51 protein-coding genes and 1 pseudogene (2 of these 52 cut by a window edge) are annotated in these 56,591 nt (G+C 66.7%); 19 read left to right on the top strand and 33 right to left on the bottom strand.

Going from position 1 to position 56,591, the window contains the following annotated elements; translation table 11 throughout:
- On the bottom strand, window positions 1-442 hold the 5' portion of the coding sequence (locus tag ACAH01_RS04320) for a hydantoinase B/oxoprolinase family protein (protein WP_372480363.1). It extends 1,148 nt beyond the left edge of the window; only the first 442 of its 1,590 coding nucleotides appear in the window; the start codon lies at window positions 440-442; the stop codon falls past the left edge of the window.
- Window positions 439-2,424, bottom strand: coding sequence for a hydantoinase/oxoprolinase family protein (locus ACAH01_RS04315; RefSeq protein ID WP_372480362.1), 1,986 nt, complete (start codon window positions 2,422-2,424; stop codon window positions 439-441). The genes ACAH01_RS04320 and ACAH01_RS04315 overlap by 4 nt, the downstream gene beginning before the upstream one ends.
- Window positions 2,425-2,536: 112 nt before the next feature.
- Between ACAH01_RS04315 and ACAH01_RS04310 the strand changes: the two genes are divergently transcribed.
- On the top strand, window positions 2,537-3,517 hold the full coding sequence (locus ACAH01_RS04310) for a BGTF surface domain-containing protein (RefSeq protein ID WP_372480361.1): 981 nt from the start codon (window positions 2,537-2,539) through the stop codon (window positions 3,515-3,517).
- Between the two features lie 76 nt (window positions 3,518-3,593).
- Here ACAH01_RS04310 and ACAH01_RS04305 read toward each other — a convergent pair whose 3' ends face one another.
- Together ACAH01_RS04305 and ACAH01_RS04300 are read right to left on the bottom strand one after the other, a co-directional pair.
- Window positions 3,594-4,220, bottom strand: a complete 627-nt coding sequence (locus ACAH01_RS04305) for an ArsR/SmtB family transcription factor (protein WP_372480360.1) — start codon at window positions 4,218-4,220, stop codon at window positions 3,594-3,596.
- An 84-nt stretch (window positions 4,221-4,304) separates the two neighbouring features.
- The gene (locus tag ACAH01_RS04300) at window positions 4,305-5,606 is read right to left on the bottom strand and encodes a S8 family serine peptidase (protein ID WP_372480359.1); all 1,302 of its coding nucleotides are present in this window, start codon (window positions 5,604-5,606) and stop codon (window positions 4,305-4,307) included.
- Between the two features lie 221 nt (window positions 5,607-5,827).
- Here ACAH01_RS04300 and ACAH01_RS04295 point away from each other — a divergent pair, with 221 nt between their 5' ends.
- Together ACAH01_RS04295 and ACAH01_RS04290 are read left to right on the top strand one after the other, a co-directional pair.
- Complete coding sequence (locus ACAH01_RS04295) at window positions 5,828-7,279, top strand: BGTF surface domain-containing protein (protein WP_372480358.1); 1,452 nt, start codon at window positions 5,828-5,830, stop codon at window positions 7,277-7,279.
- Window positions 7,280-7,403: 124 nt separating this feature from the next.
- Complete coding sequence (locus ACAH01_RS04290; protein ID WP_372480357.1) at window positions 7,404-7,982, top strand: BGTF surface domain-containing protein; 579 nt, start codon at window positions 7,404-7,406, stop codon at window positions 7,980-7,982.
- 24 nt (window positions 7,983-8,006) lie between these two features.
- On the opposite strand, the gene ACAH01_RS04285 is transcribed toward ACAH01_RS04290, so the two are convergent.
- The 11 genes from ACAH01_RS04285 to ACAH01_RS04235 form a co-directional block, all read right to left on the bottom strand.
- A complete protein-coding gene (locus ACAH01_RS04285) occupies window positions 8,007-9,365 on the bottom strand; it encodes an isochorismate synthase MenF (RefSeq protein WP_372480356.1) in 1,359 nt (452 codons plus the stop codon).
- Window positions 9,366-9,528: 163 nt separating this feature from the next.
- A complete protein-coding gene (locus tag ACAH01_RS04280; protein WP_372480355.1) occupies window positions 9,529-9,678 on the bottom strand; it encodes a hypothetical protein in 150 nt (49 codons plus the stop codon).
- Window positions 9,679-9,826: 148 nt separating this feature from the next.
- Entirely contained in the window at window positions 9,827-10,894 is a 1,068-nt protein-coding gene (locus ACAH01_RS04275; protein WP_372480354.1) for a TrmB family transcriptional regulator, read from the bottom strand.
- Between the two features lie 107 nt (window positions 10,895-11,001).
- Entirely contained in the window at window positions 11,002-11,454 is a 453-nt protein-coding gene (locus ACAH01_RS04270; RefSeq protein WP_372480353.1) for a universal stress protein, read from the bottom strand.
- Window positions 11,455-11,579: 125 nt separating this feature from the next.
- Window positions 11,580-12,824 (bottom strand): RNA-guided endonuclease InsQ/TnpB family protein, encoded by a 1,245-nt coding sequence (locus ACAH01_RS04265; RefSeq protein WP_372480352.1) that lies wholly within the window; start codon window positions 12,822-12,824, stop codon window positions 11,580-11,582.
- Window positions 12,825-12,988: 164 nt separating this feature from the next.
- Complete coding sequence (locus ACAH01_RS04260) at window positions 12,989-13,189, bottom strand: hypothetical protein (protein ID WP_012807589.1); 201 nt, start codon at window positions 13,187-13,189, stop codon at window positions 12,989-12,991.
- An 82-nt stretch (window positions 13,190-13,271) separates the two neighbouring features.
- Complete coding sequence (locus ACAH01_RS04255; RefSeq protein ID WP_372480351.1) at window positions 13,272-14,414, bottom strand: ABC transporter ATP-binding protein; 1,143 nt, start codon at window positions 14,412-14,414, stop codon at window positions 13,272-13,274.
- The gene (locus tag ACAH01_RS04250) at window positions 14,411-15,466 is read right to left on the bottom strand and encodes an ABC transporter ATP-binding protein (protein ID WP_372480350.1); all 1,056 of its coding nucleotides are present in this window, start codon (window positions 15,464-15,466) and stop codon (window positions 14,411-14,413) included. Before ACAH01_RS04250 ends, ACAH01_RS04255 begins: the two co-directional genes overlap by 4 nt.
- Window positions 15,467-16,615, bottom strand: a complete 1,149-nt coding sequence (locus ACAH01_RS04245; protein ID WP_372480349.1) for an ABC transporter permease — start codon at window positions 16,613-16,615, stop codon at window positions 15,467-15,469.
- Window positions 16,602-17,612 (bottom strand): ABC transporter permease, encoded by a 1,011-nt coding sequence (locus tag ACAH01_RS04240; RefSeq protein ID WP_170095223.1) that lies wholly within the window; start codon window positions 17,610-17,612, stop codon window positions 16,602-16,604. Before ACAH01_RS04240 ends, ACAH01_RS04245 begins: the two co-directional genes overlap by 14 nt.
- Window positions 17,613-17,619: 7 nt before the next feature.
- A complete protein-coding gene (locus tag ACAH01_RS04235) occupies window positions 17,620-19,506 on the bottom strand; it encodes an ABC transporter substrate-binding protein (RefSeq protein WP_372480348.1) in 1,887 nt (628 codons plus the stop codon).
- 381 nt (window positions 19,507-19,887) lie between these two features.
- Here ACAH01_RS04235 and ACAH01_RS04230 point away from each other — a divergent pair, with 381 nt between their 5' ends.
- The 3 genes from ACAH01_RS04230 (at window position 19,888) to ACAH01_RS04220 (ending at window position 24,528) form a co-directional block, all read left to right on the top strand.
- Window positions 19,888-21,660 (top strand): alpha-glucosidase, encoded by a 1,773-nt coding sequence (locus ACAH01_RS04230; protein ID WP_372480347.1) that lies wholly within the window; start codon window positions 19,888-19,890, stop codon window positions 21,658-21,660.
- Window positions 21,657-23,390 carry an alpha-glucosidase gene (locus ACAH01_RS04225; protein WP_372480346.1) on the top strand — a complete coding sequence of 578 codons (1,734 nt, stop codon included), beginning with the start codon at window positions 21,657-21,659 and terminating at the stop codon, window positions 23,388-23,390. The genes ACAH01_RS04230 and ACAH01_RS04225 overlap by 4 nt, the downstream gene beginning before the upstream one ends.
- Window positions 23,391-23,766: 376 nt before the next feature.
- Window positions 23,767-24,528 (top strand): winged helix-turn-helix transcriptional regulator, encoded by a 762-nt coding sequence (locus ACAH01_RS04220; RefSeq protein ID WP_372480345.1) that lies wholly within the window; start codon window positions 23,767-23,769, stop codon window positions 24,526-24,528.
- 89 nt (window positions 24,529-24,617) lie between these two features.
- Here ACAH01_RS04220 and ACAH01_RS04215 read toward each other — a convergent pair.
- The 5 genes and pseudogenes from ACAH01_RS04215 to ACAH01_RS04195 form a co-directional block, all read right to left on the bottom strand.
- Window positions 24,618-24,959 (bottom strand): annotated as a pseudogene (locus ACAH01_RS04215) (glycosyltransferase family 2 protein); the annotation flags it as partial.
- A gap of 99 nt (window positions 24,960-25,058) precedes the next feature.
- Window positions 25,059-25,988, bottom strand: coding sequence for an NAD-dependent epimerase/dehydratase family protein (locus ACAH01_RS04210; RefSeq protein ID WP_372480344.1), 930 nt, complete (start codon window positions 25,986-25,988; stop codon window positions 25,059-25,061).
- A gap of 13 nt (window positions 25,989-26,001) precedes the next feature.
- Entirely contained in the window at window positions 26,002-26,184 is a 183-nt protein-coding gene (locus ACAH01_RS04205; RefSeq protein WP_372480343.1) for a hypothetical protein, read from the bottom strand.
- A gap of 2 nt (window positions 26,185-26,186) precedes the next feature.
- Window positions 26,187-27,260: a glucose-1-phosphate thymidylyltransferase gene (locus ACAH01_RS04200; RefSeq protein ID WP_170092425.1), complete on the bottom strand. Its 1,074-nt coding sequence runs from the start codon at window positions 27,258-27,260 to the stop codon at window positions 26,187-26,189.
- A 3-nt stretch (window positions 27,261-27,263) separates the two neighbouring features.
- Window positions 27,264-27,734: a cupin domain-containing protein gene (locus ACAH01_RS04195; protein WP_372480342.1), complete on the bottom strand. Its 471-nt coding sequence runs from the start codon at window positions 27,732-27,734 to the stop codon at window positions 27,264-27,266.
- Between the two features lie 112 nt (window positions 27,735-27,846).
- On the opposite strand from ACAH01_RS04195, the gene lhgO reads away from it, so the two are divergent.
- Window positions 27,847-29,052, top strand: coding sequence for an L-2-hydroxyglutarate oxidase (gene lhgO, locus ACAH01_RS04190; RefSeq protein WP_372480341.1), 1,206 nt, complete (start codon window positions 27,847-27,849; stop codon window positions 29,050-29,052).
- A gap of 30 nt (window positions 29,053-29,082) precedes the next feature.
- Entirely contained in the window at window positions 29,083-29,955 is an 873-nt protein-coding gene (gene rfbD / locus ACAH01_RS04185; RefSeq protein ID WP_372480340.1) for a dTDP-4-dehydrorhamnose reductase, read from the top strand.
- A 31-nt stretch (window positions 29,956-29,986) separates the two neighbouring features.
- On the opposite strand, the gene ACAH01_RS04180 is transcribed toward rfbD, so the two are convergent.
- The 3 genes from ACAH01_RS04180 to ACAH01_RS04170 form a co-directional block, all read right to left on the bottom strand.
- The gene (locus ACAH01_RS04180; protein WP_372480339.1) at window positions 29,987-30,901 is read right to left on the bottom strand and encodes a hypothetical protein; all 915 of its coding nucleotides are present in this window, start codon (window positions 30,899-30,901) and stop codon (window positions 29,987-29,989) included.
- 181 nt (window positions 30,902-31,082) lie between these two features.
- Window positions 31,083-33,119 carry a hypothetical protein gene (locus ACAH01_RS04175; RefSeq protein WP_372480338.1) on the bottom strand — a complete coding sequence of 679 codons (2,037 nt, stop codon included), beginning with the start codon at window positions 33,117-33,119 and terminating at the stop codon, window positions 31,083-31,085.
- 117 nt (window positions 33,120-33,236) lie between these two features.
- Window positions 33,237-33,374, bottom strand: coding sequence for a hypothetical protein (locus tag ACAH01_RS04170; protein ID WP_170092431.1), 138 nt, complete (start codon window positions 33,372-33,374; stop codon window positions 33,237-33,239).
- 171 nt (window positions 33,375-33,545) lie between these two features.
- On the opposite strand from ACAH01_RS04170, the gene ACAH01_RS04165 reads away from it, so the two are divergent.
- From ACAH01_RS04165 to ACAH01_RS04155, 3 genes are read left to right on the top strand one after another with little or no spacing between them, the layout of a single operon-like run.
- Window positions 33,546-34,967 carry a DUF58 domain-containing protein gene (locus ACAH01_RS04165; protein ID WP_372480337.1) on the top strand — a complete coding sequence of 474 codons (1,422 nt, stop codon included), beginning with the start codon at window positions 33,546-33,548 and terminating at the stop codon, window positions 34,965-34,967.
- The gene (locus ACAH01_RS04160; RefSeq protein ID WP_372480336.1) at window positions 34,964-35,461 is read left to right on the top strand and encodes a hypothetical protein; all 498 of its coding nucleotides are present in this window, start codon (window positions 34,964-34,966) and stop codon (window positions 35,459-35,461) included. Before ACAH01_RS04165 ends, ACAH01_RS04160 begins: the two co-directional genes overlap by 4 nt.
- Complete coding sequence (locus ACAH01_RS04155; RefSeq protein WP_372480335.1) at window positions 35,451-36,332, top strand: hypothetical protein; 882 nt, start codon at window positions 35,451-35,453, stop codon at window positions 36,330-36,332. Before ACAH01_RS04160 ends, ACAH01_RS04155 begins: the two co-directional genes overlap by 11 nt.
- 8 nt (window positions 36,333-36,340) lie before the next feature.
- Here ACAH01_RS04155 and ACAH01_RS04150 read toward each other — a convergent pair whose 3' ends face one another.
- The 3 genes from ACAH01_RS04150 to ACAH01_RS04140 are packed head-to-tail and all read right to left on the bottom strand — an operon-like array spanning window position 36,341 to window position 38,739.
- Window positions 36,341-37,363, bottom strand: coding sequence for an AAA family ATPase (locus ACAH01_RS04150; protein WP_372480334.1), 1,023 nt, complete (start codon window positions 37,361-37,363; stop codon window positions 36,341-36,343).
- Window positions 37,356-38,462, bottom strand: coding sequence for a DUF4350 domain-containing protein (locus ACAH01_RS04145; protein ID WP_372480333.1), 1,107 nt, complete (start codon window positions 38,460-38,462; stop codon window positions 37,356-37,358). The genes ACAH01_RS04150 and ACAH01_RS04145 overlap by 8 nt, the downstream gene beginning before the upstream one ends.
- A gap of 1 nt (window position 38,463) precedes the next feature.
- Window positions 38,464-38,739: a hypothetical protein gene (locus ACAH01_RS04140; protein WP_170092437.1), complete on the bottom strand. Its 276-nt coding sequence runs from the start codon at window positions 38,737-38,739 to the stop codon at window positions 38,464-38,466.
- Between the two features lie 93 nt (window positions 38,740-38,832).
- Between ACAH01_RS04140 and ACAH01_RS04135 the strand changes: the two genes are divergently transcribed.
- The 4 genes from ACAH01_RS04135 to ACAH01_RS04120 all read left to right on the top strand — a co-directional run bounded on the left by ACAH01_RS04135 (window position 38,833) and on the right by ACAH01_RS04120 (window position 43,211).
- Window positions 38,833-39,438 (top strand): metal-dependent hydrolase, encoded by a 606-nt coding sequence (locus tag ACAH01_RS04135; RefSeq protein ID WP_372480332.1) that lies wholly within the window; start codon window positions 38,833-38,835, stop codon window positions 39,436-39,438.
- A 553-nt stretch (window positions 39,439-39,991) separates the two neighbouring features.
- On the top strand, window positions 39,992-41,212 hold the full coding sequence (locus tag ACAH01_RS04130) for an aminotransferase class V-fold PLP-dependent enzyme (RefSeq protein WP_372480331.1): 1,221 nt from the start codon (window positions 39,992-39,994) through the stop codon (window positions 41,210-41,212).
- A 62-nt stretch (window positions 41,213-41,274) separates the two neighbouring features.
- Window positions 41,275-42,423, top strand: a complete 1,149-nt coding sequence (dgoD, locus tag ACAH01_RS04125; RefSeq protein WP_153554267.1) for a galactonate dehydratase — start codon at window positions 41,275-41,277, stop codon at window positions 42,421-42,423.
- 38 nt (window positions 42,424-42,461) lie between these two features.
- Window positions 42,462-43,211: an IclR family transcriptional regulator gene (locus ACAH01_RS04120; RefSeq protein ID WP_372480330.1), complete on the top strand. Its 750-nt coding sequence runs from the start codon at window positions 42,462-42,464 to the stop codon at window positions 43,209-43,211.
- An 864-nt stretch (window positions 43,212-44,075) separates the two neighbouring features.
- On the opposite strand, the gene ACAH01_RS04115 is transcribed toward ACAH01_RS04120, so the two are convergent.
- Window positions 44,076-45,140, bottom strand: coding sequence for an aldose 1-epimerase (locus ACAH01_RS04115; RefSeq protein ID WP_170092441.1), 1,065 nt, complete (start codon window positions 45,138-45,140; stop codon window positions 44,076-44,078).
- 667 nt (window positions 45,141-45,807) lie between these two features.
- On the opposite strand from ACAH01_RS04115, the gene ACAH01_RS04110 reads away from it, so the two are divergent.
- Window positions 45,808-48,564, top strand: a complete 2,757-nt coding sequence (locus tag ACAH01_RS04110; protein WP_372480329.1) for a methyl-accepting chemotaxis protein — start codon at window positions 45,808-45,810, stop codon at window positions 48,562-48,564.
- Between the two features lie 70 nt (window positions 48,565-48,634).
- Here ACAH01_RS04110 and ACAH01_RS04105 read toward each other — a convergent pair whose 3' ends face one another.
- From ACAH01_RS04105 to ACAH01_RS04095, 3 genes are read right to left on the bottom strand one after another with little or no spacing between them, the layout of a single operon-like run.
- Entirely contained in the window at window positions 48,635-49,357 is a 723-nt protein-coding gene (locus tag ACAH01_RS04105; protein ID WP_372480328.1) for a class I SAM-dependent methyltransferase, read from the bottom strand.
- Window positions 49,358-50,242 carry an aldo/keto reductase gene (locus ACAH01_RS04100; protein ID WP_372480327.1) on the bottom strand — a complete coding sequence of 295 codons (885 nt, stop codon included), beginning with the start codon at window positions 50,240-50,242 and terminating at the stop codon, window positions 49,358-49,360.
- Window positions 50,243-50,283: 41 nt separating this feature from the next.
- Entirely contained in the window at window positions 50,284-51,228 is a 945-nt protein-coding gene (locus ACAH01_RS04095; protein WP_372480326.1) for an ABC transporter permease, read from the bottom strand.
- 195 nt (window positions 51,229-51,423) lie between these two features.
- On the opposite strand from ACAH01_RS04095, the gene ACAH01_RS04090 reads away from it, so the two are divergent.
- The 3 genes from ACAH01_RS04090 to ACAH01_RS04080 are packed head-to-tail and all read left to right on the top strand — an operon-like array spanning window position 51,424 to window position 54,914.
- Entirely contained in the window at window positions 51,424-52,608 is a 1,185-nt protein-coding gene (locus tag ACAH01_RS04090) for an ABC transporter permease (RefSeq protein WP_153554274.1), read from the top strand.
- A gap of 1 nt (window position 52,609) precedes the next feature.
- Window positions 52,610-53,656, top strand: a complete 1,047-nt coding sequence (locus ACAH01_RS04085; protein WP_372480325.1) for an ABC transporter ATP-binding protein — start codon at window positions 52,610-52,612, stop codon at window positions 53,654-53,656.
- Window positions 53,649-54,914 carry an oligopeptide/dipeptide ABC transporter ATP-binding protein gene (locus tag ACAH01_RS04080; RefSeq protein ID WP_372480324.1) on the top strand — a complete coding sequence of 422 codons (1,266 nt, stop codon included), beginning with the start codon at window positions 53,649-53,651 and terminating at the stop codon, window positions 54,912-54,914. The genes ACAH01_RS04085 and ACAH01_RS04080 overlap by 8 nt, the downstream gene beginning before the upstream one ends.
- Window positions 54,915-54,923: 9 nt before the next feature.
- On the opposite strand, the gene ACAH01_RS04075 is transcribed toward ACAH01_RS04080, so the two are convergent.
- The 3 genes in view from ACAH01_RS04075 to ACAH01_RS04065 are tightly spaced (at most 49 nt apart) and all read right to left on the bottom strand, a layout consistent with a single transcriptional unit that may run on beyond the window.
- Complete coding sequence (locus tag ACAH01_RS04075; protein ID WP_372480323.1) at window positions 54,924-55,730, bottom strand: hypothetical protein; 807 nt, start codon at window positions 55,728-55,730, stop codon at window positions 54,924-54,926.
- 49 nt (window positions 55,731-55,779) lie between these two features.
- Window positions 55,780-56,289, bottom strand: coding sequence for a hypothetical protein (locus ACAH01_RS04070; protein ID WP_372480322.1), 510 nt, complete (start codon window positions 56,287-56,289; stop codon window positions 55,780-55,782).
- Window positions 56,286-56,591, bottom strand: the final stretch of a protein-coding gene (locus ACAH01_RS04065) for a DUF58 domain-containing protein (protein WP_372480321.1). The gene runs 1,620 nt beyond the window's last position; only the last 306 of its 1,926 coding nucleotides appear in the window; the start codon falls outside the window, past its right edge — the gene reads right to left on this strand; the stop codon is at window positions 56,286-56,288. The genes ACAH01_RS04070 and ACAH01_RS04065 overlap by 4 nt, the downstream gene beginning before the upstream one ends.

Here is a 56,591-nt window from a genome sequence, read left to right as displayed (position 1 = left end):
CGGGAGCCATCCCGCCCACGTCGGCGTGGTGTGCCCGCGAGACGGCGTACGCGACGATCTCGTCGTCTCCGGTGGGCCGGTCGCCGGACCGGGACCGACCGCCGCCTGCTGCCGCCCCGATCGGCGAGACGAAGGTCACGTCCGGGAGGTGGGTGCCACCGGCGAAGGGATCGTTGAGCGCGAACACGTCGCCGGGCCGTGGATTCCGGTCCCGGATCGCGTCGACGGCACGGGGCATCGCCCCGAGGTGGACCGGGATGTGTTCGGCCTGTGCGACCAGCCGCCCGTCGGCGTCGAACAGCGCGGTCGAGCAGTCCCGACGTTCGGTGATGTTGGGCGAGTAGGCACCCCGGATCAGCACCTCGCCCATCTCCTCGGCGACGCTCTCCAGTTGGTTCCGGAGGATTTCGAGTTCGACCGCGTCGACGGCGTCGTCGGTCACGCCGACCCCTCCAGACGGATCGTCCCCTCGTCGTCGACGACGAGCGTCCACCCCGGCGGGCAGACGACGGTGCTCTCGCCGCCCTCGACGATCGCGGGGCCGTCGATCGCCCGCTCGGGCACCAGTGCCGGCCAGTCGTAGATCGGCGTCTCACGACGCCCGTCGTCGAAGACCGCCTCGCGAGTCCCGACCCGAGGCTCGCCGCTGCCTTCGAAGGATCGCTCCGGAGCCGTCCCCTCGATCGTCGCCGTGACGCGGCAGTTGACCAGCTCGACGGGCTCGTCGTCGAGCCGGTAGTCCCGCGCTCGCTCGTGGGCCGCGTGGAACCGCTCTCGCAGATCGGCAGGGCGGAACGGCTCGCTCACGTCGACGGTGAGTTCGTGGCTCTGGCCGACGTAGCGGAGGTCCGCCTGTCGTCGATACGTCGCCGCGCCGGGGTCGCTCACGTCCGCACGGACGCGGTCACGGAGGTCCTCGTAGAGGTCCTCGATCGTCGCCCGCGTCGCGTCGCCGAGCGTCGTCCGGTGGGTCCTGACCGCGTCGTGGTGCTCGGCCGCCGCCAGCAGCCCGAACGCCGAGAGGACGCCGCTGGCTCGCGGGACCACCACCCGATCGACGCCGAGGCGATCGGCCAGCGGGGCGGCGTGCATCGGCCCGGCACCGCCGAAAGCGGCCAGCGCGAACCGCCGAGGGTCGTGCCCGCGCTCGGTCGTCACGCCGCGGATCGCTCGCGTCATCGTCGCGTTGGCGACCCGGAAGACTCCCCGCGCCGCGTCGACCGGGCCGTCGAGATCCGCCGCCGTCGCGAGGTCGTCCAGCGCGGCCACCGCGGCGTCGGCGTCGAGACCGAGGTCGGCACCGAGCGTCGTGTCGGGGCCGAGATACCCAAGCACGAGCGCGGCGTCGGTCACCGTCGGTTCGGTCCCGCCCCGACCGTAGCAGGCCGGACCGGGGTCGGCACCGGCCGACGCCGGGCCGACGCGGAGCGCACCCCCGGCGTCGACGCTGGCGATCGATCCCCCGCCCGCGCCCACGGTCTCGACGTCGACCATCGGAATCCGGATCGGGTGACCGCCGACGGCCGCCTCCGTCGTCCGCTCGACCGAGCCGTCCCGGACCAGCGACACGTCGCTGGAGGTCCCGCCCATGTCGAACGTGATCACGCCGTCGGCGTCGTCGGGCTCGAAGGCGGCGGCACCGACGACGCCGGCAGCGGGACCGGACATGACGGTCGTCACCGCTCGCTCGCGGACCGTGGCCGGATCGGCGATGCCGCCGTTTGCCTGCATGACCCGTGGTGCCGGGAGTCCGCGGTCGGTCGCCCGGTCGGCCAGCCGGTCGAGGTAGTCGTCGACGACCGGCGTGAGGACGGCGTCGGCGACGGTCGTGGCCGTGCGTTCGTACTCGCGGAACTCGGACAGCACCTCGTGGCTGGCCGAGACGGGCACGTCGAGTTCGGACCGGAGGATCGCCGCCGCACGCCGCTCGTTCTCCGGGTGAGCGTACGCGTGGAGGAAGGCGACCGCGACCGCGTCGGCGTCGATCTCTGTGGCCAGCGCCCGCACCTCGTCGGGATCGACCGACCGCTCGATGCCGTCGGTCGTCGCACGCTCGTCGAGTTCGTACCGTCGCGCCGCGGGGACGAGCGGCGTCGGTCCGCGCGCGTCCAGATCGTAGAGACTGGGACGGTCCTGTCGGCCGATCGCGAGCACGTCGGCGAAGCCCTCGGTCGTGACCAGTGCCGTCCTCGCGCCCGACCGTTCGAGCATGGCGTTGACCGCGACGGTCGTGGCGTGGCGAAAGCGGTCGACAGCGGTCGCTCCGACACCGGCCCGGTCGCAGGCGCGTTCGACGCCGTCGAGCACGCCCTCGCTCTGGTCTGCCGTCGTGGGTACTTTCGCCGTCGTCAGCCGTCCGTCGGCGACGACCACCACGTCCGTGAAGGTGCCGCCGACGTCGACCCCCAGCAGCGTCTCGTCCATACCGGTCGCTGGGTCGCCCGGAGATAAACTGTTGTGACTCAGCCAGCGGCGCAGTTCAAATCAGGTTTAAGCTACCGGGACCGCTTAGGGACACGCGCAACCACGACGACCCATGAGACAGCAAACGGTCCCCGCAATCGTCGCGCTCCTCCTCGTCGTCCCGTGCGTTGCGATCGGGGCACAGACGACACCGACCGCGACGATCGACTACGAGGGCGAGGAACTGACGGTCGAAGCCGCACCGGGCGAGCAGATCAGCGGCGAGACGACGCTCCCACCGGGAACGCGGCTGACCGTCCGGATCGAGTCGGCGAGCAGCGCCTCGCCGTTCCTCAAGCGCCTGGAGGCGACGGTCGCCGACGACGGCACGTTCACGGCGACCGGCGACCTCAGCGACCTCCCCCCAGACACCGCATTCGAGGCGGCCGTGGTGTACAACGCGACCGTGATCAGCAGGCAGAGCGGGCAGATCGTCCCCTGTACGAGCGACTGTACGGCCACGCCGAGAAGCAGCGACACGCCGACGGCGTTTTCCACCGACGAACCGGCCCTGCCACGGCCCGTCGTGCAGGTCCGACAGGGCGAGACAGTCGAGATTCCGATCGCCGTCGGCGACCGCGAGCGCGTGCGGCTGTCGATCGGTAGCGACCGGACCAACTACCGGCTCAACGCGACGGTGACAGACGGCGACGGTGACGGTCGTGCAGTCGTCTCGTTCGACTCGGTCAGTGCGGGCCGAGACGCGCCGACCCTGTCGCCGGTCGACGACGACGACCGAGTGACCACGGACAGCGAAACGACGCTGTCGGACGGACTCGACCCCACCGAGTACGATCTCACGCTGCTCGGTGCCGGCGAAAACGGGACGAGACTCGCGATCGGGACCCTGGTCGTCTTCGATCAGAGCGAGAGCACGGACGCGCCCGAACCGCCCGAGGCGACCACGTCGACGCCACCTCTGAACGAGACGACGCCAGCGACCAGTCGCGGCGTCGATCTGGGTGGGATCGGCGCGCTCACCGTGGGCGGACTGCTGGGAATCGTCGGGATCGCCCTCTTGCTCGGACTCGCCAGAGGCGGGCGCGGGGAGTGATTCTCGTACTACCGGCTGTACGTCTGTGACGACGTTCGCGACCCCGTATCGCGAATAGCTTGAAACAGTGACACTCTCAGTCAGACGGTGAGCGTCGAACGGCCAGGAGCGCGACCGTCGCGACCAGCAGCGCCCCGAAGAAAAAGAGGACCCCGGGTTCGACGACCTCGAAGACGACCCAGGCGATCGAACCGTCCGGCGGTGCGACGGTCGTGTCCGGGCTCGCAGGGCCGACAGCACTCGGCGGTCGGACGCTCCGTCGCATCAGTCGCTCGGCACCCCACTGGACGAACAGCGACGCCGCGGCGAGCACGCCGATCCCGCCGACCACGTCGGTCACCGACTGCCTGACTGCCGGCGTTCGAGCGTCGTCACCGACGAACACCAGTGGGTCGCTGGCCGGACCGTACACCGTCATCTCGTTGCCCTTCTCCGAATAGATCGTGTCGACGGGCTCGACCAGCTCCGCGTCTTCGAGATTCGAGAGGTGGTAGTGGACGTTCTGGACCGACGTGTCGACCCGGTCGGCGATCTCCGAGGGCGTCCGGGGTTCCTCGAACAGTGCCTGAAACGTCGCCCGACCGGTATCAGACGCCAGCGCGTCGAGTACCTCGTCGGCGTCGCCGTCGGTCATTTCGAGGACGCGAGCCCGCTGGCTGGTCGTCGTCGCCCGGTCTTGAATGCGGTCGATGAGTCCCGACATGGCCGTCGTATTCGATGATAGAGACGCGACCTACTAAGCAGTACGCGAAGGTTAAAACGAGATTGAACGCGCGGACCACCGGCGTCACCCGGTGTCGTTGGCCACGGCCCGCACCGTCGGGGCCGGGCGAACCAGTCCGTGCCCGGTCTGCGTGTCGACGCCGTCACGGCCCACATCGCGCGCGTGTCGTTCGAGGGCGTGTTCGACGGCCGTCGGCGATCGGCCCGAATCCACGTCGAGGAGCAGGGCAGCCAGTCCGCCGACGTACGGAGCGCCGGCAGAAGAGCCGACGAAGCCGTCTGGCCGCTGTGCAGCCGACAGGCGATCGGGCGCGACCACGTCGACGCCGGTCCGACCGTCCGTGGTGGGACCTCGAGAGGAGAACGGCTCGGGTCGGTCCCGCCGCAGGTCGTACGCGCCGACCGCGAGTACGTCGTCGGCGGTCGCCGGTGCCGTGATGCTCCCCGCGGGATCGTCGTACTGGAACCGATGGGTCGGCGAGACGAGTTCGAGGTGTGCGCCGGTCGCGTCGGACGGTCCGCGGACGACGACGAAGTAGTCGCCGCCTTCGAGCTGGACGGAGAGGCGCTGGTTGGGGACGCCGTCACGCTCGTAGGGCTGGGAGCGGGCGATCAGCTGGGTCCGGTTCCCGTCGGTCCAGTACAGCGACGCCCGGTACGTCTCCGCGGCGTGAGCGCGGTCCCAGGAGAGCCACAGCGTCAGCTCCGTGGCCCCGTCGCTGCGCAGGTAGTTGCGGGTACCGCCGCTGAAGCGGAGCTTCCCGTCGCTGGGATCGTCGTACTCGCCGTCCCAGTGGCCACGCGCGAGATTGCCGGTCGGCGCGACGAACGTCACGTTCTCGGCCCGAGCGCGTTCGGCGACCCGTGCGACCCGTGCGGAGCCGTCGCCGGGCGTCCCGTAGAACGAGACCGGTGCGACGATCACGTCCACGTCGCGGTCGAGCAGCCACCGGACAGCGCGGTGATACCCCCGCGGAGTGTCGAACGTCGCGAGCGCCAGCTCCGCGTCCGGTGCCACGCGGGCGACCAGCGACGCCGCCGCAGTCCCGTGGTCGTGGCGACCCGCGTTGCGGACCGACTGGTCGCGGCCGAACGAGCGAGTAGTGACGACCTGACCCTCGATCGACTCGTGGCCCGGATCGAACCCGGTGACGTCGACGACGCCGACGCGAACGTCGTCCCCGGTGATCCCGGAGTCGTGGATCGCGTCGAGGTCCTCGCCAGAGACGACCGGCGTCGTCGATCCCGTGCCCGCTGTGGCCGTCTCGACGGTCGGCGCAGTCACGGCGAGCACGGCGATCAGCGCCGTCACCGCGAGCACGCCGATACCGACCCCCGCTAGTACGAACCGCGGTCGTCTGCCCATCACCCGGCACGTCGGCCCACCGGAGTAAAACGCTACTGGACCGAACGGCGTCGGCACTGCGACGGCGAACGCTCGAATCGCCCGCGGGTGGCGTAAAATGTCGTTGAAGCATTCGGCGGGGATACTTACGTGGCGGCGGTAGCCGTGACTGGCATGTCAAAGCGATGCCGCCCACAATCGACAGTCCCGCCCACAAACCGACACGAACAGGTGGTGAGACGATGAGACGCCTCGCGACCCTCCTCGCAGCCCTCCTCGTGGGGAGTGCGATCGCGGCGACGCCCGCCGCGGCAGCCGCCGAAACCACGACCGCACCGACCGGTACGACCGCACCATCCGTTCCCTTCGACTACGAAGGCGACAACCTGACGCTGTCTGCCGGCTACGGACAGCAGGTCACCGGCCAGCTCGATCGGCCGGCCGGAACGGAGGTCTCCGTCGCGCTCCGGTCCGAAGAGAGCGACCAGCCGTTCCTCCGAAGAGACTCGGCGACCGTCCAGGACGACGGCAGCTTCGCCGTGCAGTTCGACCTGTCCGTCGTCGAACCCGACAGCGACGCCGTCGCGATCCTCTACGCCGACGGCGAGCGCATCGCCAACCAGTCGGTCCACATCGAGAGCTGTGGCGACGCCTGCACGAAACAATCCCAGAACGCGAGCGACGGCTCGGCGTCGTCGACCGACGTGAGCGGCGACGGGAACGGCGTCCGGCTCGCCGACACCCTCGTATCGGTACGAAACGGCGAGACGGCCGCGTTCGACGTTCAGTTCGGTGACGCAGACACCGCGACGGTCTCGCTCTCGACCGAGGGTCCCGACGGCGAACCGACCTGGGAGATCGTCGCTACGGTTCGCGACACTGACGACGACGGCACCGCGACCGTCCAGTTCGACACCGCCGCGGCGGGCAGCGACGCGCCGACGCTGACCGCCGACGACGAGCTGACGATCACCCGCGAGAGCAGCCTCTCGGACGACGCACTCGATCCCGCAGAATACGCCCTCGCTGTCGACGACGGCACCGAGATCGACGAACCGGAGAGCATCGGCACGGTCGCCGTCATGACCGACATCCAGAACGACGACACCGACGAGGGAGCGGCGAGCGCGGAGACTGGCGACGCGAACGCGAGCGACGGCGTGCAACTGAACAGTTCGATCGTGTCGGTGCGAAACGGCGAGACGGCCGCGTTCGACGTTCAGTTCGGTGACGCAGACGCCGCGACGGTCTCGCTCTCGACCGAGGGCACCGACGGCGAACCGACCTGGGAGGTCGTCGCTACGGTCCGCGACACCGACGACGACGGCACCGCGACCGTCCAGTTCGACACCGCCGCGGTGGGCAGCGACGCGCCGACGCTGACCGCGGACGACGAGCTAACGATCACCCGCGAGAGCAGTCTCTCGGACGACGCACTCGATCCCGCCAGCTACGACCTGGCCGTCGACGACGGCACCGAGATCGACGATCCGGAGAGCATCGGAACGGTCGCCGTCACGGCTGGCACGCAGGACAGTGGAGCGTCGGAGCGTGACGAGACCGACGCAGGCGACACCGACGACGAGGAACCGGCCACGGAGTCACAGGACAACGTGAAAAACGCGAGTATCGTCGGCGGCGGTATCCTCGCCCTGCTCGCGGTGCTCGGGGTCGGACTGCGCCTTCGCGATTAGGCGACCGTCCCGCCAGTCGTCGTCGACCCGTCTCGGTCTCGACGACGCCAGCACAGGTTTGGCAACCGAACGACAGTTTTTATTACCACAATAGCTACAATTGGTTTTGAGATAGGAATCGACGATGACACGCCAACGCCCTCTCGCACTCGTCCTCGTCGCCGTCCTCGTCGGCGCGGCACTGACCGGCGGCGTCGCGGCACAGACAGACAGCACCGAGACACCGACCGCATCGTTCACCCACGAGGAGACACTGACCCTCGAATCCGGCCCGGACCAACAGATCCGCGGGACGACGTCACTGGAAGCGGGCACGGAAGTGACGGTCAGGATCCGGTCGGCGAACGCCAGCGATCCGTTCATGGCGCGGCCGACGGCGACCGTCGACGAGAACGGCACGTTCACCGTCACGGCGAACCTGAGCGACATGTCGCCGGGAACGACGTTCACGGCGACACTCCGCATCGATGGAGAAGCGTACGCGGAAACGACCGGGCAGGTCGTCGAGTGCACGACAGCGTGCGATTCGACGACCGAGACAGAACAGGCGACAGCGGCGACCGCGTCCAGCACGGCGTCACCGACGGGCGAAACGGTCACGGAGCCGACGCCGACGGCGAGCGACGGCCCCGGCTTTGGCGTCCTCGGCGCGCTCACCGGGCTGGCGCTCACACTCTCCGGTCTCGTTTCGACCCGCAACTGACGGCCGGCCACCGAGCGTGCCAGCCTACGGCAGCTCGATTTCGAGCGCGTCCAGGATCGGTTCGAACCGCGACCGCACCTCGCCGTACTCCGTCGCCGGGTCGCTGCCCGTGACGATGCCCGCGCCGCCGTACAGCGCGAGCCGTTCGTCCCACGTCAGCCCCGCGCGGATCCCGACGACGAAGGTGCCGTCGCCGTCGCCGTCGACCCAGCCGACCGGCGAGGCGTACCAGCCCCGGTCGAACGGCTCGACGTCGCGGATCACGTCGCTGGCCGCGCGTCGGGGCGACCCGCCGACTGCCGGCGTCGGGTGGAGTCGCTCGGCCAGCGAGAGCACGCTCGTCTCGTTCGGGACCGTGGCCGTGATCGGGCGATGGAGGTGCTGGAGGTTCGTGATGCGCTTGATCGACGGTTCGGCGACGGTCACGTCGTCGGCGACCGGACGCAACGCGTCGGCGATCGTGTCTGCGACGATGCGGTTCTCGACCTGGTACTTCTCGTCGCCCAGCATCGCGTCGGCCAGATCGGTGTCTTCGGCGGCGGTCTCGCCCCGATCGGTCGTCCCCGCCAGTGCCTCCGTCTGGACGTGGCCGTCCGCCAGCGCGACCAGCGTCTCGGGGGTCGCTCCGAAGAACGTCCGTCCCGGCGTCGGTGAGAAGCAAAACGTCGTACAGTTCGGGTACGTCTCGCGCAGGCGCGAGAGCACTGGGGCGACCGGAACGGGAGCGTCGAGGTCGACCGTGAGTTCCTGTGCGAGAACGACCTTGTCGAGTCCGTCGCTCTCGATGCGGCCGATCACGTCGTCGACGGTCTGTTCCCACTCCTCGCGGGACAGCGACCAGTGGAACGCCGTCGCCTCCGGCCCGGTGCCGTCGTGGGTGCCAGCGTCGGCCAGGCGGTCGGCCCAGTCGTCGAGTTCGCTCGACAGCTCGGAGCGTTCGTCTTCCGGAACCGTGACCGTCAGCCAGGTCGCGTCTTCCCCGGCGACGATCTGGGCCCGCGGCAGGACGAACGTGCCGTCGTCGAAGGCACGCCAGTGGCTCTGTGTGTCGGCGGGCACGGTGTTGCCGTCGAAGAAGGCGAACCCACCGACCGCGCGAGGGGCGGCGATCTCGGGGGCGTCTGGTCCGTCGACGGCTCCGAAAAGCTCCGTCAGGCGGTCGTCTGCGGTCTCGAATCGATCGGGGCTGTCGACCGTCACGGCGGCTGTCGCGCCGACGGCGAGCAGGTCCGGCTCCTCGGGATGGAGCCAGCAGAATCGCCGCCGATCGGGGACGGCACCGGCGGCAGCGAGCGGGGACACGTCGATTCGTCGGGACGCGGAGACGTACGTTTCGGCACCGACCGAAGCCGGCTCGGTCTCGGCCGCATCCTGTCTACTCATCAGCTAAGATTAGGAGTGGCAACTTATATTTCGCTCGTTCCAGCGAAGGCCAGCGGGGGCGAGAGCGGGCACGGAACCGGTAGGCTCGTGTTAACCGGTCGTCCGTCCGCCGCGTCTCGCCGTCCGGGTGGCGACGGCCGTGCAACAGTGACAGCCAGTAGTGTCACTCCGAGTAGCCTTCTTGCAGGAACGCACCCTCAGTCTCGTACACTGAGACGATCTCCTCGATGAACGCCTCGGACGACTCGTCGTCTTCCTTGTGAGCCTCGATGCGCTCTTTGAGTTCGTCGCTGATTTCGATCGTGTGGCTCATACCTGGAGCACCGCCACCACACACGTCGAGGTCGGCGGTGAAATAACCCACAGTCGGTCCAGACTGTCGGCTGTCACCGTCGCGAGCTATTCGCGACCAGCGTCACGGGAGACTGCACGGACGGACAGCTGGCGGTATCGAGACGGCTCTACTCGACGGCGTCCAGCCGGCGGAGCCTGACAGAGCGAGACTGGTAGTCTTCGATGAACGACCCCTTGCCGCCGACGCTGACGATCCCGTCGCCGGTGTCGATGAAGAAGCTGTTTTCCAGCGTGAAGTCGTTGCTCGTGGGCTCGATGAACGCCTGTCTGATCTCGGTGATCGGGCCGGCCACCGTCGCCCCCGACTCCGTCTCGACTTCGGCGTGCAGGTCGACGCCGGCCTGTTCGTGTAAGGTCGCGTGCAGCGTCGCCTGCCGGAACCAGTCGTAGCTCCTGGGCAGTGGGTCCGGATCGGTGACGTACAGCTCCGTCGCGGCTGGCCAGTAGGCGCTGAAGTACATCCCGAGAATCGAGCCCGACAGCTGGGGTTCCGAGACCGTCACGGCGACGTCGTCCGTGTGTGTGCCCGAGACGATCGTGGAGTCGCCGATCATCGCCGCCGCGTCGTCGACCGTGTAGACCAGCGGGAGGCTCTCCCCCCAGTACCGGACCACGTCTGCGATCCCGGCGAACTCGCTGCCGTCGCCGTCGACCTCGTCCATCCCACCGATCAAGAGGAAGACGACCACGTCGCTGTCGACGGCGGTGCGCAGCTCCGACTCGATCTCCGGGAAGACGTGTTCCGGAACCGCCAACAGCAGCTCCTGTCTCGCCGCCGAGATCGCGCTCTCGATGCGTTTGAGCGCCGTCTCGCGGGACTTGATCATCTGGATCTCCGGGGTCTCCGGCGTCGTCTCGTTGAAGCGCGCTTCCAGCGACGGCCTGATCGAGTCGAGACGGTCCGAGAGGTTTTCGATCGCCTCTGCGGGCGGCAGCGCCCGAATCGTCGTCGGAGAGGCGTGGTCGTTGACCCGCACGAGCCCCCGACCTTCGAGTCGCTCGGCGATGTTGTACACCGCCCGCTGGGTCACGTCCGTCGTCTCGGAGACCGTGCTCGTCGAGGCCTCCCCACACGCGAGCAACGCGAGGTACGTGTCGATTTCCGTATCGGAAAGTCCGAAGACGCTCAGCTCATCTCGGAGCTGTTCGTCGTCGTGTTCGTCTGAGGTCCCCATTACCAGTGCAGTAGAACGGCTGCGGCCATGTACGTGTTCATCTCGGAACCACCGCGGGTTCCGGCGATCCCGCCGGGGCTCTCGTGAAGCAGGGATAGCCGGCGGTGTTAGTCCATCGCGACGGTGACGTAGCCGCCGAAGTCGAGGATGACCCGCTGTGTTCGGTCGCCAAAGACCGCCTTGCCGGTCGGCGAACGACGCCGGCCCGGCAGGAAGATGTGATCGCAGTCCGTCTCGTCGGCGAGCGCGATGATCCGGTCGGCCTGGTCCTCGTCGGCGACCTCGACGCGCACGTCGTAGGCGATATCCTCACCCAGGACCTCCTTTGCCAGGTCCGAGACGTCGCTCGCGAGTCCGTCGAGGATCGCGCCCTCGTCGTAGGTGGTGTGTTCGACCTTCCCGATGGCGTCGAGCGTCTCCGCGACTTCCTCGTACTCGTCGGTCGTCACGAGCGAGAGGACGACGAGGTCGCTGTCCGAGCCGGCGGCGAACGAACGCGCGCGGTCCAGCAGTTGGCGATCACGATCGATATCTTCGACGACGACGAGCGCATCTGACATTGTACTGGCTGTCACGTCAGCGTAGAACATTAAAACAGTGTCGCAGTCAGCGCGGGTCGTCGTCGCCCAGAACCGCCACGACGCCGCCCAGAACGGCCGATCGTTTACTGTAAGCTAACCCACGGCTAAAGCCGTGGGCTTTCAGCGTGGACTCCCGCTCTGGCCGAATCTTCGGCAGGAGGGGCAAACTCTCCGTTCGCGTTCAGCGTCCCGCTGTTCAAGCGCACGCCTACGGGTGCGCCTCCACCGGAGCCAGTTTGGTTCCGGCGGAGATACCGCAAACCGATGTTCTTCGCCGCGTTGTAGTCGGCGTGGTTCTCGTAGCCGCACTTCTGACACTCGAAGTCCTCACCGTCGCGGTTGTCCGGGTGCGTGAAGCCACATTCAGAACACCGGCGCGACGTGTTCTCCGGGTCTACCTGTTCCACGGAGATGCCATACTCTGCGGCTTTGTACTCGACGTACTCGTACAATCGATTGAACGCCCATTTGTGTCCCCACGACGCTCCGGTTCGGTCACGAATCCCGTTCAGGTCTTCAAACGCGATTACGGAGCAGTCGTGGTCACGGGCTTCAGCCACCAACTCGTTGCTGATCCGATGGAGGGTTAGCTTGAACCGACCCTCCTCTTTCCGACCGACCGACTGGATGTTCTCGTGCGCCCACCGCGTCCCGCACGATTGGAGATCACCACGACGACGTTCGTACTCACGTCGCCAGTGGTCGAACTCATCACCAGTCCAGAAAGAGCCGGTCGAGACGACGGCGAGGTTGTTCACGCCGAGGTCAACCCCGAGAACCGTTCCGTTCTCGGTGGTCGCCTGTTCCGACGTGTCAGGCTCCACTTCCTTCTTGCAGTGGATGTGGAGCATCCAGTTGCCGTTCGTGTAGTGCAGCTCTGCCCCCGTGGTTTCGTACTCGTCGGAAAAATAGTACTCTGCGTGGGGCGTGCCTCGATCGCCGTCGGGGAGGACGTAATCAGCTTCGATCCGACCGTCCGTGGTGGCGAGGCTCACGTAGTCGTCGTAGAACGTGGCAGTGCGGTGGTCGTAGACGAGGTGTGGACTGGTGAAATAGGGCTTCGACGCTTTCTCGCCCTGTTTCCACTTCTTGACAACACTCTTGCAGGCTTCAGCGGCCTTGTTCCGAGCGGCTTGGACGTGGTTGCTGTGCAACGCCGTCTGTTCGCGCACATCGTCGTAAGTGTCGTTGTTGAGCGTGGTCTTGCTGGTCGTGACGTAGTCGTCGCGGAAGGCGTGGTCAGTCACGTAGTTGGCGGCCCAGAGGAACTCGTCGATGGTGTCTCGGAGAAGCGCAGTGTCGGCACTGTCCACGTCGAGTTTGACGGGGACAGTTCGCCGCTTCTCCATGCTTCATATGTAGGTCGGATACTTCAAAGGCATTGGGGAGTTGGTCCTGTCGTAGTGGGTGGATTGTTGCGTGGGGTTTACGCGCTTCCTCCCACCCCTGAAGGGGTGGGTTTCCGCGCTGTGTCCGCTGTGAAGAGATAGGCCGAGCGGGACCGTCGACAGTATCAGCCGAGTAGTTCCTCGAAGGGGTCCCAGTCGGCGTAGATACACGCCGCCGAGCCGAGGAAGACGGCCCCGAGCATCGCGCCGCTGAGCACCGAGATCACGAACGTCCCCGTTCCGGGTTCGATCGTCGGCGTCGCCAGTCCGAGCAAGGCGAGCAACACCGCACTCGACACGAAGAAGCCACGCAGGACGATCGTCATCGGTGGGTACGCTCCGGTAGGGCCGCGTCGATAATCGGGCTTTCGTTCGTCGCGTGGGTGTCGAGTGTGGTCGCGCCCATGCTCAGTCGTTCAGTGTCGGCGACTCGGCGGCTTCGACGCCGTCCAGCGGTTCGCTCTCCCAGTAGTCGTGGTCGGGATCGGTGCGGTGACAGGCGGCACAGCGTTCGTTCGCCGTCGCCGCCTCCTCGCCCAGTTCCGGGGCCGTGGTGGTACAGGCTTCCCGAGCCTCCGGACAGCGAGTGTGGAACCGACAGCCCGACGGCGGATTCACCGGGTCCGGGATGTCGATCGAGCGGACCGGCGGATCGGTCATCTCCTGGGCAGTCGGGTCAAGATCGGCGGTCGCCCAGCGCAGCACCTTCGTGTAGGGGTGCTGGGGGTCGTTCAGGACCTCGTCGGGCGGGCCGATCTCGACGATCTCCCCGAGGTACATGATGCCGATGCGTCCGCCAGCCTCCTGTGCCAGATAGCGCGCGTTCGAGAGGTTGTGACTGATGAACACGAACGAGGTGTTGAACTGTTCTTGCAGCTCCAGGAGGAGGTTCATCGTCTCGACACGCAGCGACACGTCCAGCGCCGAGACTGCCTCGTCGGCGAGGATCACGTCCGGATTCATCAGCAGGGCACGGACCAGCGCGATCCGCTGCTGTTCGCCCCCCGAGAGCTGGTGGGGGAACCGATGCGCGTAGTCTTCGGGTGGCTCCATGCCCACCCGGTCCAGCAGCGCGAAGATCCGCGCCCGGCGGTCCTCGGTGGACATCTCGGGGTCCCACTTCTTCAGGGGCGCTTCCAGCGTCGTCAGGACCTTCCGGTTGGGGTTGAGCGCCGCGCCGGGATCCTGGTGGATCATCTGGAGGGAGCGCCGAATGTCGTCGAAGGGAACGGTCACGTCCCCGCGGCCGTCCTTGGCGTCCCACACGTCTTGCCCCCGGTAGGAGACGGTCCCATCGGTGGGGCGCTGGACGCCGATGATCGTCTTGCCCAGCGTCGTCTTCCCGCACCCAGACTCCCCGACGAGTGCGAGTACGTCGTTCTCGGGGATGTCGATCGACACGTCACTGACCGCCTGAACGGTCTCTGGCTCGTCGAACAGCGACTCGACGACGCCCTGCTCTTTCTCGAAGTCGACCGAGACGTTCTCCAGCGACATCACGATATCGTCGTCGTCCCGGGTGGTCCCCGTCGTCGTGGCGCGGTCGCTCACGCGTCGGACACCTCCGAGAGGTCGAACGGAACGGCGTCCTCGGCCTCGTCGTAGTGGAAGCAGGCCGAGCGGTGGTCGTCCTCGACGTCGACCCACGGCGGCGTCTCCTCGTGACACTCCCTGGTCGCGAGCGGACACCGCGGCGCGTAGTGACAGCCCTCGGGGACGTGGGCCGGGTTCGGCGCGGTCCCCTCGATCGGTCGCATCGAGTCGGTCGGCGCGTCGAGGTTCGGCACGGCCTGCAACAGCGCCCGCGTGTAGGGGTGTTTCGAGTCGTGGGCGATCTGCGTTGCGGTGCCGACCTCCGCGAGTTCGAAGGCATAGAGGATCGCCAGTCGGTCGGCCAGTCCCGCGACCAGCGGGAGGTCGTGGGTGATAAAAAGGATCGTCAGGTCGTACTTCTCCTTGATGTCGGCCAGCAAGGAGAGGATCGAGCGCTGCATCAGCAAGTCCAGCGCCGCCGTCGGCTCGTCCATCAGGAGTACCTGCGGTTCGAGGATCAGGCTGAGTGCGATCAGCGCCCGCTGGCTCATCCCGCCCGAGAGTTCGTGGGCGTACGAGTCGAGCACGCGGTCGGGATCGAGATACAGGTCCGACAGCAACTGCCGGGCCCGGTCCATCCCCGCCTCCACGTCGTAGTCGTGGGCCGCCAGCGTCTCCTCGAAGTGCCCGCGGATCGACATGGTGGGGTTGAACGACGACAGCGCGCCCTGGAACACCATCGACACTTCCTCCCAGCGGAACTCTTTGAGGTCCTCGGCCGAGAGGTCGAGAACGTCGACCGGTTCGCCGCCGTCTTCGGGGTGGTAGGTCACCTCCCCGGTCGTGATCCCGGGTTCCTCGACGGCGTCCATCATGGCGTTTGCCAGCATCGACTTGCCGCTGCCGGACTCGCCGACGACGCCGAGGATCTCGCCCCGGCGGAGGTCGATCGACACGTCGTCCAGTACCATCGCGTCTCGGTGCTCCAGGTCGTAGGTGACACAGACGTTGCGGGCCTCGATGATCGGGTCCGCGCTGTCGGGGCCACCCTGCGTGCGTTGTCCTTGCATTCAGATCCCTCCCTCGTCGTCGTCGCTCGCGACGGTCTCGGCGTGGCGGGCACGGACCCGCGGATTGAAGATCCGGTCGGCTCCCTGGGCCAGCAGCGTCAGGCCCAGCGCGAGGCCGATGACCGCGACCATCGGGACCAGCAGCCAGTGGAACGCGGCGGGCGAGGAGATCGCGCCGGCACGGTTGACGGCGGCGTTCATCATGACGCCCCAGTTGCTGCTGTTGTACGGCAAGACGCCGAGGAAGTACAGGCCGACGACGCCGAAGATGACCGCACGAGCCTGCTGGACGAAGTTCATCGTGATGTAGGGCATCAGGTTCGGGACGATGTCCCCGGAGATGATGACCGAAGTCTCCATCCCCATGATGCGGGAGGCTTCGACGTACTCGGCGTCGCGCAGCGTCAACACCTGCGAGCGGATGGCGCGTGCCAGCCCCGCCCAGGCGTTGATCGTCACGAGGATCCCGATGACGACCGGGTTGCCCTCGATCTGGAGCGCCGAGGCCAGCACGATCGTCAGCGGGAGCCCCGGAATAGTCATCATGACGTCGGTGACGACCATCAGCACCCGGTCGGCGGTGCCGCCCTTGTAGCCGGCGATGGTCCCGAAGACCGTCCCGAGACAGACCGTAAAGACCGCGCCCGAGGCGACCATGGTCAGCATCGACGGCGTGGCGTGGACCACCTGCGAGAGGAGGCTCACGCCGGACTGTGTCGTTCCCAGCGGGTACTCGAGCGTCCGGAAGGCCCCGATCAGATAGCCGCCCTGGTTGGGCGACGGTTCCGTGACGAGCAGGAGTCCGACCGTCCCTACGAACAGGTAAAACAGGACGACGAGCACACCCGTGCGCGCGCGCCAGTCGCTCCAGACGATCCGGGCCGGCGCGAGGAGCTTCTCGTCGATCCACTGTCGCCGCCGTTCGGCGTCGGTCATCGACACGTCGGCCATCTGCTGGAACTCCGAGACTGACGAGGAGCCCCCGTCGGCCGCGACGCGGCCGTTGCGTGCGTGGCCCGAGATGGCACCCCGCTCGGGCGTGCGATCCTCGTCGGTAAAGCGGTCGGGGTCGTCGGTGAGTCCGTCGGCGACGGCGGCGAAGTCGCTCTCGTCCACGTCGTCCGCATCGTGACGATCAGTAGGACTCACGAGAGCCACCTCCCTTGGCTCGCGGATCGAGCACGCCGTAGGTCAGATCTGCGACGGTGATGCCGATGACCATCGCGATCGTGATGACGATGAACCCGCCCATCATCAGCGGGTAGTCCCGCGCGTTGATCCCCTGAATGAGGTAGAAGCCGACGCCGGGGTAGGCGAAGATGTTCTCGATGATGACCGCGCCGCCGAAGACGGTGCCGATGGCGATCATCAGCCCGGTGTACATCGGCAGGATGGCGTTGCGAGCGACGTAGCGCATCGCGATCCGCCGGGTCGAGAGGCCCCGCAGGCGTGCGACCCGGAGGTAGTCCTCCCCGAGCACGCGAATCGAGTTGCCCCGCATCGACAGCGCCCAGCCGCCGAACCCGACCAGCGCCATCGAGGCGATCGGCAGGGCACCGTGATAGAGGACGCTACCCAGGAACGAGGCGTTGAAGCCGACGGTCAGCTCCGAGGCGTACCGCCCGCCCGTCGGGAACAGCTGCATGCGGTAGCCCAGATACGAGACGAACAGCAGTGCGAGGACGTAGCCCGGCGTCGAGTTCAGCACGAGCCCGACGCCCGTACTGGCCACGTCGAATCTCGATCCCTCTCTGTAGGCCATGAACGCGCCCAGCGAGACGCCGATGGTAAAGGCCAGGAACAGCGCCGTCGCCGTCAGGAACACCGTCCACGGGATGGCCGGCCCGATGATCGACATCACGGGGTCGCCGTAGCGCGTCGAGACGCCGAAGTCGCCCTGCAACATCGCGGCCATGTACTCGTAGTACTGGACGTACATGGGCTCGTTCACGGCGATGTTGGTCTGGGCCGCGATGCGAGCGTTGATCTCGGACATCGAGAGGTCGCTCCCGCCCTGCTGGACGGCCTGGGCCCGCAGGTAATCGAGCGGGCCGCCCGGCAGCAGTCGGACCAGTCCGAAGCTGGCCGAGATCACCACGTAGACGGTGAGCACCGATTGCGCGATGCGTTTCAGTACGTAGCTCATGGCGCTCCTACTGGTTGGCTGTCGACAGCTCGTCGACGATGTCGACGGGTGTGACGGTCTCGCCGTCGCGTTCCTCGTCGTGGAGGATCGGCGATTCGAACTCGCCTGGGAGATTCCAGGCGTTCTTGGCGTCCCAGCTGTTGAAGATCCAGTCGAAGTGGAAGTACGGGTACGAGTGGTCGTAGGAGGCCCACCCCTGCAGTCCGACGACGAAGTCGCCGTTGGAGTAGTCACTCCCCCAGTACGTGGAGTTGTCGAGCATGATGGACTCGGCCTTGATACCGAAGTCCTTGAGGTTCGAGACGATCGTCTCGACGCCGGTCACCCAGTCCGAGAAGCCCGACGGCCCCTTGATCGGCAGTTCGAGGGGTTCGCCGTCCTTCTGCCAGGTGCCGTTCTGTTTCTCGTAGCCGGCGTCGCGAAGCAGCGACGCGGCCGCTTCGGTCTGGGACTCGCCCGGGCCGTAGGTCTCGAACTCGTCGGCGACGCCCTCGAGCCAGCCGCCCTCGATCTGGTCGTTGAACTCGCCGGTCAGTCCGCTGGGGTAGGTGACCGCGAGCTTGGACTGGGTGCCCGCACCGGAGTTGAGCGCCGCGTTCTCGCGGTTGACGACGTGGGCGATCGCCTTGCGGACCCGCACGTCGTCGACGGGCTCTTCCTCGAAGTTGAACATCAGCCCCATCCCCCAGTGACGCGGGATGAGACTGACCTGCATCGAGTCGGGCAGCTGGTTCAGCCGGTTCTGGGGCATGAACAGCGTCGCGGACCCGTCGGTCTCGTTGTTGATCAGCGAGTTCCAGCGCCCCTGGTTCTGTGGCTTGTAGAGGTACTCGGCCTCGGGGACGGTGATGTTGTCCGCGTCCGGGTGGTCCTCGTACTTGGTCAGCAGCGTGCGCTGGCTGTCGGCGTCCTCGAACTGGAAGGGGCCACAGCCGACCGGTTCGGGGGTCGTGTCGTTGGTGAGGTCGCTGAGCGCCGACGCGCGCTCGTCCTCGTCGGCGGCCTCGTCGAGTGCGGTGACGAACTCCCCGTAGGAGTCGTCGTGGGCGGTGAGGCGCTTGGGCTGGAGGTACGCGAGCAGGATCGTCTCGCTCGCGGGTTCGGCCAGCGTGATCTCGACCGTCGACTCGTCGACCGTCGTGACCCGGTCCGACACCGCGCCCATGTCCTCGGGCGCGACGAAGTTGCCCAGGGAACCGCCGTTGTAGATGTCGAGTTTGACCTGGTTGGCCACGTCCGTCGCGGTGACGGCGTCGCCGTTGTGCCAGGTCAGCCCCTCGCGGACGGTGAGCGAGACCGTCTCCTCGCCGACTTCCCAGTCCTGGATGGCGTAGCCAGTGTACTCCTGGGTCGCGAGGTTGTACTTCATGAACCGATCGAACAGCAGCCGGCGAGCTTCGCCGTAGTTTTGCCCGTTCCAGGGATTGTACTGCGAGTCCTGGGGGACGGCCCACTGTGCGAAGGTCAGGCGGTCGTCGTCGGAGTCGTCCGTCGCCGTCCACTGACCCTCCCGCGGGAGCCACTCTGTGGGCCAGTACGTCTGGACCGCGTCGCTGTCGGCACCGGGCACGTTCCAGTCGTCGGTCGACTGGAACGACTGGGCGAGTTTCTCCATGACCGGCAACACCGGGAGCGTCTGGTTCGTGATGTAGGCCAGCTCCTGAATCTTGCGCTGGGCCTCGCTGGTGGCCTGGACCGCCGTTGCGGTCTCGGTGTCGGTGTCGCCCGCGTCGGTCTCGTCGCCGCCGTCACCGGACGCCTCGGTCGCCGTCTGCTGGGCCTGCTGTCCGCCACAGCCCGCGAGGCCGGCGATGCCGGCCAGGCTGACGCCGCTGACGAAACGGCGACGGGAGAGTATCGACTGGTGCTCGTGATCGGTATGATTATTCGCCATGTTCGTCTACTGCTGTGGGACACCCCCACAATAAAAATTCCGGTAGAATAGGTTCTTCGCGGTTCTCGTAGAACTTAAGTGGGAGTCTCGCTTCGTCGTTCGTGAACGAAAGCAGGCGAGCCGCCTGCACGTCGTCGAACACCGACCCACGATGACACAGCACAGCACGCACCGGCCGAGAACGGCCACGAGATCGCCCGACGCGGCGACGGCACCGACTCGACCGGTTCAGCGACGAGGCACGACCGGGCGACCAACTAGACGGAGCCACAGGGACGAACCTCGCGTTCGTCCCCCCGTCGAGGCTCTCGAACGAACGCTTCGTTCGAGACGCACAGACAGCCACGCCCCACGGACTGGCCGCCGCGCCGGTGAGCGACGGTGAGCGAGGCAGTCCAGCGGGTGCGAGCCGATCGCCAGTGGTGGAAAGAAGCCGTCGTCTACCAGATCTACCCGAAGAGCTTCTTCGACAGCGACGGCGACGGGATCGGTGACCTCGCTGGCATCACCGAGCAGGTCGACTACCTCGACGCGCTCGGGGTCGACGCGGTCTGGCTCTGTCCCGTCTACGACTCGCCACAGGCCGACAACGGCTACGACATCAGCGACTACCGGTCGATCTTCGACACGTACGGCGACCTGGCCGACTGGGAGCGCCTCCTGTCCGAACTCCACGACAGGGACATCAGGCTCGTCATGGATCTCGTCGTCAACCACACGTCCAGCGAACACGAGTGGTTCCAGCGCTCGCGCCGCCGCGAGGGCGAGTACGCCGACTACTACCACTGGCGCGACGGTCGCCCGGCCGCGGAGGCCGACTACGACACCGACGACGGCCCCGCCGACGAGGTCGCCCCCAACAACTGGGAGTCGATCTTCGGCGGCCCCGCGTGGGCCTACGACGAGGAACGCGAGCAGTGGTACCTCCACCTCTTCGACGAGAGCCAGCCAGACCTCAACTGGGAGCACGAGGCCGTCCGCGAGGACGTGTACGAGATGATGGGCTGGTGGCTCGACCGCGGGATCGACGGGTTCCGCATGGACGTGATCAACCTCGTCTCGAAGACGCCGGGGCTTCCGGACGGCGATCCCGACGGCGGCCTCGTCGGCGCAGAGCACTTCATGAACGGCCCCAAGGTCCACGACTACCTCTCGGAGCTGGTCGCCGAAGCCATCCCGGACGACGACATTCTCACCGTCGGCGAGACGCCGGGGGCGAGCGTCGAGGACGCCCAGCGGTTCGTCGGCGAGGACGGTCTCTCGATGGTGTTCCAGTTCGAGCACGTCAACGTCGGCCACGAGGGCGACAAGTGGTCGCTGGAGGACTACTCGCTGGTCGAACTCAAGGAGAGTCTGGCACGCTGGCAGAACGGACTGGCCGACGAGGGGTGGAACAGCCTCTACCTGAGCAACCACGACCAGCCCCGGACCGTCTCTCGGTTCGGCGACGACGGGCGGTATCGCGACCGTTCGGCGAAGCTGCTCGGGACGCTGCTGTACACGCTCCAGGGGACGCCGTTCGTCTACCAGGGCCAGGAGATCGGCATGACCAACGCCCCCTTCGAGTCGAAGTCCGAGCTGCGAGACGTGGAGTCGATCAACTTCGTCGAGGAGGCCATCGAGAGCGGCGCGGCCGAGAGCTACGAGGACGTACGCGACGCCGTCGAGACCGTCGGCCGCGACAACGCCCGCACGCCGATGCAGTGGTCCGACGACGAGAACGCCGGCTTCACCGACGGCGAACCGTGGCTCAAGGTCAACCCCAACTACGACGCGATCAACGTCGAGCAGGCACGCGCCGACCCGGACTCGGTGTGGCACTACTACCGCGAGCTCGGCGACCTCCGCGCGGACCGGGACCTGCTCGTCTACGGCACGTTCGACTTGCTCGCGCCCGACGACGAACAGGTGTTTGCCTACACCCGGACGCTGGCCGACGAGCGCGCGCTCGTCGTCCTCAACGTCTCGGCGCAGGCGGCCACGTTCGCGGTCCCCGACGAGGCTGGCGACGACCTCGAACTCGCGATTGCGAACGTGAACGCCCCCGAAACGCCCGGCAGCACCGTCGAACTCGATCCCTACGAGGCGCGCGTCTATCTGACGCCCGCGGATAGCACCGACCGACCGACGACCACGAACTCCGATTCGACATGAGCACGAACACACTCACGACGCTGGAGCACATCGACCGCGAATGGTGGAAAGAGGCCGTTGTCTACCAGATCTACCCCCGAAGCTTCAACGACACCGACGGGGACGGCGTGGGCGACTTACAGGGGATCGTCGACAAGGTCGACTACATCGACTCGCTGGGCGTCGACCTCGTCTGGCTGTGCCCGGTCTATGGCTCGCCCAACGAGGACAACGGCTACGACATCAGCGACTACCACTCGATCATGGACGAGTTCGGCGACATGGCCGACTGGGAGCGCCTGCTGGCCGAACTCCACGATCGGGACATCCGGCTGATCATGGACCTCGTCCTGAACCACACGTCCAGCGAACACGAGTGGTTCCAGCGCTCGCGCCGCCGCGAGGGCGAGTACGCCGACTACTACTACTGGCGCGACGGTCGCCCGGCCGCGGAGGCCGACTACGACACCGACGACGGTCCCGCCGACGAGGTCGCCCCCAACAACTGGGAGTCGATCTTCGGCGGCCCCGCATGGAGCTACGTCCCAGAGCGCGAGCAGTGGTACCTCCACCTCTTCGACGAGAATCAGCCGGACCTCAACTGGCGGAATCCGACCGTCCGTCGGGCGATGAAAGACGTGGTCTCGTGGTGGCTCGACCGCGGGATCGACGGCTTCCGCATGGACGCGGTGTCTCACATGTCCAAGACCGACGGCCTCCCGAACGGCGACCCCGATGGCACGCCCACCGGGATCGAACACTTCAGCCACGGCCCCCGGCTGGAGGAGTACCTGACCGAGCTGTCGGCGGACGTGCTCTCGAATCACGACATCACGACCGTCGCGGAGATGGGCCACACCTCGATCGAGCAGGCCGCAAGCTACCTCGAAGACGACGCCGTCGGGCTGGACATGATCTTCCAGTTCAGCCACATGGGCGTCGACGGCGGCTGGGACCCCGAGACCGTCGGCGAGTGGGATCTCACCGAGTTCAAACGGATCATGTCCGAACGCCAGGACGCGCTCGCGGACCGTGGCTGGGACGCCCTCTTCCTGGGCAACCACGACCAGCCCCGGATCGTCTCCCGGTTCGGCGACGAGGCCGCCCACCGCGAGTCGGCCTCGCTGATCGCGACCTTCCTGCTGACGATGCGGGGGACCCCTTACATCTACCAGGGCGAGGAGATCGGCATGACCAACGCGGACTTCGAGAGCCTCGACGAGATCGACGACCCACAGACGGTCGGTCGCGTCGAGCAGTACATCGCCGACGGCGTCGCGGACTCCTACGAGGAGCTTCGCGAGGTCGTCAACGCCCAGAGCCGCGACCACGCCCGGACGCCGATGCAGTGGTCCGACGAGGCGGGCACGGGCTTTACCGACGGCGAACCGTGGCTCAAGTGCAACGCCGACTACACCGACATCAACGTCGCCGCCCAGCGAGACGACCCGGCGTCGGTACTGAACCAGTACCGGACGCTGATCGACCTCCGCCAGTCGACGGACGCGCTGGTCTACGGCGACTACGAGCTACTCACGCCCGAGGACGACCAGCTCTACGCCTACACGCGGACGCTCGACGACGAACGGGTGCTCGTGGTGCTCAACTGGTCGAGCGAGTCGGCGACGTTCGAGGGCAGTGAGATCGAGGCCAGCGATGCGACGGTGCTGTACGGGAACCACGACGACCCGCCGACCGATCCCACCGGAGCGTCGCTCCGGCCGTGGGAAGCCGTCGTCTACAGGCTGTAGGGCTCTGCCCCTCGTCGCTCGGCGACGCCGACTTCGCAGGCTGTTTCCGGTCAGGCGGTTCGAGGGCTCCTTGCTCACAACCCGTTCCCGAACGGTACTGTGAACGTCGAACAGCCAGTTCACACGATCGTTACCACGCAGCGTGTGCGGGGTGCTGACGTAGATTTCACAGAGACGTGTCTCCCCGCGAGCGCCGGGCACACCGACAGCGACGACCGAACTGTCCAGGTACGTTCGGTCTACGAACGTGTGTGCCCGTTTTGATACAACGATAGATGATAGATACACCAGCACCACGAAACGCCGACCAATTTCGAATCTGATTCTGTGGAATCATCGGAACAGCTTAAGTGAAGGCTGTCGTACAGGTTCGCCGATGGACGCTGATGGCACGACAGAGACCGTAGTTGCCGAGCCGGACGGGAGCGAGCCGTCGCAGCCGCGAGCACTGATTCACAAAAAGATACTCGACACCGCGCAGTCGAATCCGACGGCGGCCACGGCAGAGATCGCTACAGAGGTCAGCGGTGTCTCGGTCGAACTCGTCGAACAGGTCCTCCAGGAGTACGGCGACCCGGCAGCGGAAGACGACCAATCGACCGAGAGCGACGAGCAAGACGCCGTCGGCGACGCGACATCCCAACCGGAAGACGACGAGGCCGAACCACGTCTCTCGGCCGAGACAGACCCGAGCGAGGACGGCGAGGTCGTCGACCTCGCGGCGCTGGACGAAAAGCAGCGCGAAACGCTGCGGGCGATCCACAGGCAACCGACGGCGACACAGGCAGAGATCGCCGACACACTCGACGTGAGTCGTGCGACGATCCCCAAGCGCGTCAACGACATCCCGGGATTCGATTGGCCGTCGAGACAGGCGTTCGTCGAAACGCTGTTCGAGACGGACCCCGGGAGCGATGACGACCTGACAGCCATCGAGGAATCACTGACCGAATCCCTGGAAGAGGTGACGGCGCGAATCGAGACGATCGAGAGGCAACTCCAGACGACGACACCCGCAACGAACGACGTGCACGTCGAACCGGAGTTGCTCCACAAGGTCGTCCACGCCTGTATGGACGCCGAGTACGTTGCGACACCAGAGAGAGAATCAACAACATACGGAATGGGGAATCGATGACCCGTTATCAACCGAACTGTCTTATGCTCTGTTGAAACACGATGGTTTATTCGAGCGGTTGTCCATACCGCGTGTTTTGAAATATACTCTCCGACCGTCTCCAAGTAATCTGGTGGAAAGTGTGTGTCATCGTTATAGCAGCAAATAAAGGAGCCGGATGATGCTTCAATACCACGATTAATTCCTCTTGAGAATCCCAAATTAGACTCGTTTTCAATTAATTTAAACCTCTTATCGCCCAAGTAGTTGTCTTTGACTATTGATTTAGTATTATCATCACTATTGTTATCGACAACAATTACCTCGAAATCGCGAATACTTTGGGACTTGACTGAGTTGAGAGTTTGTCGAATGTCATCCTCAGAATTCCATGTTAGAAATATGAGCGAAAATTTAGGATCCACTGTCGTACCCTGTTTTTTATAGCTCATTATTTGATGCTAAATTCTAAGTTCGTACATTTGATTAATTCTGAGTGATGAAATGAACCAGTCTGTGAGGGAATAGTCATAGCAATTATAGACAACATATTACACAAACGCTCGGAACTTATCAGACAGTTCTTCGACGCCCTGATCGAGCGTGTACGCCGTCTCGAAGCCTTCCGAGCGGATCTTCTCGTCGCTGACGATGTAGGACAGCTGATTCAGCTGTTCCGCCTCGGTGTAGCCGATCTCGACGTTCGGGAAGTGGTTTTCGATGGCGTCGACGACATCTTGCAGGCGACCGTTCTGGCCGACGACGTTGTAGGCCTCCCCGTCGCCCAGGTTCTCGGCTGCGAACAGCATCGACCGCACGGAGTCCTGGACGTGGAGATAGGGGCGTTTCTGATCTTCGGCACCCTCGTAGACCGTCAGGGGCTCACCCATCGCCGCCAGCAGGGCGAACTTGTCGACGACGGTGTCGAAGCGCATCCCCGTGGTCCAGCCGTAGACGGTTCCCAGGCGGAGTCCGGTCAGGCCCATTTCGCCGTCGTAGAGGTCGAACATCTCCTGTTCGGCGGCGAGTTTCGCCTCCCCGTACGGGGACTCGGGCTCGCAGTCGAAGCCCTCCTCGATCTTTTCTTCGGTCGTTCCGTACACCGAGCAGGTGACGGCGTTGACGAACTCGTCGACGCCGGCTTCACGAGCGTCCTCGAAGAGGTCGACGGCAGCCTCGTGGTTGACCTCCCACGTCTTTTCCGGGATGTCGAACGTCTCGGGTGCGTTCGTGATCGCCGCGAGGTGAAAGACCGTATCCACGCCGTCGAGTGCCGCCGCGCGGTCCTCAGCGTTACGGATGTCGCCCTCTACGAAGTCGTAGTCGGCGTAAGAGGGAAGATCCCACAGCGCGTGGAAGCGCGGCTGTCGGAAGTTGTCCATGATCCGGATCTCTTCGCCAGAGAACGCGGGATGATCGGGGATCTCGCGAATCAGCCGCGAGCCGATGTATCCCAGGCCACCAGTAACGAGTACTGTCATGATTAGCCCCTCGTCACTCCATCCTATATTTGTCTCGATTCGCGAGGATGTGCTCACGGTCGTCGTCCGCGAGGTCCGAAAACCGGAGGACGGCCTCGCAGTCGAGACCGGGGCACTTCATCTCGCGTCGACTTTCGAGGACGTTTCCCGCCACGACGGTCCCGCAGTCGGGGCAGCTGAGTGTGATGATACGCATTGTTATAGTTCGAGCGTGGAGTTGCGGCCGACGACCATTCGGTCTCCGGCAGGTTGTTTCTCGTCGCTTGACGTGATCGTCGCTTGACGGCCGACGAGGCTATCGACGATTGTTCGCTCCGCAGAGATCTCGTTGTCGCCCATCGTGACGCTGGCCTCGATGTGGACGTCGTCGATCTCTGAGTCCGCACCGATACTCGTGTACGGTCCAATGTACGCGTTCGAGCCGATCCGAGTGTTCGGACCGATCGAGACCGGACCGCGAACGACGGCACCCGCTTCGATGACGGCACCGTCGTGGAGTTCGACGCGACCGATGACGGACTCTTCGTCTTCGACAGTGCCGGCGAGGTCACGCTCGATCGCGTCCAGGACCAGTCGGTTGGCGTGGAGCACGTCTCCCGGTTTGCCGGTGTCTTTCCACCACCCGTGGACGACGTGTGACTGGATTCGGTTGCCGTCGTCGAGGAGTCCCTGAATAGCGTCGGTGATCTCCAGTTCACCGCGCCAGGACGGTTCGAGACGCTCGATCTGGTCGAAGATCGCCGGTGTGAACACGTAGATGCCGATCAGTGCGAGGTTCGACGGCGGATCGTCGGGTTTCTCGGCGAGTTCGGTGATGTCGCCGGCTTCGTTCCGGCCGACGACGCCGTACCGAGACGGCTCGTCGACCTCCTGCAGGCCGATCCCGGCTGCGTACTCCTCTGGATCGAAGTCCGCGACCATCTCCTCGATCCCCTCGCGCATGAGGTCGTCACCGAGATAGACGACGAAGGAGTCGTCGCCGACGAAGTCCTTCGCACAGCCAATCGCGTGTGCCAGCCCGAGCGGATCGCCCTGAACGAGGTACGTGATGTCGACGCCGAAGTCCGACCCGTCACCCAGGTGTTCCTGGATCGCCTCACGACCTTTGTGACCCAGGACGACGCCGATCTCGGTGATACCGGCCTCCTTGAAGTCCTCGATCGCGTAGTCGAGCACCGGCTTGTTCGCGATAGGGACCAGTTGCTTCGGGCCCGTGTGCGTGATTGGGTAAAGACGCGATCCCGTCCCGCCTGCGAGTAGGACTCCCTTCATGATCTACTCGTGTGGGGGCTCTTCCCAGTCGAGCGGGATCCGGTCAGTGTCGTAGGGCAGCCGTTCCTCGTCGGGGTCCTCGTAGTCGTAGAGGTTGGTCGGGAAGTTGAGCAAGAGGACACGCTCGTCGCCGACAGCCTTGAACCCGTGCCAGCAGTCGCCCGGAACGCGGATCGCGTTCATGCTACCCTCGCCGATGATGTACGTGTCGAGTTCGCCCTCCGTGGGTGACCCCTCGCGGTCGTCGTAGATGCCGACCTTCGCTTTCCCCCGAGGAACGACGAAGTGGTCGATCTGACCACGGTGGTGACGATGCCACGCACGGACGATACCTGGGTACGTCTCCGAGAAGTAGGACATCTCCGGTTCGTCGTCACCGGCATAGAAGTCCCAGTCTGACCGCCAGATCTCGGTCAGTTGTCCACGCTCGTCGGCGTTGATCTGGAGGTCTTTGACTTCCACGTCGTGTATCATTTGTTTGCAATCTGGCCAACTCCTCCGTGGCTATTACTTCTTTTGATGCAGCCGACACGCGGGGAAAGTTGAGTAACACAAACCTCAATACCGTAGAATAGCAGTACCAAATATGCCAGAGTACGACGTTGCGATCGTCGGGGGCGGATGCGTGGGCTGCTCTGTGGCCTATCACTTGGCAACGGAAACGTCGCTCGATATCTGTGTCGTAGAGAAAGAGCACCATCTCGCACAGCACCAGAGTGGTCGCAACTCCGGCGTTTTGCATCCCGGATTCAATTACCCACCGGGCTCGCTGAAAGCCAAGTTTGCGACGGAAGGCACGAAACGGATGAAATCGTACTGTCGCCAGAACAACATACCCATGGAAGAGCTCGGCGTCCTCGTCGTCGCTACCGACCAGCAGGAGCGACGCCGTCTCTCAGAGATTCAGGACCAGGCGACCGAAAACGGCGTCGAGACCGAAATTCTCGAAGACCGGGCGGCCATCCGCGAACACGAACCACACGCGGCCGGCCAGGCAGCGCTCTACTGTCCGGAGGCTGCGTCTGTCGATTCACAAAAGTACGTGTATTCGCTCGCTGGCGATACGGAGGACCTCGGTGTTGATTTCTTCACGGGCTATGAAGTAGAGCGCGTCCTGCGGTCCGGCGATACCCATCACGTGGAAACGTCCAACGGCACGATCACGGCTTCCTACCTGCTGAACGCCGCCGGCCTGTACGCCGATAAACTGGCACACCAAATGGGCGTCGGAGAGCAGTACCAGATCGTTCCGTTCCGCGGCGAGTACTACGAGCTCGTCCCGAAGAAGCGCGATCTGGTGAACTCGATGATCTACCCAACACCGGACCCAGAGCTTCCCTTCCTCGGTGTGCATTACACGCGGCGGACAGACGACAAGGTGATCATCGGTCCGAACGCGGTACTGGCCTTCGGCAGAGAGGCCTACGAGAACACTCAGTTCGACGTTGCAGAGCTCGCCGAGACCTTCGGTTACCAGGGTTTCTGGAGGCTGTTTTCGTCCTCGAAGATGGTTCGCGTCGCGCTGACAGAACTCAACAAATCGTATCGGAAAGAAGCGTTCGTCGACGCGGCGAAGTCGTTGGTTCCGTCGGTTGAACCCGACGACTTCGAGAAGAGTTACGCGGGAATTCGGGCCCAGATTCTTCGAGACGACGGGACACTCGTCAAAGATCCGCTCTTCGAGCATGGACCCCGGTCGACGCACGTGCTGAATGCGGTCTCACCGGGACTCACATCGTCGTTACCGTTCGGTGAGCACCTGTCAGAGGCGATCCTCGAACGGATGGAATGAGTTTAGAACCTCTGTTTGGAACATCACGATATGCGACTGCTCGTCATCGGTGGCTCTGGACTCGTCGGTACGAACATCGTAGAGGAAGCCGAGGCCGCAGACATCGACGTTCACGCGACCTACCACACGACACAGAGAGACCATACCGGGATTCAACTGGACAAGACGGACCCGGAACAGACGGCAACCGTCATCGAGGACCTCGAACCCGATGCTGTCGTCGACACGGCCGCGTTTCACGCGGTCGACGACTGTGAAACTGCGCGTGAACGTGCATGGCGTGTGAACGCGACGGGCACGAGGAACGCGGCGGTCGCGGCCGACGAAGTCGGTGCTCACTTCGTCTACCTCTCGACCGATTACGTGTTCCCCGGGAATCCGACCGAGACACCGTACGTCGAAGACAATCCCGTCTCACCGCTCAACTACTACGCAGAGACGAAGTACGCGGGCGAACGCGCGGCCCGGATCGCGGACGAGGCCACGGTGCTCCGTACGAGTGTCGTGTACGGTCTCGCGAACGAAAACTTCGTCACGTGGGTGTTTGGTGAACTTGAATCGGGTAACGAGATGCAGATTGTCGACGATCAGGTATCGACGACGACGTACGCACCCGATCTGGCGAGAGCGTGTGTCGAAGTTGCCCGCGGGGGCGACACCGGTCTGTATCACGCGGCTGGGCCCGTCGCTCAGTCCCGCTTCGAGTTCACTCGTCAGCTCGCGGAAGTGTGTGGCTACGACCCGACACACGTCACGCCGATCACGACCGAAGAATTTGGTCAGGAGGCACCGCGACCAGCAGACGGCAGTCTGGACTCGTCGCGTCTCTACGAGACGATCGACTACCGGTTCCGTGAGCCAGCGACCGCGTTCGAAGAGATGCGAGAGCGCCGAGCCAACTGAGAGGACCGAACCAGAGAGCCCCGGACGGGCCTCACCCCCGCCCCGGCCCGCCTTCCATGCTGGCTTTCGAGAACGAGTACTCCTCACCGGCGACCGTCAGCCCCCGGTAGTACGCGTCGAGCACCGAGGGGCCGTCGTAGGGATCACCGCGGCCGACGCCGACCATGAGGACTTCCGCGTCGCCGTAGGCCGACAGCGGCGTCTCGCCGATGTCCACGAACAGCTGGGACGGGGCGGACAGTTCCTGCCAGGCCGGCTCGGCGTCCTCGTCGAGTTCGACGCCCACGTCGCGGGTGTGCCACTGGCCGGTCCCGCGGTCGGCTTCGACTTCGCGCATCAGCGCCGTCAGCCGACCAGCGACGGCGTCGTCGACGAGCCCCGTGTCGGCCGCAGTGGGTTCGCGCACGACGAGCCAGACTTCGTCGGGGCCGACACCGGCCCGTTCGGCTTCGGTCCCGACGGCGGAGACGTTCTCGTCGGTGACCAGCCACTCGTAGGCGAGGCCGGTGCCACCGCCGTACGTGGCGAGATCCTCGACCGTGAGGTCTCGATCGGAGACGCCGACCATCGAGAAGCCGTAGTCGTAGGTCACGCCGTCGTCGCCGCTGTGCTCGCCGTCTGATTCGTCGTCGGACCCGCCCCCTCGCCCGCCGCCACGCTCTCGGCCCGTGTCGGGGAGCGAGGTGATGTGGAGCACGTCCTCCGAGGATTGCCCTTTCGCCTGTCCGGGTTCAGTAGGGTCTCGAGCACTGGTGACGCTGACCGTCTCGCTCAGGCCGAGGAGCTGCTGCTCCTCGGTGAACTCGGCCGCAAGGTGGACGCCGTTCGTACTGGCCTGTCTGTCCTGGAGTTCCTGTACCTCTGCCGCCGACAGCGACGTCAGCGCTGTGCCTCCGACGAGGGTCGCACCGACGCCTCTGAGAAGCGATCGTCGATCGAATTGCATGGGAATTCGCGAGAACGTACGAGTCCACCGTTCATTGTTAGCCGCGCGGAAGCGACGCCACAGATCGATAAGCACGGCTTTGCGACGAGACAGCGTGGGTCCAGAGACAGAATCGCGTGGGGGACAAAGCGGAGCTTACCAGGGCGCAGTTCGCTGTCGTCGACGCGATCACACAACAGCGCTAGTCGTCCGCCGGCTCGGCGGGGTCGCGTTCGAACAGGGAGCGAGCGGCGTCGATCGTCGCCGCGGCGTCGTCACGGTCGATTCCCTCGGCCGAGAACGCGGCGCGTTCGTACGTCTCGACGATCCGTTCGAGCGCGGTCCGCTCGGCGTCGTCGAGCGCCTCGCTCCGTTCGAGGAGTTCCCAGTGCGTGTCCGTCGAGGACGCCTCCAGGTAACCGTCTCGCACGCCAGCGTACGCGGCGCGGACGGCCGCACCCGCGGCACCGCCGTCGAGGAACCGGTCTGCCCGGTCGAGTGCCGCCGCGAGCGCGTCGTCGGCAGTGGGGGTCGCTGTCCGTGTGGGCGTCGAGCGGTCGACGGCCTCGTCCGGAGCCTCCTCGCGAGTCCGACGACGACGGACGAACAGCCCACCTCCAGCGAGGATCACGACACCGGCCGCGATCGTGAACCAGCGTCCGTCACCGAACAACCAGTTCACGACACCGCCGTCCGACGCGTTCACATCGGTCGAGATCGTCACCGTCGCACGGCTCGATTCGAGGTTGGTTCCGCCCCCGTCGAAGCGAGCGCCCACGTCGACGGTCGCGGCGGACCCGTCGGTGGGGAGCGTCGCGGCGAAGCGACCGTCCTCGTCGGTCCGGACCGTCGTCACGAGACTGCCGTCGCGAGTGATACTCACCGTCTGTGAATCGACCGGATCGCCAGCCTCGGTCGTGAGCTGGCCGGTCAGCGAGACGTTCTCGTCGGCCCGCGTCGCGTCGACCGAGAGGGTCGTCGGCGTCGACACCACGTCGACGGTGGCGTTCGAGCCGGCGGTGGTGATCGCTCGCTTCGACAGCGCCGTCGACACCCGTAGCGATCGTTGGCCCGGAGACACGCGTGCGGACAGGTTCGATCGGAACCGGACGCGGCCGCGTTCGTCGGTCGTCGCCCGCCCGAGCGAGACGCCACCGAGCGTCGCGGTCAGTGGAACGCCCTCGACGGGCTCGCCCTCGACTTCGAGCACGGCAGTCCCGCCGGCCGGTCGTCCGTAGCTCGTCTCCTCGGTCGCGTTCCGGACCGTCAGCGTCGCGGGCACCTGCTCGACCTCGACGGGGAGCGTCGCGCTAGATCCGAGGTAGATCGAGGCGTTGTCTGGCACGTACTGGACCGTGACTGCCGACGCATTGTGGGGAAGCGTCCGCGGACGGTAGGCGAGCTCGAAGCGACCGTCGCTGTCGGTCGTGATCTGGTGGGGGCGATCCGCGATCTCGATCACCAGGCGCTCGTTGGCGACGGCGGTTCCGTTGGCCGTCGCGAGACGACCGGTCAGCCGGAGCGGGTCGTCGTAGGCGATCGCGCGGGTCGCGTCGAGCACCGTCAGGTTCGTCTCGACGAACGTCTGGCGTCGCACCGTCGTCGCGGTCTCGGTGGTGTTGGTGGTGACGTTCCGGACGGCCGTCTGTTCGGCGGCCGTGTCGATCCCGGTCTGGTTCCCGAGTCGGGCGTAGCCCTGCGTGACGCTGGTGCTGGTGTCGTTGACCCGGTCGGCCAGCCGTGCCATCTCGCGGGCCGCCGCTCGTGCTTCGGACGTGTTGCCCTCCCGACGGGCCGACTGGTAGCGCTCCTGGGCGCGCTCGAAGCGCTGGAGTTGCGTCGTGAGATTGCGCTGGTTCTGGCCGACCTCGCGGTACGTCTCGCCGGCGTCCCCGTCGCCGCCACCGCCGGTGTCACCGGCGACGTCGACGTACTGTTCGAGTCGAGAGTCGTAGTCGTCGCCGAGGACGGCCCGCGCACGTTCGTACTCGCCTTCGCTGAGGGCGACGGAACTCGACTCCAGTTGGCTGTCGAGTCGGTTTCCGAGCCAGCGGCGAAGCTGTTGGACGTCACCAGAATCCGACACCGAGTCGGGGTCCTCGTGCTGGACGGTGGCGTTGGTCGTCTCGTCGGGCGTCGCCGTCGACTGGGCGACGGCGGCGTCGCTGGCGACGCCGGTGAGGGCGATGCCGGTCAGACAGAGACACACGACACAGGCGACGGTCCAGCGGTCCGACACTGTCTTGACGAGAGTACCGACCGGGTGCGTAAAAACCGTGCGCCTTTCGGGGCGTCGGCTGCGCTGACATGACGACGGGACAGTCTCGGGCCGGATGGCGTCGCGACGACCGTCCACTCAGTCTTCGAACCGTTCCTCGTACGCACAGGACGGGCAGCTCACGATCGTCGGTGCGTCGGCACCGCCGGGCATCGCGGTCTTGTGGTCCAAGAGGGCGTCACACCGGGGACACGTGCTGGGGATCGTTTCGGACATCGAGCGACGATTCTCGGGCACACCCGATATAATTTCTGGGCTCGAGTGATTATAATCTGTATGTGTGTGTCCGTGATTGGAGTCCGGAGAATGTGAAACGAACGCCCGACTCCGGCGGCCTGGGTTCACGAAACCAGTAGCTTCAATGGGACGCGAGCGAAGCAACGAGCCATGCAGGTGACGCGTCGGTACTGGACGGTCGCCGCCCTCGGGACGGCGCTTGCCGTCTGGGGCGTCGTCGTCGCTGGCCCGCTCGCACTACTCGGGAGCGGTGCCGTCGGGGCCTGGCTGCTCGCCCGACAGTACCGGTTCGTCCGCTCGGCGACGCGGGTCCCGGCGGCGCTGAGCGTCGATCTCTCGACGCGGGATCGAGTGACGGCCGAAGAGACCGCCGAGCTGACCGTGGCCGTGACCCTCGACACGGCGGTGTCGGTCCCGATCACCGTCACCGTCGACCCACCGGTCGGTGCGACCGGCGATCCGGCGACGGTCTCGCTCGCGGCCGGCGAACGCGAGGCGGTCGCATCCACCGCCGTGACCTGGCCGGTGGCGGGCTCGTTCACCGTCGACGACGTGTCGCTGTCGATCGCCGACACGGACGGGCTCTTCGCCCAGCTGGTCGAACTGGACGCCGGACAGGAAGTCGCAGTCAGCCCGCGGGCACCCGACGACCTCCACGTCGGCGAAGGCGGGAACCCGATCGCGACGGGCTTTGGCGAGCAGGCGTCGAGCCAGCTGGGCACCGGCATCGAGCCCGCAGAGATCCGGGAGTACGTGCCGGGCGACGCCGTTCGACAGATCGACTGGAAGGCGACGGCGCGGCTCGACCAGCCACACGTCATGGAGTTCGAGGGCGGCGCAGACCGGCAGACGATCCTGGTGTTCGACCACCGTGCCACGATGGCCGACGGACGAGCCGGGACGACGAAGCTCGACTACGCACGACAGCTCGCGGTCGCGATCGTCGACCGAGCACGCACGGACGACGACGGGATCGGCTACTACGCCGTCGGCGACGACGGCGTGACGACGGCGATCAGCCCGCTGGTCAGAACCGACGCCTGGGCCACGGTCCGAGCGAAGCTGCTCGCGGCCGCGACGACCGACGGTCGATCCGGCGGCGTCGGACCCAGAGGCTCACCGAACACACGGGTCGCCAGCCGGGTCGCGAGCGACGATTCGGCGTTCGGACGGACGCTCGCACCGTTTCTGTCGGAGGGTGAGGCGTACCAGCAGCGCTTCGACGCACAGCCGCTGGCGGGCGCGATCAGGACGGCCGAGTTCCCCAGTGACACCGTCGTTCGGACGGTCATCGTGACCGACGACAGCCGCCCGGACGAACTGCGAGCGGCGGTCCGGCGTGCCAGCCGGAACGGCAGCACCGTCGCGGTGTTCATGACGCCGACGGCGCTGTTCGAGTCGGGCGAACTCACCGATCTCGCCGGGGCCTACAGCGACTACGTCGCCTTCGAGGAGTTCCGGCGCGAACTCGCCGGCATGGAGGGCGTCGACGCCTACGAGGTCGGCCCCGGTGACCGACTCTCGGCGGTGCTGTCGGCGGGTCGAACGCAGCGACGGAGGGAATCGGCGTGAGCGTCGAGGACGGCCCCGAGGGGCTTGGCGGTGCTCTCGCCACGGATTCGCGAACGGCCCCGGCGGTCGTGGGGGCGGGCGCGTTGCTGAGCGTCCTCACAGGCTGGCTCGTCGCCGGACTCGGCGGCGCACTGGCTGGCGTGGTCGTCGTGGCCGCCTGGCTCGTCGTCTCGCCGATCGTCGTCCTCGCGGTGGGGCACGTGCTGCTGGCCGCGGTCCTGCCCGAGAACGCGTCGCTCGCGACGCTCGCGCTCGCCCAGGCACCCATGGTCGTCGTGTTCGCCGGCAGCGTCCTCGACGCCGACAGACCGAGCCGAACGCTCTGGCAGGGCGTCGTCGCGCTGGCGGCGCTGTCGCTGGTCGTCGCGGGTAGTATCGCAACGTTCGGGACGCGCTGGCAGGTGGCCGCGATCCTCGTCGCCGTGGTCGCCGTCGCCGGCTACGGACTGCACCGCTACACTGTCGCGACACTGGAGGTCACCGATGAGTACTGATCGACACGCGACCGAACACCAGCAGACGACAGAGGAATCGACACCCGACGACGAGCTGTCGCCGGAGTTGGCGGCCCAAATAGAGACGCTGCGGGCGGAGAACGAACGACTCCGGTCGTCGTACGCCCGTGCCCGCCAGAGCCAGTACCGCCAGACGGCGATCGGCTTTGTCGCCGTCGGCCTCGTCGCGACGATCGGGGGCGTCGTCTTTCCCTCGAGCCGGACGATACTGCTCGCACTGGGCGGGACCGGCGTCTTCGCCGCCGTGTTGACGTGGTTCGTCACGCCCGAGCGGTTCGTCTCGGCCTCGGTCGGGGACGCCGTCTACGAGGCCCTGGCCCGCAACCACGAGCGCCTCTGTCGAGAACTCGGGCTCACGGACAGGCGGATCTACGTCCCGACCGCCGATCCGGCGACCGGCGTCCGCCTGTTCGTCCCACAGCAGACGCCTTTCGAGATTCCGGATGCAGACGACCTGTCGGCGCTGTTCGTCACCACGGGCGAATCGACGACCCGTGGCGTGGCGCTCCGTCCGACCGGCGAGACGCTGTTCGGCGAGTTCGAGTCGGCACTGAGCGGGTCGTTGGCGGACACGCCGGGCGAGGTCGCGACGCAGGTTCGCGAGGCGGTCGTCGAGCAGTTCGAGATCGCCGACGCCGTCGAGTTGGACCTCGACCGAGCGGACGGCCGGCTCACGGTGTCGACGACGGCCAGCGTCTACGGCGACCTCGGTCGGTTCGATCACCCGATCGTCTCGATTACGGCCGTCGCGCTCGCATGCGGACTCGACAGGCCGGTCCGAGCCGAGCTTGCCGGCGAGGAGAACGTGGCGACGCTGCGCTGGGAGCCCGAGACGGCGAGCGACGAGTGACGCGCCGGCTACTCGACGCTCCCACCGTCGGTGGCGCTCTCTTCGATGTCGGCCATCTCCGTGGCGGCGGCCAGCTCTGCCTCCGAGTCGCCGCCGGGAGGCGTCACGTCGGCCAGTGTCTCCTCGATCACCGACGCCGGAGACACGTCGCTCAGTTCCGCGTCGGCAGTCAGGACGAGTCGGTGGATCAGGACCGCACGGGCCAGGGTCTTCACGTCGTCGGGGACGACGTACTCGCGGCCGTGGATCGCCGCGCGGGCCTTCGCGACCTTCAGCAGTCCGAGCGACGCGCGCAGCGACCCCCCGTGTTCGACATCGGGGTGGTCCCGAGTCGCCGCGACCAGGTCCAGCACGTACTCGCGGACGCTGTCGGCGACGTGGACCTCACTGACCGCGTCGCGTGCGGCGGTCAGTGCCTCGGTGTCGACGACCTGTTCGACGCTCTCGGCGTCCAGTTGCGGCGCGTCGTTGAAGCGGTCGAGAACGCGTCGCTCCTCGTCGCGATCGGGGATGTCGACGGTGAGCTTCAACAGGAAGCGGTCGCGCTGGGCCTCTGGCAACTCGAACGTGCCTTCCATCTCGATTGGGTTCTGGGTGGCGATGACCACGAACGGGTCCGGGAGCGCGAGCGTCTCCCCCTCGATCGTGACGTGGCCTTCCTCCATGGCCTCCAGCAGCGCCGACTGGGTCTTGGGCGTCGCGCGGTTGATCTCGTCGGCGACGACGACGTTGGCGAAGATCGGCCCCTTCTGGAGCTGGAACTCGCCGGTCTGGCTGCGGTAGACGCTGGTCCCGGTGATGTCGGCCGGCAGCAGGTCCGGCGTCATCTGTACGCGCGTGTACGCGAGCCCGCTCGCGCGAGCGAACGACTGTGCGAGCGTCGTCTTCGCGACACCGGGGACGCCTTCGAGGAGGACGTGGCCCCGGCTCAGCAGCGCGACCGTGAGGTGTTCGACGAGTTCGTCGTGTCCCACGAGCACCGTCCCGACTTCGTCGCGGACGGTCTCGTACAGGGCGGCTGGCTCAGTCATTGCCATCACGTTCCGTCCGTCGCGTCATAATGGCTTGCGTTACGCGCTCGACTCGCTCGTCGTCCCACTCGGGGTGGCGAGCCGTCACGCCGCGAACGACCGCCTCGCGGTCGCGTGGTCGGTGGACCGTGTCGCTCGCTCCGAGACGGCGTCTCAGCGCCGGTATTGCGTCCACCAGGGCGGCGTGACCGGCCAGGACTCCGAGCAGCGCCGTTCCGACGACGGCCTGCAAGAGCGCCGATTCCCGAAGCGTGAGCAACAGCGCCTGCACTGGCGGGAGACTCCCGGCGTGGGACACGTCGAGGACGACGGTGTCGTGGCCGGCGACGACGGTACGGGCGAACGCGCGATTGTCGCCGTGTTCGAGCATCGCATTGATGAAGACGCTCGGGTCACTGACGGCGATCACCCGCCCGTCGCCGACGCGTTCGGTCGTGGCGACCGGGTACCGAGCGACCGTCTCGTCGTCGTCGAGTGTCTCGTTGCCGTTCCGATCGAGGTAGGCGTACGGGGAGCTGGCCGCGAGGACCGTCGCGTTCGTCGCGCGAACGGCTCGCATCGTCCCGTTGGGGTCGTCGGCGCGAGTGGCTCCGGCCGCACGGATCGCGGTCCCGTGGTTCAGGACGACCGTCTCGACGCTGTCGTTGTCCAGCCCGACCGCCGTAGCGACCGGCAGCGCCGGCCCGTTCTCGTAGCGGCGTTCGTCGCGCAGGGGTGCGCCGTCGAACCGGGTCCGTGCGCCGACACCGCGGAGCAGCTGGTTCCCGTTCGGTCCCACGTCTTCGGCGATCAGCAGCGTCCCGCCCGCCTCAACGAACTGCCGAATCGATCGACGCTCGCGGTCGGTGTAGCGCTGTTCGGGCGAGAGGAGCACGGCCAGCGTCTCGTTGGCGTCGGCGGTGTCGTAGACGCTGGTGTTTCGGGCGATCGACAGCGACTCGGCCTCGTCACCGGCCATCGACCGGAAGTCGCTGGTACCGTCCCAGGCCGGGTTGTACGAACCGAAGGCACCGCCCGAGGTGCTTCCGGCGACGAGCAGCCCCAGAGCGACGGCGACGGCGAAGCCAGCGAGTACCGCACGCGGGTAGTCTGGAGCCACGTCAGATCACCCCCGGCGGGAGGATGGCGAGGATGCGTCTGACGACGACGTAACCGAAGGCCAACAGGCCGAGCAGGACGAGCCACTTGAGGCGGGCCCGCCAGCGTGGCGTCACACTGAACGGAGCCGTCAGTTCGATCACGACCAGAAAGCCGATCAGCGAGACGACGAAGAACAGCTCCAGAGAGAGCGAGCCAAGCAGCGCCAGCGCGAGGACCGTCGCGCTCATCCACGCGACCTGTCCGACGACGAATCGCTGGCGTCGCGGCGTTGTCATTGGCCGAGTCGAACGGTCGGCGACGGTATAAGCTGTCGGGATACGGGCCGAAGGGACAGGGTATTGTCGCTGGCAGACGACCGTCGGAGTAGTATGTGGCCGTGGGGACACCTCGCCGTTGGCTATCTCTGTTACTCGCTGCTGGCCCGAGCGACCGATCGGCGCGTGTCCGCGTTCGCGGTCGTCGCCGTCGCGGTCGGCACGCAGTTCCCGGACCTGATCGACAAGCCACTCGCCTGGACGGTCGCCGTGTTGCCCAACGGCCGCTCGCTGGCGCACTCGCTGCTCACGGCAGCGGTCGTCGGCGTCGTCCTCGTCACCATCGCACGCGCTGTCGATGCACGCGACGAGTCCCGACAGCTCGGGGCCGACGGTGGCACCACCCCGATGCGTCCGACGGCGGTCCACCTCGCTGGCGCGTTCGTGCTGGGCTACGGCACGCATCTCTTGAGCGACGGACTCCACCCGCTCCTCGACGGCGAGTTCGCCGCACTGGCCTACCTCGGGTGGCCGCTACTCCCGGCGATCCAGTACGGCGGTCCGAAGAGCTTCGTCGGCCACTTCGCGTCGATAGAGCTGACGCCGTTGCTCGCACTGCAGTTCCTACTGGTCGGCGTGTCGCTCCTCGTCTGGAAGGCCGACGGCAGACCGGGCCTCTCCGTGGCAAAGCGAACACTGTCCCGACAGCGAGATGGGTAGCGAACGCCCGTCTGGCCGTCATCGAACAGCGCCGTTCCCAATCACGACTGCTGTGCTCTCGCCAGACGAATCCAAAACAGCAGCCAACCAGGCAGTGTGACCAGTGCCTCTTCCCAGACTGGGCCAACAGGACCAACTCCTACATACAAAATGGCGAAAACGTGACCACACGCCCCATAGTAGATGTGTTATTCGCCACATATCATCAACATTCTTCTTGCACAGATATATTCGGCCTGAAAGAGAATAAAAGAGCGATGTCTGCCCAAAGAGAGTGGTCGTTCAGAGATTGCAAACAGTACCGCAGGTCCATCGACCGTAGTCGCTGTGTGAGTATCCCAGCGGTGAGTCGAACGATGAACTCCCGAGAAGGGGACAGTATCACGAGACTAGTTCGTGTCTGTCCCCGATCCAGTCATCGCTTTGAAATTCGAAATCGAGATCTCTGGTAGGCGTCTCTCGCTGAATGTTTCTCATCCTGAAATGCCCGTCTCAGTTGGAAGACATCGGAAACCGTCACCTATTCAACGTCCCGTGTTGTTACCCGACTACTATGGGTCTGTCACCAGACGGGAGAGTCGAACAGACGGATATCTATCGCGAGCTCGGGGTCCGGGAGGTCGTCAACGCCGCCGGGACGAAGACACGGATCGGGGGCAGCCTGATTCGGGAAGAAGCACTCGAAGCGATGAACAGCGCGGCCGAGGGGTTCGTCGAACTCGGCGACCTGCAGGCGCGAGCCAGTGAACTGATCCGCGATGTCACCGGGGCCGAAGCGGGATACGTCACCTCGGGTGCCGACGCGGGCCTGCTGCTCGGCGCAGCGGCCGCCATCGCCGGCTCGGACGTACAGGCGATGGATCGCCTCCCAGACACCGACGGGCTGGCCGACGAGATCGTCATGCCCCGCACCCACCGGACGGGCTACGACCACGCGCTCCGGGCCGCGGGCGCGACGATCGTCGACGTGGGGACCAACGACTTCCACCTCGGGACTGGCGCGACCAACGTCGAGCCGTGGGAGATCGAGCGCGCCATCGGCGAGGACACCGCCGCCGTCGGCTACGTCCAGAAGAGCTACACTCAGCCCGACCTCGAAACGGTCGTCGAGATCGCCCACGACCACGACGTGCCGGTGATCGTCGACGCCGCCGCGGAGGTCCCGCCGATCGACAACCTCGAACGGTTCGTCGAGACCGGCGCGGACCTCGTCGTGTTCAGCGGCGGAAAGGCCATTCGCGGTCCGCAGACGACCGGGATCGTCGCGGGTCGCAAGGACCTCATCCAGTCGATCGCGCTCCAGCACCTCGACATGCACGTCGCTCGCGAGGCGTGGGAGCCGCCCCGCGAGCTGATCGATCCTGACAGCGTCGACGGCGTCCCACGTCAGGGGATCGGTCGGCCGATGAAAGTCGGAAAAGAGGAGCTGGCCGGACTGATCCGCGCACTGGAAGTGTTCGTCGACCTCGACTACCAGGCGCTCAGCGACGAGTGGCAGCGCCAGGCCGAACGCGCTGCCGACGGGCTCGCCGACGAAGAACACCTGACGGCGACCGTCACCGGCGGCGAAGGCGAGAACGTCTCGCCGGTCGTCGAGGTCACCCTCGACGAGACGCTGTCGGCGGTCGAACTCGTCCGGGCGCTCCGAGACGAGGACCCGCGCGTCTACGTCGGCGCGGACGGGATGGGCGACAACGAGATCGCGATCAACCCGATGTGTCTCGACGACGAGGAACTCGACTACGTCGTCGAACGGATCCGCGACAATCTGTAGGCGGCCGTCCGCCACGCTCGCGATCACCCGCACTTATTGTCGAGCCACACGAGCGGTCCCACATGGAAATCACGGACTACGAGCTGTACGGGGTGCCGCCGCGGTGGCTGTTCCTGCGTCTGGAAACTGACGAGGGGGTCACCGGCTGGGGCGAGCCCGTCGTCGAGGGCCGAGCCGAGACCGTCAGGGCAGCCGTCGAGGAGATCATGGACTCGTACCTGCTGGGGAAAGATCCACGCCGCATCGAGGACCACTGGCAGGCGATGTATCGCGGGAGCTTCTACCGGGGCGGTCCGATCCTGATGAGCGCCATCGCCGGGATCGATCAGGCGCTGTGGGACATCAAGGGCAAGCAGTACGGGCTGCCGGTCCACGAACTGCTGGGCGGGCGCAGCCGAGACAAGATCAGAGTGTACCAGTGGGTCGGCGGCAACCGACCCGAGGAGCTGGCCGACGAGGCCGACCAGCTGGTCGACGCCGGCTACACGGCGCTGAAGATGGACGCGACCCACCAGATGCGCCACATCGAGTCACGGGAGACGATCGAGGAGATCGTCGATCGCGTCGAACACGTCCGCGAGGCAGTCGGCGATCACATCGACATCGGCGTCGACTTCCGCGGGCGCGTCTCGAAGTCGATGGCGAAGACGCTGACCCACCGTCTCAGCGATCTCGGTCTGATGTTCATCGAGGAGCCGGTGTTGCCCGAGAACGTCGAGCACCTGCCGGCGATCGCCGCACAGACCCGCGCCCCGATCGCCGCGGGCGAACGGCTCTACTCCCGGTGGGACTTCAAGCGGCTGTTCGAGACGGGAGCCATCGACGTGATCCAGCCGGACGTGTCCCACGCAGGCGGGATCTCCGAGATGGTCAAGATCGCAAACACCGCCGAGACCCACGACGTGGCCGTCGCGCCAAACTGCCCGTTGGGCCCGATCGCGCTGGCGGCCTCGCTACAGGTCGACACCTACGTCCCGAACTTCTTCGTGCAGGACCACGGCTTCGACATCCACCTCCCCGCGTCCGATCGGACCCACCAGTACGTCACGGACGATCCGTTCGTGTTCGACGACGGCTACGTCGAGGTGTTGGACGATCCTGGACTGGGGGTCAACATCGATCGATCGCTCGTCGAGGAGCGTGCCGAGGCCAACGTCGACTGGCACAATCCAATATGGCGACACGAAGACGGGAGTATCGCCGACTGGTAACGTGAACACTTATCACGCTTAGGCATCAATGCCTCCGTATGGCTACGGGGGACACCGGAGGGACACTGACCGCGCTAGGCAAGACGTTCAGGATTGTCGAATACATGACCGAGACGGACGGGAGCGTCCGCATCACCGAACTGGCGACGGAACTGGACATCTCGAAGAGTACGGTCTACAAACACTTGAACACGCTCAGGTCGGAAGGCTACGTCGACAAAGACGACGTGGCGTACCGACTGAGCCCGCGCTTTATCGACGTTGGTGAGCACGTCAAAGACTCGTTCGAGCCCTACGCTCAGGCGAAGCCGGCGATCGACAGCCTCGCCGAGACCACCGACGAGACGGCGGGACTGGTCCTCGAACACGACCGACAGGCCGTCGACATCTACTCGACGGTGGGCACTCACCCGGAGGCGTGTTCGATGACGACGACGCGTCATCTCCACTGCAGCGCCCCTGGGAAGGCGATCCTCTCGACGCTGTCGGACGAGAGCGTCGACGAGATCCTCGAAGAACCGCTCGTGTCGCTGACGCCGGACACGATCACCGACACCGACCGCCTCCGGAGCGAACTCCGACGGATCGGAGAGCGAGGGATCGCCTTCGCGCGGGGCGAACAGCGTGCCGACGTCAACAGCGTCGCGGTGCCCATCGAGTTCGCGGACTACCAGGGTGCCGTCTACGTCGCTGGCACCGCGAGCCGACTGTCGAGCAAACGGCTCGAAGAGGACGTACCGGGGATGGTGCTGAGTACGGTGCGAGAGATCGAAGCCAAAATCGCCTGATACTGCCGGCTGTCCGTCTGTAACGAATGTTGCGACCCGTGGTCGCGAATATCGTGAAACAGTGACAGCCGGCAGTATGCGCCGGAGCACGGCACTCACCGATACGTCGCTACAGCTGTCGGGACGAAACGAGTCCGCACGCACCGTCGCTCTGTCCCGACGGAGCCCGACGAGACACCACGACACGCTGTCCAGCCGACCGCACAGCCGACGGCGTCGACGGCCGAGAGAGTCGATGCCGACGGTGATCTCCGTCCGACACGCGCGTTTCACAATGAGGGACAGGCAGCGATCTGCCGTGAGCCGGTCGATCGACAGCCTGTTCCAGCGAGTGCGAGGGCAACCGTCGGTAGCCGCTCCGGACGAACCTCACACGAACGGCACTGGACCGTCCACGTGCGCGTCGTCGTGACTCGTTCGTCGTCCCTGTCCACGGAGCGGCACCGATACGGGTGTCCCGGCAGTGCGACCGGCCGATCTCCTCAGGTGTTTCACATTGTAGAACGTCGGCGACGACGCCGCCGCGGATCGGCGGCGTGTGGGAGGCGTCGATCGAAACCAGCACCGAGGGGTCACTCCGAAAGCAGACGCTGACAGTTCGCTCGTACTGTCTGTCCGTCCGTAGCGTGTCTCGTCGTCCTTGACGACGCGTCTCCGAAACGGCGACAGCCGGCAGTAGCGGCCGTCGGGCACGGCGAACAGGCGGTGTGTGGCGATCGACCGAGCCCGCATTGTAGTAACGATAGTACTGTCGTTACTGCAAAAGCTGGCGGCTAGACTGTCATGCACTATAATGAAACACCTGGCGATACATAACCCTTACCGTGGGTATTGTTGACAGTGTCGAGCGACGGCGGCGTCGCGCTACTCGACGACGCCGTTCTCGACGCCCGTGACTCGTTCGCGGCCGCCGTACGTAGTCGCCGTGAGTTCGACAGAGACGGTCTCGCCCGGTTCGAGCGTCTTCATCGTCCCGTTCTCGCGCTGTGCCTCCGGGTACGAGTGGCCGGGGTAGGCCGTCGTCGGTTCGAGCCCCGCGGTGTAGTTGCGGCCCCAGAACGGGGACTCGTCCATGCCGCCGAAGGCCTGCCAGTACCACAGCGACTCGAAGTGCTCGGCCGGGTACGACAGCGCGAAGCCAACGTCGAGTTCCCTGTTGGTGACGGCGTACCACCCCTCGTCGACGCCCAGCAGGTACGCCTGGTCGTGGATCTCGCTGTCGGTCGGCGGGAACGCGGTGAGGTCCACGTCCTCCCCGTCGACGGCCTCGGCGGTCGGCCACTCGAAGTGCTGGTCGCCCGCCAGGCGGTTTGTCTCGTGGTCCTCCGGGTAGTCGTCGATGTAGCTCTCGCCCGCGGGCACGTCGAGGCGCGCGTCGGGGCCAATCAGCGGCCGACCGAGCGCGACGTGGTGCTGCCAGGCGTATTCGAGTTCGTACTCGCCTTCGTTGGTCACCGATTCGGCCACCTCCAGGCTCGACTCGTCGGCCGGCAGCGTCAGTTCTCGGGTCACCGCGAAGGGGTACCGCCGGAGACGCGTCGAGAGTTCGAGGGTGACGGCGTCGGCGTCGTCCCGCGTCACCGTCGCGTCCCACGGAATGAGCGCACTCTCGCCGTGGTGGTCGTAGTGGTTGCCCGGGATCGACATCGGACCGCCAGCGACCGGCAGGTTCAGCTGCCAGCCGCCGGGGTAGTGCTCGTTCCACGTCATCTCCGTCGAGGGAATGACGCGGTCGCCGGGCGGGTCCCACTGGTAGTCGGCGTGGTACAGCACGTCCACGTCGGTACGCTTGTCGCGGAACTCCAGGATGTCCCCACCCTTGCCGGGGAGCACGAGCACGCGGAGGTGCTCGTTCTCCAGAATCGCGGCGTCCATTCCGCGATACGTGAAGTCCGTCGAGACGGACGGCCGGTCGTCGAAGTATCCCATACCCATCGCTGTCGCTCGGGGGGTATAAAAATATCCCCGCATCGGGGATCCGGTCCCCGGAACTATTATTAGCGGAATGGTCTTTCGACTATCTCATAAGAAAATTTACTTTATTATCTGTCGATCGAGACGGGCCGGCGACGGCGAGCGCTACGCCGTCACCGCCGCCGTGCGGACACGACTCCGAGCGGCATATACGAGCCGTTTAGCCCTGTAGTGTCCCACCAGCAGCCTTCGTCGAGACGCGGAGCGTCTGCAGTGACGACACCAGATCAGAACACACGCAAACGGCAGATAAGACGGCTTCATCGCCGTTTTTCACGCCGTCTGGTCACCAGACAGAGGCAGAGTGCTACGTCGGGACTCGGATGGCCTGGCTCTGTTCTGAGTGTCTCATTTCCCAGAATAGTTTGATTTTGAGGTAGTATATATTTTTGATATATCTAGATCGTGCGTCACGCAGCGAAGTCAGAGAGTGCGGGCCGTCCGGTCGTGGCATCGCTCGGAGCTCCGGAGAGTGAAGTCGTGGGACGGCGACCGCCGGGGGCCGGCGCACTGACCACGTTATTTGTCCACACAAATTCCTGTATATAGCAGACAGTAGCGCAAATTTCTGCTGAGAACTGGCGGGTAATACTTACGCGTGGTTTGGTCGTCGCCCCAGACGATGACACCGCCACGTGGGCGCGACTGGAAGCGGCGATTCGTCCCCGCGCGACTGCGCGAGAGCTACATGGCCAAGTTCGGCGTCGCGCTGGTAGTCCTCCTGCTCGTGACCGCTTCGGTCGGCATCTACACGCAGGAGGCCGTCGCCCGTGAACTGGAAGCCGACGTCGACAGCGAGCTACAGACAGTCGGCGAACTGACGGCCAACGACCTCGAAAACTGGGTCGAGCAGCGACGCCTCGTCGCCCGCGAGGTGTCGAAGAACCACTGGCTGGCCACCGGAGCGATCGCCTCGACGCTCAACTCCGAGTACAACGACCTCCCGGACGACGTGGTCGCGCTCCACTACGTCGACACGGCGAACCTGGACGTAGCGGCCACGACGATGAACACGCTCTCACACCAGAATCTCCGGGAGCGTGGCGATCCCTGGGCACAGGACGACGTGACGTTCGACCAGATCGACACCGTCCTCGTCTCGGAGCCGTACACGCTCGACAGCGGTCGAACGGTGATGGCGTTCGTCAGCCCGGTGCCGTCTCAGCGCAACAAGGCGGTCGTCCTGGTCGCCGACGTGTCGCGGGTGGCCGGTGAGTTCCGGAGCCCGGTCGAAGGCAGCGTGACACGCGTCGTCGACGGCGACGGACGCGTCGCGTTCGCGAACGACACCGGTGCGATCGGCAGCGAGTACGCCGGGGCCTCGTCAGTACAGTCGACGGCCATCGAACGCGGGCAGGCGGGCGAGAGCGGCGTGCTCGACGGCTCGACCGCCGGGACGGCCGTCGATGGCGACGCGCTCGTCGCCTACGCGCCGGTCGAGGGAACCGACTGGACGGTCGTCGTCCACGCCCCACGGGACAACGCGTACGCGCTCGTCGGAACGGTGACGCGGCCGTTGCTGGTACTGATCGGAGCGGTCGTCCTCGGGCTCGGGACCGTCGGCCTGACGCTCGGTCGCAACACCGTCCGGTCGCTGGACCAGCTCACCGACTACGCCGGTGCGGTGGCCGCGGGTGATCTCGACGCGACGGCCCCGGACAACGACCGGGACGACGAACTCGGCGAGGTCGTCGCCTCCGTCGGCGACATCCACGCGTACCTGTCGACGGTCGCCGGGCAGGCCGACGCGATCGCCGACCAGCGGTTCGACGCGCCGGTGCTCGACGACGAGGTGCCAGGCGAGTTGGGGGTCGCACTCGACCAGATGGCAACCGATCTGGAGACGATGATCGAGGACCTCGACGCGGCCCGGAGGGACGCCGAGGCCGCGAGACACGAGGCCGAGCAGCTCAGCGACCACCTGGAGACTCAGGCCAGTGAGTTCGCGACGACGATGGGCCATGTCAGGGACGGCGACCTGACCCAGCGACTCGACCCGGCCGGCCAGAGCGCTGCGATGACCGAGATCGCCGAGTCGTGCAACGCGATGCTCGCGGAGATGGAGACGACCATCGAAGAGATCCAGCGCTTCGCGGACAGCGTCGCCGATGCCGGCCACCAGGTCGCTGCCTGTGCCGACGACGTGGCAGAGGCCAACCGCGAGGTCGACGAGGCCATCGAGCGAATCGACGAGGGAGCCACGACCCAGTACGACCGACTACAGACAGTCAGCGACGAGATGAGTGACCTCTCGGGAGCCATCGAAGAAGTCGCCGCCTCCGCCGACGAGGCCGCGACCGTCACCAGCGAGGCCGCCACGGAGGGCGAGCGCGGCGCGGAGCTCGCCGCCGCGTCGGTCGACACGCTCGATCAGATCGAGTCGACCACGACCGAGACGGCCGAGGCGATCGCGGCCCTCGAACAGGAGGTCGAGGCGATCGGCGAGGTGGTCACGCTGATCGACGGCATCGCCGAGCAGACGAACGTGCTGGCGCTGAACGCCTCGATCGAGGCCGCACGGGCCGGCGAGTCCGGCGACGGGTTCGCGGTCGTCGCAGACGAGGTCAAGCAGCTCGCGACCGAGACCCGAGAAGCGACGCGCGAGATCGAAGACCGGATCGAGCGCGTCCGGACGACGGCGAACGACACCGTCACCGACGTGCGCGGGATGCAACACCGCGTCGCCGACGGGATCGAAACGATCGAGGAGAGCCTCGATTCCCTGGAGCGACTGGGAGAAGCCGTCCAGCGGGCCAACGAGAGCGTCCAGTCGATCGACGACACCACCGACAGCCAGGCGGCGGCCAGCCAGGAGGTCGTGGCGATGGTCGAGGCCGTCACGGAGATCAGCGAGCGCACTGACGGCGACACCGACCGCGCCGCGGAGTCGGCCGCCGCCCAGACCGACGCGGTCGCTGCCATCGCCGACAGCGCGGGGACGCTCACCGACGACGCGGCCGTCCTCACCGATCGACTCGCTCGGTTCGACACCGCCACCGAGGGCTCGGAGCCGTCCCGAAGCGAGGACGAACCCGACGGAGTGGAACAGACGGCGCTGGAGCGCGCCGACGAGACCGAACGAGCAGTCTCGGAGCGCCCCGACGACGCGCGGCCGGCCAGGCCTGAGACGACGCCCCCGCGAGACAGCGGCCTCGTCACGGTCGAGACGGACGTACTCACCGTCGACGGCGGAGAGCCGGCGGCGGACGACGACCAGTCGGCCGCGGAAGACGAACAGTCGGCGGATGGAGACGACCAGTCAGCCGCGGAAGACGAACAGTCGGCGGCAGACGGCGACCAGTCAGCCGCGGACGACGATCGAGAGACGGCAGCGGCGGTCTCGGCGACTGCAGACCGCGAGCCTCGACAGACGGAGTAAAGAGGGGGCTCAGCACGACGCTCTCGGTCTGCGCGGAGTCGGGTGTCGGCGCTGAGCTGGCGCGGACGAGTCACGCCGGCAGCCGAAACGCGAGGCTGTACATCCGACCGACAGATTCGGAGCCGATCTCCGTCGCGAGTCGGTCGGCACGCGCTGCCAGCCGGTCGCCGATATCGCCAGGCCAGGCCGCCGCGTGGTCGCGGGCCACGTCGGCGTGGGCCGACAGATGCGCCCCAGTCCAGGGCACCGGATCGAGCAGCGTCCGTTCGCGGTCGAACGACCAGCCCCCACCGACGAAGCAGCGTCTGAGCGCGTCTGGCGGGTAGAACGTCAGCGCCGGCCCACCAGTCGCAAGCTCCGAAGCGGCGTTCTCGACGGCGAACAGCTCGCGAACGGCAGCCGTCTCGGGCAGCGGAGCGTAGTCGTCGATCACGAGGTGACAGCCGGGCGCTGCGACGCGGCGGAAGGTCGCCGCGACCGCCGACAGCGAAGCGGGATCGAGGACGTTACAGAGCCCGTGGGCCGTGATCAGGTCGATCGAGTCGTCGGACAGCGCGAGCGTGCGCAGATCCGCGTCGAGGACGGCCAGCCGGTCGGATCGCGTGTCGTCGGCCACTCGTTCGCGGGTCGTCCGGGCGTGTTCTCGGTCGTTCGTGACGGCGTAGACCCGCTCGGCCCCGGCATCGAGGAGTCCGGCGGTCGTGTTGCCGACGCCGGCACCGGCCTCCAGACAGCGTCGGCCCTCGACCGGGCGGTCCGCGAGGGCGGCGGTGACCGTGTTGGGAACAGCCATTCAGTGGTGGAGCTGTTCGGGGACCGGGCTGTCGTCGTGGCGCACCTGCTCGATCAGCGAGCGCTGGGCGGCCTCGTCCATCTCTTCGTAGTCGGCGGCGGCTTCGAGGATCATCGTCACGAGCTTTGGGTCGCCCGCGCTGACGACGCTGGTCAGCCCCTGAGAGGCCGCGAAGTCGAATCGCCGCCGGATCTCGTCGGGGGCCGTGACCGGTCGGTACCAGTTCGCGAACGGGCGATCTGCTTCGGGGAGGTCGTCGGTGTCGGGCCAGGAGCCGGCGGCGAAGGCCTTGATGCCGAGGGTCCCGACGTCGGCCGCGTGGGCCCGGTCGAGCACTGCCTCGTAGTCGTGATTCCCGTCGTCCTTCGCGGCGACGACCGGGTTCAGCGGGAACATCAGCGAGTCGAGGTCGTCGATGCGATCGATCGCGTCGAGGACGAGCGCCGGTTCGCTGTGACTGGTCAGCCCGACGTGGTCGATCAGCCCTTCCGCTCGGGCCTCGCGGAAGGCCCGCAGTGCGCCGTCGTCGCCGGTGATCGCGTCGAGTTCCGTCTCGTACTCCAGCCCGTGGACCTGATAGAGGTCGATGGTGTCGACGCCGAGGCGGTCGAGCGATCGTTCGAGCATCTGCCAGGCCCCCTCGTAGTCGCGTTCCTGAGTCTTGCACCCGAGGAAGATCTCCTCGCGGTGCTGGCGGAGCTTCGGTCCGAGCTTCAGTTCCGCGTCGCCGTAGGTCGGTGCCACGTCGAAGTGATTGACGCCGTAGTCCAGGACGTGTTCGACCAGCTGGTCCGCACCCTCCTGTTCGAGCCAGTTGAGCGCGATCGCCCCGAAGGTCACGACAGTGCTGTCCTGACCGGTGTCGCCGAGCGGGCGTGTCTCCATACCCGAACGTGGGGCTGGGAGATGCATAAGCGTTGCAGCGCTCAGCGGCCCGAGTCGTCGATCCGGGGATCGAGCACGCCGTAGGAGAGGTCCTGCACGACGTTGCCGACGACGCCGACCGCGATGATGACCAGCGTTCCGCCCAGCAACACCGGGAGGTCGCGCTGGTCGACGGACCGGAAGAGCAGGGAGCCAAAGCCGTCGATTCCGAAGAGCACCTCGACGACGAACACCGCCAGCACGAGCAGCGCCAGCGCCTCGGTGAACACGAGCGAGAAGATCGGCACCGCCGCGTTCCGGAGGACGTGGGTCGCGACGCGGCGCGAGCCGGCCCCCTTGGCCCGCAGGAGGCGGACGAAGTCGGCCGAGGCGTACTCGGCAGCGTGAGCGCGGGCGTAGCTGACGACCCCGCCGAGCAGCGTCGTCGCCGTGAGGACGATGGGCAACAGGTGCTCGAAGACCAGCGGGGGCCGCGAGATCACGCCGGCACGCGCGAGCGACACCAGCAGTCCCCCGAGCCAGAAGTTCGGGATCGCGAAGGCGAGGTAGATCGTCCCGAGCCCGACGCTCCCGAGACGGCTCTCGGGCCGGAGCGCGAGGAAGAGCCCGAAGGCGACGCCGACGGCCACTGCGAGTGCGAGAGCGGGGAGCACGTACATCGCCGTCCGTCCCGCCGCCGCGAGGACGGTCCCGAAGACGGGATCGCCCGTGACGAACGAGCGTCCCCAGTCGAGGGTCACCATGTTGCCCAGCCAGTCGAGATACTGGACGGCGAGCGGGCGATCCAGCCCGCGGGTCCCGAGGTACTGGTCGCGGACCGCCGCGATGGCGTCCTCCTCCTCGCCGGCCCACTTGAGCGCGCCGACTTGTCGCTGCAACACCCAGTCCTCGGTGAGCGTAAAGAGCCCGAACACCGCCGTCAGGACCGCCCAGGCGGCTACGCCACCGAGAGCGACGCGCCAGGCGACGACGCGGAGGAACTTCATGGCGAGTGCCGGTGTGTCCGCGAGTCGGTTCGGCGCTGGGAGCGAGTGCGATCGGCCGTCCGAATGGCGTTCGTGGAGGGCATCGAGGGGTCGTTTTGGCGTGGGGTGTGAAAAAACCTCTCACGAGGGGCAGTGTGCCCTCGAAGGAACGGATAGATTTATCAGAGTGGCTGGTACGTGTTGACACAACCCTCCATGGCAGCGCCCTCCGAGCGTCCCCGGTTCGAGCGCGTCGACTGGTCAGCGGTCGACGCCACGCGACGTACCGTCACCCCAGAGCGAACGATCCTCGCCGTCGGGCTCCTGATCGTCGCGGCCCTCTGGCTGTACGACCGATATGTGGCCCACGTCTATCTCGTCGCCGAGTGGGCCGTGACGCCGGTCGACTGGGCAGTGATGGCGGGCCTGGTCGTCCTGACCGCCTACGGCGTCGTCCCCGCGGTGCGGAACCGCGAGGCGACCCTGCGCGTCGCCAGCGCGATACGAGACCGTCCGGTACTGGTCGCGGCGCTTTGCTTTCTCGGCGGCCTCTTCGTCGTCGGCACCGTCCTGCCGCTCGTACTGGGCCGCCCCGAACTCAACTTCGGATACGTCTACCAGCCGCCGCTGGGCTTTGCAGCCGACGCCGGCTGGAGCCCGAACTGTGCCGGCGAGATCCGACAGGGAACGGGGATCCAGCGGTACTGCGAGGGATCGCTCCAGGCACCGCTGGGGACCAACGGTCGCGGCCAGCTCGTCGAATCCCTGCTGGTGTCTGGCGCGCGCGTCGCCATCTACGTCGTCGTGTTCACCCTGGCGTTCGTCGTCCCGCTGGCGACCGCGGTCGGGGTCACGGCGGGTTTCCGTGGCGGTCGCCTCGACGACGTGTTGCGGACCTACGTCGACGTACAGCTTTGCATCCCGGCGATCTTCCTCTACTTCGTCGGCTACATGTACGTCGGCGCGTCGCTGGCGCTGTTGCTGGCGACCTTCGGACTGCTGAGCTGGGGGCCGGTCGCGCGGCTGGTCCGCAGCGAAGTGCTCCAGCGTCGCGAGGACGGCTACGTCGTCGTCGCGCGCAGTCTCGGCGCGTCCGACTGGTACGTCGCCCGACGGCACGTCCTTCCGAACGTCACGAACACGCTCGTGCCCGCGGTCGTCCACCTCGTCGCGATACTGATCGTCGCAGAGGCCGGGGTCGCCTTCCTCGGCTTCTCGGACGTGGAGCTGTACTCCTGGGGCTCGACCATCGCCGAGGGGCTGAGTCCGGACCGCGGGACGGCCCACCAGGTGTGGTGGGTCTCGACGGCCCCCGCGGTCGCGCTGGCCGCGACCGTCGTCTCGCTGAAGCTCGTCGGCGACGGGCTCCGGGACGTGCTGGATCCGCGAGGTGAGCACTGAGATGTCGGGCGACCACTCCGACCCGCTGCTGGCAGTCGAGGACCTCCGAACGCTCATCCGGGCAGACCGGGGGACCGTCCGGGCCGTCGACGGCGTGAGCTTCGCCGTCGATCGGGGCGAGGCGGTCTGTCTCGTCGGCGAGTCCGGCAGCGGCAAGAGCGTCACCTGCGAGTCCCTGACCGGCATCGTCCCACAGCCACCCGCAGAGATCGTCGGCGGCTCGGTTACCTTCGACGGAATCGACCTCCGGGCGGCCGACACGGATCGCTCTGCGATTCGGGGCGCGCGGATCGGTCACGTCTTCCAGAACCCCCAGCACGCCCTCGATCCCGTCTACTCGGTCGGCGACCAGCTCGTCGAGGCGATCACGATCCACCGGGAGGTCGACGAGGCGACGGCCCGAGAGCGGGCGATCGACCTGCTGGGGCGTGTCGGCATCCCCCGAGCGGCCCAGCGCGTCGACGACTACCCCCACGAGTTCTCCGGCGGGATGGCCCAGCGGGTCGCCGTCGCGATCGCGCTGGCCGCGGAGCCGGACCTGCTGATCGCCGACGAGCCGACGACGGCGGTCGACGTGACCGTCCAGGCCCGCCTGATCGACCTGCTGCGGGGGCTGCTCGACGACGGGATGGGGCTGTTGTTGATCACCCACGACCTCCGGGTCGTCGCCGCGCTTGCGGACCGCGTGCTCGTGATGTTCGGCGGCACCATCGTCGAGCGCGGCCCCGTCGAGGCGGTGTTCGACCGACCGGCCCATCCCTACACGCAGGCGCTGTTCGACAGCTACGACGGGACGACGCGACTCGCCGAACGGCCCTCCCGCGACGAGTTGCCCGCCGACGGCTGTCGCTTCCGCGCGGAGTGTCCCCACGCCGTCGAGTCGTGTGCCGGCGGGGAACAGCCCGGATTCCACACCGTGGGCGACGGCGCGAGCACCGACGGCCACGCCGCCTCGTGTGTCTACTACGGCGACGGCTACGACGCCGAGGTGATCCAGTCTGCGGGCCGTGCCGTCCAGCAGAGCGCGACGGGGGACGACGATGACTGAGCGACCCGACGCCGAGGGCGAGCCGCTGCTCGCGGTCGAGGGCCTGGAGCGCCACTACCCGATCACCGAGGGGTGGCTCCGCCGCGAGGTCGGACGCGTCAGGGCCGTCGACGGCGTGAGCTTCGAGATCCGCGAGGGCGAGGCGTTCGGGCTGGTCGGCGAGTCCGGCAGCGGCAAGACGACGCTCGCCCACACCCTGCTGGGGCTCGAAGAGCGGACCGGCGGCACCGTCCGCTTCGACGGCGACCCGGTGAGCGAACTCTCCGATGCGGAGCGGCGGTCGTTCCGCCGCCGCGTCCAGCTGGTCGTCCAGGACCCCAACGAGGCGTTCAACCCACGCATCCGGGTCGGGGAGGCGGTCGCGGAGCCGCTCGCGCTCAACGGGATGGACGACGCCGACCGGCGACGGGCGATCGTCGAGGACCTGCTAGAGCGGGTCGGCCTCGACGCCGCGGACACCGACCGCTACCCCCACGAGTTCTCCGACGGGGAGAAACAGCGCCTGGCGATCGCCCGCGCGCTGGTCGTGGACCCGGACCTGGTCGTGGCCGACGAGCCCACGAGCGCGCTGGACGCGCGAGTCAAGTCGGACATCCTCGCGCTGCTCGAAGAGGTCCGCCGCGAGTTCGACGTGTCGCTGCTGTTCGTCAGCCACGACATCGACGTCGTCCGGCGGTTCTGCGACCGCGTCGCGGTGATGTACCTCGGTGAGATCGTCGAGCGAGGCCCCACCCACCGAGTGCTCGACGCCCCCGCTCACCCCTACACGGAGGTCCTGCTGGACTCTGTTCCCAGCCTCGATCCGTCGGACCGCTCGCTCGTTCGCCCGCTCACGGACACGATCCCCGATCCCGCCGACCCGCCGAGTGGCTGTCGATTCCACACGCGCTGTCCCGCCATCGTCGGCCCGGAAGAACTCTCGGCGGCGACGTGGGAGCGGCTGGCGAGCTTCCGCTTTACCGTCCAGACGGGCGAGCTTCCGGCGTCGATCGACCTCGCCGACCCGCCCGACCCGGCGACGATTCGGTCGGTCTTCGACCTGCCGGGGGCGATCGACGACGAGGCGATCGCCGAGGGAGTCGACGACGCCGTAGCCGCGCTCGCGGACGGCGACCTCGACCGGGCGTCCGAGCGACTGGCGGCCGTCCTCCCGAGCGTCTGCGAGCAGCAGGTCCCAGCGACAGTCACCGTCGACGGGCGGCCGGTCAAGTGCCACCGTCACGACCCGGCGATCGACGCCGAGCCGCGCCCGGAGTAGACCGGCAACTCACTTTCGTCGCCCAATTGCGTCCCCGAGTGTCGCCAGGAGATCGTCGGGGTCGGCCAGGTCGTCGATCGCACAGCGGATCGGGAACGGCCACGGCAGCGAGCGCCGAATCGAGAGCGCGTCCGTACCGTGTTCGACTGACGACAACTGTCCGGCCGGGACGAACTGGTACACGACCGTGCCGCTGGCTCGGATCAGCAGGCCCTCGTCGAACAGCTGGTAGGTTCGGCTTCGGCCGTAGAAGATCGACTGGCCGATCAACGCGCCGCCGATGCCAGGCCGAACACCCACGAACGGCGTATGAACGAACACCATCGAAGCGATGGCGATGATCCCTCCGACGAGGCTCGCGATCCTGACGCGCCGGCAGTACCGCTCGTCCGGCCGTGAACGCCACTCGGCGATCGGCGAGTCGGTCCCGGTCAGCAGAGCGGCGTACCGATTCGTTGTCGCCACGTAGATGACCGCACTCGCTACAAGCACTGCAATCAGACCCAGCAAGAGCCCGTCGTCTGGTGACCCGCCGAGATCGAGCGGTGGAAAGAAGAACGGCGCAAGCACGAGGACGGCAAGCGGCACGACGAGCACGCCGAGGTGGACACGAGCCCGGACGAGCGTAGCCGGGAGCGAAGGAACACGCAGCGCCAACACCGCGGCTGCGATGCCACAGAGGAGTGCAATCGAGAGCGGGATCAGAGCGACTACTGCGGTGCGGAAAAACGCGACAGCGGGCACACCGACGAGCACCGCCGTCGCAGTGCCGACGGCGACGGCGAACGATCGCCTGGAGGGGCGGAGAAACGACATACTTTCACACACGCCAGAGCGAGTCAAATCCCTTGTGGAACGAGAACACTCACCCGCCCCCTCGCGCCGCCAGCGCACCGGCCAGACACAGCGCCGCGACGAGCAAGAAGACGGGGGCCGTCAGGGGCTGGGTCCCGAGACCGAGCTGGTAGATCGACCAGCCGACGGTCGCGGCGAGACAACCGACGAGAGCCGTCCCGGCGGCGTGGACGAGTTCGAGCCGGACCGTCGTGGCCGACCGACCGAGCTGTGCCCCCAGGTCGATCGCCGTCCCGGCGCTGTCCCAGGCCACCACCGTCGCGACGGCACCGACGAGCAGCGCCGTCACCGGTGCGCCCTGGACGCCGGCCGCGAGGACGCCGACGAACAGCGCCGCGGCCCCGGTCGAGACGGCGGCGTGTCGTGCGAGGGCGACGCCCGCGAGGAAGAGCGCGACGCCGACGGTGCCGACGGCGAGCGCGATCCAGGAGGTGGCTCCAGCGGCCGCGAGCGCGACGAGGGCGGCAAGCACCGCGAGCGCGCTGCCGGTCCGGGTCGGCGAGCGATCGATCCCGGTCATTCCGACCACCCCGTCCGGGCCAGCGCCACCGGCAGCGACTGCTCCCACGGCCAGTCGACGACGGGGATCCCGGCGGCCCGGAGGTCGGCGATCCGGAAGCGCCGCGCCACCGTCGCGAGCTGGCCGGCCCCGGAGGCCGTCGTCGTCGGGTCCGGGCTGACGACGGTCACGAGGTGGCCCCCGGCGTCGAGCTGGCGGGCGACGGTGGCGACGGCGGGCGAGCACAGCGGCGAGAGGAGGACGACCTGTGCGTCGCCGGGCAGTTGGCTCCGCAGGGAGGCCAGCCAGCCGAACGGCAAGAC

It is taken from the genome of Halomicrobium sp. HM KBTZ05 (genome assembly GCF_041530035.1).
GTDB lineage: Archaea > Halobacteriota > Halobacteria > Halobacteriales > Haloarculaceae > Halomicrobium.
Note: the sequence above shows the minus strand (reverse complement) of the source record. Positions and strands in the feature narration are given on the sequence as shown.

What these genes read in the sequence shown, in the direction of transcription:
- ACAH01_RS04315 (WP_372480362.1), bottom strand. Translation starts at nt 2,424, where the DNA reads ATGGACGAGACGCTGCTGGGGGTCGACGTCGGCGGCACCTTCACGGAC.
- ACAH01_RS04310 (WP_372480361.1), top strand. Translation starts at nt 2,537, where the DNA reads ATGAGACAGCAAACGGTCCCCGCAATCGTCGCGCTCCTCCTCGTCGTC.
- ACAH01_RS04305 (WP_372480360.1), bottom strand. Translation starts at nt 4,220, where the DNA reads ATGTCGGGACTCATCGACCGCATTCAAGACCGGGCGACGACGACCAGC.
- ACAH01_RS04300 (WP_372480359.1), bottom strand. Translation starts at nt 5,606, where the DNA reads ATGGGCAGACGACCGCGGTTCGTACTAGCGGGGGTCGGTATCGGCGTG.
- ACAH01_RS04295 (WP_372480358.1), top strand. Translation starts at nt 5,828, where the DNA reads ATGAGACGCCTCGCGACCCTCCTCGCAGCCCTCCTCGTGGGGAGTGCG.
- ACAH01_RS04290 (WP_372480357.1), top strand. Translation starts at nt 7,404, where the DNA reads ATGACACGCCAACGCCCTCTCGCACTCGTCCTCGTCGCCGTCCTCGTC.
- ACAH01_RS04285 (WP_372480356.1), bottom strand. Translation starts at nt 9,365, where the DNA reads ATGAGTAGACAGGATGCGGCCGAGACCGAGCCGGCTTCGGTCGGTGCC.
- ACAH01_RS04280 (WP_372480355.1), bottom strand. Translation starts at nt 9,678, where the DNA reads ATGAGCCACACGATCGAAATCAGCGACGAACTCAAAGAGCGCATCGAG.
- ACAH01_RS04275 (WP_372480354.1), bottom strand. Translation starts at nt 10,894, where the DNA reads ATGGGGACCTCAGACGAACACGACGACGAACAGCTCCGAGATGAGCTG.
- ACAH01_RS04270 (WP_372480353.1), bottom strand. Translation starts at nt 11,454, where the DNA reads ATGTCAGATGCGCTCGTCGTCGTCGAAGATATCGATCGTGATCGCCAA.
- ACAH01_RS04265 (WP_372480352.1), bottom strand. Translation starts at nt 12,824, where the DNA reads ATGGAGAAGCGGCGAACTGTCCCCGTCAAACTCGACGTGGACAGTGCC.
- ACAH01_RS04260 (WP_012807589.1), bottom strand. Translation starts at nt 13,189, where the DNA reads ATGACGATCGTCCTGCGTGGCTTCTTCGTGTCGAGTGCGGTGTTGCTC.
- ACAH01_RS04250 (WP_372480350.1), bottom strand. Translation starts at nt 15,466, where the DNA reads ATGCAAGGACAACGCACGCAGGGTGGCCCCGACAGCGCGGACCCGATC.
- ACAH01_RS04240 (WP_170095223.1), bottom strand. Translation starts at nt 17,612, where the DNA reads ATGAGCTACGTACTGAAACGCATCGCGCAATCGGTGCTCACCGTCTAC.
- ACAH01_RS04235 (WP_372480348.1), bottom strand. Translation starts at nt 19,506, where the DNA reads ATGGCGAATAATCATACCGATCACGAGCACCAGTCGATACTCTCCCGT.
- ACAH01_RS04225 (WP_372480346.1), top strand. Translation starts at nt 21,657, where the DNA reads ATGAGCACGAACACACTCACGACGCTGGAGCACATCGACCGCGAATGG.
- ACAH01_RS04220 (WP_372480345.1), top strand. Translation starts at nt 23,767, where the DNA reads ATGGACGCTGATGGCACGACAGAGACCGTAGTTGCCGAGCCGGACGGG.
- ACAH01_RS04210 (WP_372480344.1), bottom strand. Translation starts at nt 25,988, where the DNA reads ATGACAGTACTCGTTACTGGTGGCCTGGGATACATCGGCTCGCGGCTG.
- ACAH01_RS04205 (WP_372480343.1), bottom strand. Translation starts at nt 26,184, where the DNA reads ATGCGTATCATCACACTCAGCTGCCCCGACTGCGGGACCGTCGTGGCG.
- ACAH01_RS04200 (WP_170092425.1), bottom strand. Translation starts at nt 27,260, where the DNA reads ATGAAGGGAGTCCTACTCGCAGGCGGGACGGGATCGCGTCTTTACCCA.
- ACAH01_RS04195 (WP_372480342.1), bottom strand. Translation starts at nt 27,734, where the DNA reads ATGATACACGACGTGGAAGTCAAAGACCTCCAGATCAACGCCGACGAG.
- lhgO (WP_372480341.1), top strand. Translation starts at nt 27,847, where the DNA reads ATGCCAGAGTACGACGTTGCGATCGTCGGGGGCGGATGCGTGGGCTGC.
- rfbD (WP_372480340.1), top strand. Translation starts at nt 29,083, where the DNA reads ATGCGACTGCTCGTCATCGGTGGCTCTGGACTCGTCGGTACGAACATC.
- ACAH01_RS04180 (WP_372480339.1), bottom strand. Translation starts at nt 30,901, where the DNA reads ATGCAATTCGATCGACGATCGCTTCTCAGAGGCGTCGGTGCGACCCTC.
- ACAH01_RS04170 (WP_170092431.1), bottom strand. Translation starts at nt 33,374, where the DNA reads ATGTCCGAAACGATCCCCAGCACGTGTCCCCGGTGTGACGCCCTCTTG.
- ACAH01_RS04165 (WP_372480337.1), top strand. Translation starts at nt 33,546, where the DNA reads ATGCAGGTGACGCGTCGGTACTGGACGGTCGCCGCCCTCGGGACGGCG.
- ACAH01_RS04155 (WP_372480335.1), top strand. Translation starts at nt 35,451, where the DNA reads ATGAGTACTGATCGACACGCGACCGAACACCAGCAGACGACAGAGGAA.
- ACAH01_RS04150 (WP_372480334.1), bottom strand. Translation starts at nt 37,363, where the DNA reads ATGACTGAGCCAGCCGCCCTGTACGAGACCGTCCGCGACGAAGTCGGG.
- ACAH01_RS04140 (WP_170092437.1), bottom strand. Translation starts at nt 38,739, where the DNA reads ATGACAACGCCGCGACGCCAGCGATTCGTCGTCGGACAGGTCGCGTGG.
- ACAH01_RS04135 (WP_372480332.1), top strand. Translation starts at nt 38,833, where the DNA reads ATGTGGCCGTGGGGACACCTCGCCGTTGGCTATCTCTGTTACTCGCTG.
- ACAH01_RS04130 (WP_372480331.1), top strand. Translation starts at nt 39,992, where the DNA reads ATGGGTCTGTCACCAGACGGGAGAGTCGAACAGACGGATATCTATCGC.
- dgoD (WP_153554267.1), top strand. Translation starts at nt 41,275, where the DNA reads ATGGAAATCACGGACTACGAGCTGTACGGGGTGCCGCCGCGGTGGCTG.
- ACAH01_RS04120 (WP_372480330.1), top strand. Translation starts at nt 42,462, where the DNA reads ATGGCTACGGGGGACACCGGAGGGACACTGACCGCGCTAGGCAAGACG.
- ACAH01_RS04115 (WP_170092441.1), bottom strand. Translation starts at nt 45,140, where the DNA reads ATGGGATACTTCGACGACCGGCCGTCCGTCTCGACGGACTTCACGTAT.
- ACAH01_RS04110 (WP_372480329.1), top strand. Translation starts at nt 45,808, where the DNA reads ATGACACCGCCACGTGGGCGCGACTGGAAGCGGCGATTCGTCCCCGCG.
- ACAH01_RS04105 (WP_372480328.1), bottom strand. Translation starts at nt 49,357, where the DNA reads ATGGCTGTTCCCAACACGGTCACCGCCGCCCTCGCGGACCGCCCGGTC.
- ACAH01_RS04100 (WP_372480327.1), bottom strand. Translation starts at nt 50,242, where the DNA reads ATGGAGACACGCCCGCTCGGCGACACCGGTCAGGACAGCACTGTCGTG.
- ACAH01_RS04095 (WP_372480326.1), bottom strand. Translation starts at nt 51,228, where the DNA reads ATGAAGTTCCTCCGCGTCGTCGCCTGGCGCGTCGCTCTCGGTGGCGTA.
- ACAH01_RS04090 (WP_153554274.1), top strand. Translation starts at nt 51,424, where the DNA reads ATGGCAGCGCCCTCCGAGCGTCCCCGGTTCGAGCGCGTCGACTGGTCA.
- ACAH01_RS04085 (WP_372480325.1), top strand. Translation starts at nt 52,610, where the DNA reads ATGTCGGGCGACCACTCCGACCCGCTGCTGGCAGTCGAGGACCTCCGA.
- ACAH01_RS04080 (WP_372480324.1), top strand. Translation starts at nt 53,649, where the DNA reads ATGACTGAGCGACCCGACGCCGAGGGCGAGCCGCTGCTCGCGGTCGAG.
- ACAH01_RS04075 (WP_372480323.1), bottom strand. Translation starts at nt 55,730, where the DNA reads ATGTCGTTTCTCCGCCCCTCCAGGCGATCGTTCGCCGTCGCCGTCGGC.
- ACAH01_RS04070 (WP_372480322.1), bottom strand. Translation starts at nt 56,289, where the DNA reads ATGACCGGGATCGATCGCTCGCCGACCCGGACCGGCAGCGCGCTCGCG.